The organism is Bacteroides caecigallinarum (assembly GCF_021531075.1).
In the GTDB taxonomy this organism is placed as follows: domain Bacteria; phylum Bacteroidota; class Bacteroidia; order Bacteroidales; family Bacteroidaceae; genus Phocaeicola; species Phocaeicola caecigallinarum_B.
Window position 1 is genome coordinate 57672 of record NZ_JADYTJ010000005.1, and the last position, 43138, is coordinate 100809.

A 43138-nucleotide genomic window follows, 5' to 3' on the forward strand; every position below is an offset into this window, starting at 1 on the left:
ACGTATCATCCTCGCGGAAACAGTTTATGGTGATATGTATGTTTGTTCCGGCATATGCTATAGCATTGTCCATAAGATTCCTGAAGATTGAATACAGCAATGAGTGGTTACCGTTTATCATGAGTGCCTGCGGCATAAGGTTTATCACCTTGATATGCTTTTCTTCCAGTCCCAGGTTTACTTCATTTATAATATTTTCTACTACAAGACTTAAGTTTACAGCTTCTCGTTCCATCATTTCAGGTGCTTCGTCCATTCTGGTCAGAACAGAAATATCACGCAGTAGAGTGGTTAGTCTGTTACTTTGTGCATAGCTTCTTTCCAGGAATGTTCTTACAGTTTCCTTTGGAATGTTGGGATTGCTTAGAATCGTTTCCAGATAACCTTGGATACTGCTCACAGGTGTTTTCAGTTCATGTGCTATATTTTGTGTGAGATGCCTCTTCAGGCGTGCCTGTTCTTCTTCCTGAGTTATGTCGTTTATGGAAATTTCGAACGACAAATCCTGGAATATAATACATTCTATAGTAAACGTTCTTGCGTTTTTGTTCAGATGATGTGTAACTCTTTTTTCTTCTTTGCTGTAGTTTCCTTCATTTTTATTGAGAAACTCTATTATGGGCTTAAGTTCCGGAATTGTGAAAATTTCGTCAGTAGAACTTAAGTTACGGTCTGAAATATTGTTTATATATTGTGTAAACAGACTGTTTACCAGTATTTCCTTTCTCTCTTTCGTAAAGACTCCAAGGCCTTCGTGTGATGTTTGCAGGTGTGATATAAGTTTTTCTCTTTCTATGTAGAGTGCTTCTTTTGCTCTATGGAGTCTTTTATAGATTGTAATGATATGTTGCGATATTTCTCCCAGTTCGTTCTTTGGGAAGGTGCGCAATATATCCATGTCTATAGGTTCATTTTTGTCAGCTTTCAGTGCAAATTGTTGCAGATTGGTTATGGATTTTCCCAATTTATAAGTAAACCTGTAGAAAATAATCATCAGTACAATACATATCAGTATTGTGAACCACACATATCCCATGTCTGCTTCAAGATGTTCTGTGAGGCTTACGTTGTATGGAAGTGCCGAACGCAGAATGATACGATGTTTTGGAAAGTATTTGGCAGAATAGAAGAATTCTTCACCATTGAGGCTTTCGGAAAATCTGCTTATGGCATATCCGCTGCCGTACATAAGTGCATCCTGAATTTCTTTTCTTGAAGAATGATTCTGAAATTCTTCAAGCTTTTTATCAGTAGAATCGAATATTACTTTGCCTTCCGGGGTAATTATAGTTACACGCAGATTAGGTATCATGTGTGTCATGATATAGTTCTTCAGAGAATCCAGCGAACCTGCATCGGCCATATATCCGTACATCTGTTCGTTGTAATTTTGTAATTGCGTGTTTAGCAGTTCTGTCTTGTATGATTTTTCACGCTGGTATTGGAACAGCATGAAACATGCTGCAAAAGCTACGAATAGTGTTATGACAGACAGGAACAGTTTACGGCTGAAAGTAAGTAGACGTATATTAAACTTTGTCATTTTTACGCTTAAGATTAATTATTCACATTCGAAACAATATCCATATCCCAGACGTGTTACAATGTATTTGCCGTATTCTCCTATTTTCTTTCTTAACCTTGTGATGTTTACGTCGATAGTGCGGTCCAGTACATATACTTCGTCATGCCATACTTTTGAGAGTATGTCTTCGCGTGAAAACACACGACCCTGATTCTGAAGCAGAAGCAGCAGAATTTCAAACTCTTTTTTGGTCAGTGAGATTTCCTCACCGCGTATTACTACTTTTTTCTTACTGGAGTCAACTACCATATCTCTGAAAACCAGCTGGTCATTGCTTTTGCTTTGTACGTTTGCCGTACGACGTATGACTGCCTTTACTCGTGCCAAGACTTCCCTTAGTGAGAATGGTTTTGAAATATAGTCGTCTGCGCCAAGGTTGAATCCTGTAAGCGTGTCGTTCTCTGTATCTTTTGCAGTGATGAAAATAATAGGGATATTTGCTGTGTCCTTATTCTTTTTCATCATGCTTGCCATTCTGAACCCTGATATTTCACCCATCATAACATCCAGCAGAAGGACGTTATATTGAGTTAGGTCGAGTTTCAATGCTTCCTCTGCCGAGTTGGCAGTGTCTACCAGATAGCCTTCGGTTTCCAGATTGAATTTCAAGATTTCACACAAATCTTCTTCATCATCTACGACTAAAATTCTGTAATCGTTCATAATGCCTTTATTTATTGTTTCACAAATGTATTCAATATTATTTTCAGGTGCAAAGATGATGCGATTTTATTACTGATGTGTGAAATAAATATTACAATTATGTTACAATCTAGCTTTTGTGAACTCACCAGCTATAGAGCGGTTCATTTCATTTCTTATTTCTCGCGGGCTTAAGTCGTGACCTAAAAGGAACATAAGTTTTGTCAGTACACTTTCCACTGTAGCGTCGTATCCACTGATAACTCCGGCATCGAGTAGATGAAGTCCTGTTTCATAGCGTCCCATTTCCACCATTCCGGTTTGGCATTGTGTGATATTAACTATAACTATTCCTTTGCTGGTTGCCTCGGCTAGCAGTTTTATGAACCATTCTTTCTGAGGTGCATTTCCTGAACCGTATGTTTTCAGAACTACGGCTTTCAGCCCAGGTGTATTTAGTACGGTGCGCACCAGTTTCTCCTGTATTCCAGGGAAAATGGTCAGTACAAGTACATTCGTATCGAACACATAGTGAGGATGCATTGGTACTCCCGGCTTTACTTTCTTTATTTTGTCATACTCATATTTTATGTGTATTCCGGCAGTGGCAAGTGCAGGATAGTTGTACGAACGGAAAGCATTAAAATTCTCTGCATTGATTTTTGTGGTACGGTTGCCTCTTAGCAGATGGTTTTCAAAGAAGATACAGACCTCAGGTACGACAGCTGTTCCGTCCGGATGTTTTGCCGCAGCTATTTCTATTGATGTAATGAGGTTTTCTTTTCCGTCAGTACGTAGAACACCTATTGGCAACTGGCTACCGGTAAGGATGACAGGCTTGCTCAGATTTTCAAGCATGAAACTTAGTGCCGAAGCTGTGTATGCCATAGTGTCTGTACCGTGCAGTATCACAAATCCGTCAAAATTGTCGTAGTTATAATCTATTATTTTCACCATTTTTGCCCACAATGCAGGCTCCATGTCCGATGAATCAATAGGTGGGTTAAACTGATAAGACGATATACGATAGTTAAATCTTTTCAGTTCAGGAACGTTCTCCTGTAATTGATCAAAATTGAAAGCTTCGAGGGCTCCTGTTTCAGGATTTTCTATCATTCCTATAGTTCCCCCAGTATATATTAGCAGGACTGACGGGTAATCCGGTTTAATCATAATTCAGTATCTGTATCTTTGTTATTGGTGCAAAGATAGGATTTTTATGCCTTATTTAAAAATGTTAATCATTTAAATTTTGAAAATCGTACTTTCTATTGTCAACTAAAAGTTTGCTAACATGATTGACGCGCTATGAATTGAGTAGCAATTTGTAAGGATTGTACGGCCTAGATTGTTTATTATGATAGTCAAAATGACTATCTGTTTTACGGGTGATGATGTTATAAAAAAACTAAAATATAAGTTGTCCTAATATATTTCTTTGTAAATCCAGAACGACGTTTGAACAGTATTCTGCCACTGTTTAAACGTCGTCATGATATTATAAGATTTCCAGATTCTCCTTGAGCCTTTTTACTGCCTTTTCTGCGTTTCCGTTTTCTTCATTTAGCAGAGTCACAAATCGGCTTCCGATGATGCATCCGGCGGCGTGTGTCGCTGCAGCCTCGTATGTCTGTCGGTTTGAAATTCCGAAACCTATCATGCGTGGGTTGCGGAGGTTCATGCTTTCTATCCGTTTGAAGTATTCCTGCTTTTGACTGTCGAAATCCTTCTGTGCTCCGGTGACGGCAGCCGATGATACCATGTAGATAAATCCTTCGGTATTTTCGTCTATTAGGCGTATTCTTTTTTCCGATGTTTCGGGGGTGATGAGCATTATCACTTTGATGCCATACTTTTCGGCTGTTGGTTTTATTGTCTGCATATACTCGTCGAATGGCAGGTCGGGGATGATTACTCCATCAATGCCTGTCTGTTGGCAGTTTTCGAAGAAATGATTTATGCCGTATTGCATTATAGGGTTTAGATATCCCATAAGAATGAGAGGTATGTTTGCGCTGTTGCGGATACCTTCCAGTTGTGCAAACAGGCCTGTCAGTGTCATGCCGTTGCGTAGTGCCTGGCATGACGCGTTCTGAATCACAGGACCGTCGGCCAGAGGGTCGCTGAAAGGTATTCCAATCTCAATCATATCCACTCCGTTCTTTTCGAGCGAGGTTATTACTTCCACTGTATTGTCGGCTTTCGGTGCGCCAGCACAGAAATAGATTGATAGGATATCATGTGTCTTATTGCTGAAAAGTTTGTTTATTCTGTCCATAGTCGTATCTGTTTTTTATAGTGTCCTTAATTGTTTTATGAATTTGGCGATTGATTCGGTGTCTTTCAGTCCCGGTTCAGTCTCGAATCCGCTGTTGATGTCTATTCCTGCAAACACCGGATGGCGGAATGATGCAATATGTTCCAGGCTTTCCGGCCTTATTCCACCACTGAGGAGGAATGGAGTCTTGCCGTGATAGCTCTGTGTGAGTCTCCAGTCGAATGTCTTGCCGGATCCTCCGTGTCCTGTGCACGGAGTGTCGAACAGGTAGTATCGGCATAGTCCTTCGTATGGCGATGTTATGGAGTCGGCATTGTCAGTTTTAAGCGAAAAGGCTTTTATTATGTCTATGCCTTCATGACGTATAATGTGACACTGTTCCGGTGTTTCGCTGCCGTGTAGCTGAACCATATCCAGACCGAACTCCTTCACCTTATATAATATATAGTCTGTATCACTGTTCACGAAAACTCCGACGCGGAGTGATGACGATGGCATATAGTCCGGCAATACTTTGACGAAACGTGGAGATGATGGGTGAAAGATGAAGCCTGTCATGTCCGGTTTCAGAATGTCCAATGCTTTGATATTGTCGGCATATTTCATGCCACATACTTTGATAATCATATTTGTATGTTTTGTATTTTGTAAAAATTCCTTTATGAAATTGGTGTTACACGCTCGTGTCACTATCGTTACACCCGGGTGTTACTATAGTTACACGTTCGTGTCACTGTCGTCACACGTTCGTGTCACTCTAATTAAACTGTGGCGTTTTCATTGCTTTACAGCATTTTCCAGTTTTTCAATGAGAGCTTTTAATGCATTTGCAGGATATTCTGTCTTCATGAATGATTCTCCCATTAAAAAACCGTTGTATCCTGCTTGTCGGAGTGCAAGAATGGTGTCAACTCCTGAGATTCCGCTTTCCGATATGTGTGGTATATCTTTTGGAAGTTTCTCTGCAAGGCGGAATGAGTTTTCCACATCGGTATGGAAACTGCCTAAGTTGCGGTTGTTCACTCCGATGAGGTCTATGCAGTCCGATGCATAGCCCAGTTCATTTTCAGAGTGTACTTCCAGTAAGACTTCCAGTCCGAAGCTGTGTGCCATTTCTGCCAGGCGTTTGCAGTCGTTCTTTTCAAGTGCGGCGGCTATCAGCAGTATGGCATCTGCCTGAATGGCTACGGACTGCAATATCTGATATTCGGATATGATGAAATCCTTTCTCAGGATAGGGGTGGAGGGAGCTGAAAGACGGGCTTTGAGGAGGTCGCCTTCGCTACCTCCGAAGAAATCGGTGTCTGTCAGCACTGACAATCCTGCTGCTCCGGCTTCGGCATATCCTCCGGTTATAGGCCTGACATCGGCTTCGCGGTTTATCCAGCCTTTGGAAGGAGAACGTCTTTTGAATTCTGATATTATTCCGGTGGGTGATGACATTATCGAATGGCTGAGACTTAAAGGCTCTCTTGTTTCACGCATGGCAACTATGGTCTCAAGCTGTTTCATACTTACGGCTTCCATTTGTCGGCTGATTTCAATGCGCTTGTTGGCTATTATCTGTGTGAGAATATCTTCTTTCATACTGGTGGAGTGATTATTGGTTTATCTCTATGAATTTCTTCAGTGTCTGCATCGCACGTCCGCTTTCGAGCGATTCGCGTGCCTTGGCTACACATTCCTCTATGGGCAGTTGCGGTTCTATGGCTTGGATGGCGAAGGATGCGTTTATCAGTACACATTCGGTTTGTGCTTTTGTGGCGCAGTTGTCCAGAACATTGTCGAAAATTTCTGCTGCCTCGCAGATGGTATTTCCTCCGTAGAGTTCTTCGCGGCGTGCTATTGTGAAACCGATGTCGGAAGGTTTGCAGATGGTCTCATAGCGGTTGGTCATCACCTTGAACTCGTCGGTGAGGGATATTTCGTCGTATCCGTCAAGATTGTTTACTACGGCGAACCCTATGCCAAGGCGTTGCAGCGTGTTGGTGTAGAGGCGCATAAGTGTAAGGTCGGCTACTCCAAGCAACTGGTATGCAGGGATACAAGGGTTGACAAGCGGACCGAGCAGATTGAAAATGCTTCTCACACCGAGTTCCTTTCTTACGGATGCCACTGTCTTCATGGCCGGATTGAAGAGAGGTGCGTGCATATAAACCATTCCGCATTCTTCCATCGACTTTCTCAGGCGGGAATTGTCGTTGGTGAATTTCACTCCGTGTTCCTCCATCACGTTGCTGGCCCCGCTCACTGATGTGCTGCCGTAGTTGCCGTGTTTGGCTACCTTGTATCCGGCTCCTGCCACCACGAAGCAGGCACATGTGGATATGTTGAATGTATTTTTCCCGTCGCCTCCCGTACCTACTATGTCAATTGGCTTGTATTCGTTCAAATCTACATTGACACGTGTGCTGAGTAGTGCTTCACGGAAACCGATAAGTTCTTCTACTGTTATACCCCTCATCTGGAACACTGTGAGGAGTGATGCTATCTGGGTGTTGTTGTATTTCTCTCCCGTTATGTTTTTCATGAGCGAACATGCTTCCTCGCGTGTAAGTTCCTCATGATTGAAGAGTCGTTTAAGTATTTCTTTCATTGTAGCAGTTTTTATTAAGTTGACGAGTTGACAAGTTAACGAATAGACAAGGTTACCGTCCGGATGGAGAACCTTGTCAACTTGTAACTGTAGCCTTGTTACCTTTATTATATGGAAATCCAGTTCTCAATCATTTTCTTTCCGTCGAGGGTAAGTACCGATTCCGGGTGGAACTGAATGCCTCGTACATCGTATTCCTTATGTCGGATTGCCATTATGTATCCTTCGGCACTGACGGCTGTCACTTCCAGACAGTCGGGGAGCGAATCCCTGTCTACCACCCATGAGTGATATCTCCCTACAGGGATTTCTTCCGGAAGGTCGTTGAAGATATAATCATCTTTGGTTATGCGGATTTTGCTCTGTATGCCGTGATAGACTTCTTTCAGGTTTATAAGCTTTCCTCCGAATGCTTCGCCTATGGCCTGTTCGCCAAGACATACACCGAGTATTGGTTTACGGCCGGAGTAGGTGCGTATCACGTCAAGAAGTAGTCCTGCCTCTTCTGGTATTCCCGGGCCGGGGGAGAGGAGTATCTTGTCGAACTCCTCGAGTTCTTCCATACTGAAACAGTCGTTTCTGAGTACTGTCACTTCTGCGCCAAGTTCCTTTATCAGGTGGCTGAGATTGTATGTGAATGAGTCGTAGTTGTCTATGATTACTATTTTCATATTTGATGTTTTTTTGAAGGTGACGAGTTGACAAGGTTTCCTACCATCCGGATGGAGAGCCTTGTTACCTTGTAACTGAAGCCTTGTCAACTTATTATAATTTCTCCGCCAGTTCAATGGCTTTTCTCAGTGCTCCGAGCTTATTGTTTACTTCCTGAAGCTCGTTTTCCACATTGCTTTTTGCTACTATACCGCCTCCTGCCTGAAACCAGAGCTCGTTGTTGCGGCTTACGAATGTCCGTATCGTTATTGCCTGATTAATACTTTTCCCGTCCAGGCTGATGAAACCTATACATCCTCCGTAAACGCCACGGTTGTGTGGTTCGTACTTGCTGATAAGCTGCATTGCCATTACTTTTGGTGCTCCGCTCAGTGTTCCTGCCGGGAAGGTGTCGATGAATGTACTTACGGCATCGGCTCCGGCATTTACTTTTCCGCTCACACGGCTTACGAGGTGTATAACGTGGCTGTAATATTGTGGCTCCTTGTAGAAATCCACTTTCACTTCGTGGCAGTTGCGGCTCAGGTCGTTCCTTGCCAGATCCACCAGCATGACGTGCTCGGCATTCTCCTTTGGGTCGGCAAGCAGGGCCTCGGCTGCCTTGCGGTCGGCTTCCTTGCTGCCTGTCCTTTTGGTGGTTCCTGCTATCGGGTCGATGCTTGCGATGCCGTCCTCAATCTTGCAGTGTGTTTCAGGTGACGAGCCGAAGATTCTGAATCCTCCGAAGTCGAAATAGAATAAGTATGGCGACGGGTTGATGCTTCTCAAGGCACGGTATAGTTTGAAGTCATCGCCTTCGTATCTCTGTATGAAACGTCTTGACATCACAATCTGGAATACGTCGCCTCTCATACAGTGGCTTATACCGCGGCGTATGTTCTCGCGATGTTCATCATCGGTCAGTGTGCTGGTGGTTTCTCCCACTGCTCTGAAGTCGTATGCCGTAAAATTGCGGTTGTTGATGGCTTTTTCTATCTCGTCTATATGGCTCGGTTCACCTGGTGACTGCAATTCGAGCAGTACCATCTCGCTCTTGAATCCGTGGAAAACGATGAGATACTTATATAATATGTATAAAATCTCAGGCGCGTCGTTCTTCTCGTCGATACTGTCCTGAACGTCTATGTTTTCGAAATAGCGTACTGCATTGAAAGTGGTATAGCCATATACTCCGCAGTATGACGAATATTCACCTTCTATCCCGAAATGTCCGAGGAAAGTATTTATGGCATTTTCCACGCTTTCCTTACTATTTACAGAAATTTCTTCTGTAGTTCCGTCTGGGTAATTGGCGATGGCTTTCCCGTGATTGACACTTATGCTTGCTATCGGGTTGAGGCCGATGAATGATTTGTTGTTTTCCGTTCCGTGATAGTCCGAACTTTCCATCAGTACACTCTGAGGGAAAAGGTCGCGTACTTTCAGATATGTGCTTACCGGGGTGTGAAGATCGCCCAATATTGATTTGTGGATGGTGGTGTATTTGTATTTTGTATTCATCTTTGGATAATTAAAATTAATAATTGGGAGTTGACGAGGTTTCAGTTACGAGTTGACAAGGTTACCGTCCTGATGATTCTAAAAACCAACAACTAAAAACTAACAACTAATAACTAACAACTAATAACTAACAACTAATAACTAGAAACCCTTATACTTCAAATAAGTTTCAATGTCCTTATCACCTCTTCCCGACACTGTAAGTACAACAATATCCGTAGGCTTGAAGTTCATTTTCTCTAAAGCTCCCAAGGCATGTGCCGATTCCAGGGCTGGTATAATGCCTTCCAGAAGCGTAAGCTCATAGGCGGCCTTGATTGCTTCGTCATCGTTTATAGCCAATACTGTGGCACGATGTTCTTTAGCCAGATTGGCGTGCATAGGACCTATTCCCGGATAGTCCAGGCCTGCTGATATGGAGTATGGTTCGAGTATCTGTCCGTTGGCATCCTGCATCACCAGAGTCTTGAATCCGTGAATGATACCTATTTTACCCAGCTGGATTGTGGCAGCCGACATACCGCTGTTCAGTCCTAGTCCGCCTGCTTCGGCAAGTACAATTTTCACTCTCTCATCATCAAGATAATGGAATATCGTTCCAGCAGCATTACTTCCTCCGCCTACACATGCCATCAGATAATCAGGATAATCGCGTCCTTCTTGCTCCATGAGTTGCTTCTTGATTTCTTCGCTGATAACAGACTGAAGTCTTGCCACCATATCAGGATAGGGGTGAGGACCAACTGTAGAGCCTATCACGTAGTAGGTATCGGCAGGATGACAACACCAGTCGCGTATGGCTTCGTTTGTGGCATCTTTCAGAGTCATGTTGCCGGAAGTTACCGGGCAGACAGTGGCACCGAGCATCTTCATACGTTCCACGTTTACGTGCTGGCGTTCCACATCGGTCTTACCCATATACACTACACATTCCATTCCCATCAGTGCACAGACCGTTGCTGTTGCCACACCATGCTGGCCGGCTCCTGTTTCAGCAATGATTCTGGTTTTTCCCATACGTTTGGCAAGTAGTACCTGACCTATGGCATTGTTGATTTTGTGGGCCCCCGTGTGGTTCAGGTCCTCTCTTTTCAGATAGATCTTGCAGCCGTATTTCTCTGAAAGTCGCTTTGCAAGATAGAGTGGGGAAGGGCGTCCCACATAGTCTTTCAGCAACTGTGCGTATTCTTTCTTGAATCCTTCGTCCTCAAGAACTCTTGAGTATGCTTCCTGAAGTTCGCTTACACATCTGTGGAGTATTTCGGGGATGTATGCTCCGCCGAATTCTCCGTAATAACCTTTTTCGTTTACTTGGTAAGATTTCATATCGATAATGTTTTAATTGTTTCTGAAAATGCAAAAAAGCAGAACGGGCTGCCGTAAAGTACGACAGCCCGTTCTGCTTTTATATCCTTATATCTTATGTTTGGTATATATACATACGACTGATTCCCTTACGACTTTTGGAGTTGTAAGTGGTGCCACCAGAAGAATGTATTTACCAATGAAATTCTCATATATGTTATATTATTTATTGTTTCTGCGACAAATGTATGCATTATTTTTTATAATGCAAACGTTTTGATGTTTTTTATTGAAAATATTTCACTTTTATCCCTACTTCTTTGCAGTCGGCTCCCATTGGGGGATTTTCCTTGAAAATGGTTATTTCTATACTTTTTATGGCAGTAAAATCATCAAACAGACGTTTTGAAATTCTGTAGGCGAGGTGTTCCAATAGTTTTGATGGAACTGACATCTCCTTTTTGACAGCTTCGTGTATTTCTGCGTAGTTTATAGTACCGTCAAGATTGTCTGTCATAGCTGCTTCGTTGAAATCTGTCTCTATGTTCAGACTGACCTTGTATTCGGCTCCAACAGTATTTTCTTGTGGCATAACCCCATGATAGGAATAGAATTTCATCTCATTAAGGATGATGTTCATTGATTTAGCTTTCATATATGATTGTAGTTTATTTAAAGGAAAAGGCGAAGAACTCCGTTTTTACGCGTCTATTCTTCGCCTGAATTTGTCATTTATGTTTTTAAGTTTTTATCCGCATCTTGAAGAACCGCAGGTAGTACATATCAGACATCCTTCCTGATAAACCAAAGTTTCGTTTCCGCAATTAGGGCACTTCATTCCCTTAGCCTCTGTTCCGTCCTGTACATATTTCTTCAGAGCACGTTCTACACCGTTCTTCCATGTGTTGATATTTTCGCTGTCAAGCTGAAGTGAACCTACAAGTTTGATAACCTGGTCGATAGGCATTCTCCAGCGCAAGACTCCTGAAATAAGTTTTGCATAGTTCCAGTATTCTTTGTTGAAACGTTCAGACAGTCCTTCTACAGTCATCTTGTAGCCGCGTTTGTTTTCGAACTGGAAGTCGTAGCGTTTATTTCCGTTTTCATCAATATTCTTTATAATCTTTCCGCAAGTTACTGATTTCGGGAGTACTATACCTTCTTCATCATCTTGAAGACCTGTGAATATTTCGTATGGATGTCCGTCAAGCAATCCTACGAATGCCACCCATTTTTCTTTGTTGTTCTGGAAACGTACAACGTCAGCTTCAAGCACTTTAGGTCTTACTTCTACCACTTCAGGACGTTTGCATCTGCATTCTTCTTCTTTTTCTTTACGTTTTTCTTCCTTGTCGGTTTTCTGAGTTGATACGAGAACTCCTGCACGCGAGCCGTCGCGGTAAACTGTACATCCCTTACATCCAGAACGCCATGCTTCTACGTAAAGATTGTTGACCAGTTCTTCGTCTACCGTATTTGGCAGGTTGATAGTTACACTGATTGAATGGTCAACCCATTTCTGGATACGTCCCTGCATCTTGACCTTCATAAGCCAGTCAACATCATTGGATGTAGCTTTATAGTAAGGCGATTTTGCTACCAACTCGTCTATTTCTTCTTGAGTATAGTTCTTTGTAGTGTCCAGACCGTTGATTTTCATCCAGGTAAGGAACTTGTGATGGAAAACTATATATTCTTCAAAAGCATCGCCTGTTTCGTCTACGAAATCAATTCTTACGTTCTCGTCGTTAGGGTTGACTTTACGGCGTCTCTTATATACAGGCATGAATACAGGCTCTATACCTGATGTAGTCTGAGTCATAAGACTTGTTGTTCCTGTAGGAGCGATTGTAAGGCAGGCAATGTTTCTACGTCCGTATTTTACCATTTCTTCGTAAAGAGCAGGATCGGCTTCTTTTATACGGTTTACGAAAGGATTATTCTTTTCTCTTTCGCTGTCGTAGATTTCGAAAGCGCCGCGTTCTTTAGCCATAATAACTGATGAACGATATGCCTCAATAGCAACTGTTTTGTGTACTTTTTCAGAGAATTCAGTAGCCTCTTCAGTTCCATACCTTAATCCCATAGCAGCTAACATATCCCCTTCGGCTGTAATTCCTACTCCGGTACGTCTTCCAAGCCCTGACTTTCTGTAAATCTTTTCCCAAAGGTGACGTTCTGTATTCTTCACTTCATCGTTTTCAGGGTCAGAATCAATCTTTTCAAGGATAAGACCTATCTTTTCAAGTTCCAGATCAATGATATCGTCCATTATTCTTTGAGCATATCTTACATGTGTTTTGAACAAGTCAAAGTCAAAATATGCATCCTTGGTAAATGGATTTACCACATATGAATATAGATTTATAGCCAGCAATCGGCATGAATCGTACGGACACAATGGAATTTCACCGCAAGGGTTTGTAGATACAGTTCTGAATCCAAGGTCTGCATAGCAGTCTGGTACGGATTCCCTCAAAATTGTATCCCAAAACAGAACTCCCGGTTCTGCTGATTTCCAAGCGTTGTGTACAATTTTTCTCCAAAGTTCGTTAGCATTTATTTCTTTGACGAACTGTGGCTTTTCTGAGTCTATCGGGAATTTCTGTATATAAGGCTTGTTGTCAACTGCAGCCTGCATGAATTCATCGTCAAGTTTTACCGAAACATTTGCTCCTGTAACCTTGCCTTCTGTCATCTTGGCATCAATGAATGATTCCGAATCCGGATGTTTGATAGACACACTCAGCATAAGAGCACCTCTACGTCCATCCTGGGCAACCTCTCTTGTTGAGTTTGAATAACGTTCCATGAAAGGAACAAGGCCGGTAGATGTAAGTGCAGAGTTTTTTACAGGAGAACCTTTTGGACGAATGTGCGAAAGGTCATGACCTACACCACCCCTACGTTTCATTAATTGCACCTGTTCTTCATCGATACGGATAATAGCACCATACGAATCAGCCTGTCCGTCAAGTCCGATTACGAAACAGTTGGATAATGAAGCAACCTGATATTCATTTCCTATACCGGTCATAGGGCTTCCTTGAGGAACTATGTATTTGAAATGATCAAACAAGTCAAACAATTCCTGCGAAGTCATACCGTTAGGATAGTTTGCTTCAATTCTTGCTACTTCATTGGCCAGACGCCAATGCATGTCATTGGGGGATTTTTCATAGATGTTCCCAAATGAATCTTTTACTGCATACTTGTTTACCCAAACGCGTGCAGCCAGTTCATCTCCATTGAAATACTCTAATGAAGCTTCGTATGCCTCATTGTAGCTGTAAGTTTTTTTTTCCACGATATTATCTGTATGAATATAATTATCTTTTTTATGTCTCTTGACTAATATTACTATGTAGATTTTTCGAAATACGATTGAGTTATGCAAAGCTATCAATGTTTTTCTTATAAGCAAAGAAAAATCATATAAAGTTATCAACAGAAAATGAAAGTTTTCCACTTTTGATTTGTAAACCACTGATTATTAGTAGAATATATATTTTGTGCAATGGTAAAGTTTTCTGTTTTGAAAAACAATGAAATCTTTTTTATAATAATGGTTTTTTAAATGGAATAATATATATATTTGTGTTATCTTTGTAAAAAATGATTTTAAACTTATGGAATCTATAAAAAACAGAAGGACAATACGTAAATATAAATCACAGGATATTCCTGCTGATTTGTTGAATGCTCTCATCGAAGAGGCTTCTAGAGCTGCTACTATGGGTAATATGCAGCTTTATAGTGTTGTGATAACCCGTAGTGAAGAAATGAAGTCAAAATTGGCTCCAATGCATTTTAACCAACCTATGGTGACTAATGCTCCGGTAGTATTGACATTCTGCGCAGATTTTAATCGTTTCAGTCTGTGGTGCAGGCAGAGAAAGGCAGAACCAGGGTATGATAATTTTCTGTCGTTTATAAATGCTCTTTCAGATACATTGTTATTTACTCAAAATTTCTGTACATTGGCAGAAGATGCAGGTTTGGGTACTTGCTATTTGGGGACAACAATCTATAATCCCGAACCAATTATAGATTTGCTGGAACTCCCGGAATTGGTCGTTCCTGTGGCAACGATAACTGTCGGATATCCTGATGAGAGTCCTGCACAACCGGATAGACTACCTTTGAAGGGAATTGTTCATGAGGAAGTTTATCACCAATATTCACCAGAAAACATTGATAGCATATATTCATATAAGGAGTCTCTTCCTGAAAATCTTAATTTTATATCTATAAATAATAAAGAAACACTTGCACAGATATTTACAGATATAAGGTACAAAAAATCAGACAATGAATTTATGTCGTCCGGTTTGATTAAGGTTCTGAAACGTCAGGGCTTTTTCGAATAAAAAAATAAGCCGCAATATTGCGGCTTATTTTTTTATCTTACTCTTAAAGTAGTTTCTATTTCATCTATTTCGGCTTTAAACGCTTTGTCTACGTCTACCTGGTCTTTTACTATTTTACACGCGTGTAAAACTGTTGCATGGTCTTTCTTTCCAATCATTTGTCCAATTTTTGACGATGATGTATCTGTATGTTTTTTTGCAAGATACATTGCAACTTGTCTCACTTGAACTACTTCTCTTTTTCTTGTCTTTGTGTGAATTGTCGAAGTATCAACTTTGTAGTATTCACAAACTTTCTCTATGATGTCTTCAACTGTTACCGGTTTAACTTCAGCACATTTTACAGCTTTTCTTACTATTCTTTGTGTAAGTTCAATGTCAATGTCGCGTTTAAACAGGATTGATTGTGCAAGTAATGAATTTACTATACCTTCAAGTTCACGTACACTTTCATTTACATTTTCAGCAATATAGCTTATAACGGATTCTGATATTGTCAAACCGTCTTGACGTATCTTGTTGCGTAAAATGTTTTTACGTAATTCAGTGTCCGGCTTTTCTAGTTCAGCCACAAGTCCCCATTTGAAACGTGTGAGCAGACGGTCTTCCATTCCTTGCAACATAACAGGAGCACGGTCGGAAGTTAATATAAGTTGTTTGCCGTTTTGGTGTAAATGGTTGAAAATATGGAAGAATGTATTTTGTGTCTTTGTAACACCGGCAAATTCCTGTATATCATCAATGATAAGCACATCTATTGTCTGATAGAATGTAATGAAGTCATTGAAGTGGTTTGTCCTTACAGAGTCCGTGTATTGTACCTGAAACAAATGTGCGGATACATACAAAACTCTCTTTTCCGGATATAGTTCTTTAATGCGTGTACCGATTGCGTTTACTAGGTGAGTCTTTCCTACTCCCGACGGACCGTATATGAACAGTGGATTGAAGGTTCTTGCAGGGTTTTGTGCCACAGTTTCTGCTACAGTTCTTGAGAACTCATTACTGGTTCCTTTAATGAAATTGTCAAAGTTGTAATTAGGGTTTAGGTGTGGATCTAAATCTTGTACAACTTGTGCCTGTAAAGGGTTAGGAGTCTTATTTGCATTTTGTATATTCCCCTGTTGTACAGCCTGAGATCTTTTTTTCCCTTCTATATTTACTGTTATCTGGTTTGTCTTGTCTGTCAGTATAGAATACATCAACTCCGTACCTTCTCCAATTTCTTTATATATGGCGGCACGAAGTAACCCAACGTACTTTTCTTCCAGATATTCATAGAAGAAAGGACTTGGTACCCCTATAGTCAATGCTTTGTTCTCATATTTCAGAGGAACAATAGGCTCAAACCATGTTTTAAAAGCTGTTGCGTTGACATTGTCCCTTATGAACATAAGGCACTTGTTCCATAACGTAATAGCTTGATTCCCTTCAATCATATTTTAATTTATTTCTACAATCTAAATTTATTAAGCGAATTATCTACGTTGCAAATTTCGTAATGAAAATCTAAAAAAACAAATAACTATTTTTCTTGTTTTTCTAAAAAATACTATAACTGACTGATTATTAGGTTTTTGTGTGCGTGAGCCGTACTAACTCATATAATTTTGTTATAGCTTTGTAATATCTTGAAAATTAGATTATTATTTGTTTTTAATATATGTGTAATATTTCTTATGTATAAATATAACTGTCTGAAAGTCAGTTTAAAATGCGCGTCATTGACGCACTATTTAGAATTGTTGTTATTTAGAAGTTTTCTATATAAGGATTATTTCTCCTTTCTTCCGAAGAGAGAGAAATGAACATATCTTTTTGGGTGTTCCTGAAGGTCTTGAAGCAATGAAGCGGCATTGGCAGAAGTTGCTTTCAGGTTGTCGTATAGTTCAGTGTCATTGAATAATAGCCCAACAGTATTATCCTTATTGTTCAGTTTGTTTGTTAATGCATATACATTCTTCAGAGTTTGGTCTATCTTGTTGAATGTTCCGGCATAGTCTATACCTTTCAGATTTCCGCTTATCACTTTCAGGTCTTCCGAAATAGTAGTCACATTACTTGCCAGGGTAGGTATATCGTTGCTCATCAGTTTTTCCAGGTTACTGCTTGTCTGGCTTAGGGAAGCAGTGATTTTTTCTGCATTTTTGATAGTGTTTCCTAAAGCAGGATCTGCCAATATTCTGTTTAGTGAAGAAAGGATAGAGTCAAGTTTAGGCATCATTTTTTCCATTTGTGGTAAGAGCACTTCCTCTGCTTTTGCCATGATACCATTGTTGGCATATCCTTCTATTGTATCTCCCGGTGCTACAGTTTCGGTTTCACCATAATTCATTATTAAGTTCATTTTTACTGTTCCCAGCATTTCTGTTACAAGCTCAGCTTTGCTTCCTGCAGGTATTTTTATGTTCTTGTCCATTTCTATTTCAACGACAATATGTCCCGGGTTGTTCAGATTATACTGAATATCTCTCACCAGTCCCACTTTATAACCGTTGGCATATACCGGACTTGACAGAGCCAGACCATTCACTTGTGTATAGTCTACATAATAATAGCTCTCAGATTTGAACATGTTTATTCCCTTAAGGTAGTTTATACCCACGAAAAGTATTGCAAATGCAGCTATTGCAGCTATTCCTATTTTAAATTCTTTTCTCATAATTCTTTTTCTGTATTATTTGTTATTCTTAAATTCTTTTATCGCCTGATTGGTATTTATTTTTATTCCATTTTTAAATGCAATTATAAATGCATCTTTAAATTTAGGGTCAACTGTTTTTCTTTTTATTTGTAATATTCTGTTATAATCTTCATCTTCGGCATATGTGTATTTTATCATACCGTTTTCTTTGTAATAGCTTACATTCTTCAAACCTTTGAACTGGGAACTGTTTGCCGGAATGACTTTGTCGGAAGCCAGTATCTGTATCTTGAATACAGGTTTAGAATTGCTGTCCGGTTTGGTTGCCTCAGCTTTAGTCTCCTTGGTTGTTTCCTTTTTGATACCGGTCGTTTTGGTTTGCGTGATATTATTCTTGTAGCTCAGGAAAGCGTTAAAAATAGCTTTTGCCAGTTCGGACGTACCTTTATCCGATAACAGATAAGTTTCTTCTGATGGATTCGATATGTATCCAAGTTCTACAAGGACACTCGGCATGGAAGTTTCCCTTAGAACAAGAAATCCCGCTTGATGTACCCCTTTATCCACTCTGTTGCAATCCTTGAATTGCTTTTGGATAAGTGTTGCGAAATTAACACTCTGTTCCATGTTCTTATCTTGCATGAACTCAAAAATAATGTAGCTCTCAGAAGAATTAGGATTAAATCCGGCATATCTCTGTTTGTAGTCATCCTCTATTAATATTACAGAGTTTTCTTTCTTTGCCACTTCCAGATTTTCTTCTGTTCTATGTAGTCCCAAAGTGTAAGTTTCTGTACCTCTTACATGAGAGTTTTTTCTGGCTACAGCATTGGTGTGAATGGAAATGAAAAGATTTGCTTTTGCACTATTTGCTATATCCGCTCTTTTATGTAGTGGAACGAATACATCAGATTTTCTGGTGTATACTATTTTAGTATCATTGCAATTCCTTTCTATTAGTTTCCCTAATTTTGTTGCTACATTCAGGTTGATGTTTTTCTCTTTTCCTTTTCTGCCTACGGCTCCCGGGTCATTCCCTCCATGTCCGGGGTCTATAACAACCACAAATCTGTCGTTGCTGGTCTCTGCATTTACATAAATGCAAAGAAATAATATAGACAAAAATAAAATCAGTTTGTGAAAAATATTCATTCTATCCATAATGTAAACAAATCCGTGCAAAGTTAATATTTTTTTGTCCATTAATGTCGTTGTATGTTTAAGATTTTATTTTTTAACGGGCAAAAACTGTAAAATATACTATTTCATCTGATATAATGACTTTTTTTTATATCTTTGTAATATTACTCGAAAAAGGTGATAATATAATTAAGTCATAGTAATTTTTTAAATCAGAGCTTATGATATTGATAGATGGTAAGGCTATATCTGAACAGGTAAAGCAGGAAATTGCGCAGGAAGTGGCTCAGATTGTTGCTTCTGGTGGCAAGCGTCCACATTTGGCGGCAATTCTTGTTGGTCATGATGGCGGAAGTGAAACTTATGTGGCAAACAAAGTTAAGGCTTGCGAGGTTTGTGGGTTTAAGTCAACGTTGATAAGGTTCGAATCGGATGTTACCGAAGAGGAACTTCTTGCAAAGGTCCGCGAATTGAATGCCGACGATGATGTAGACGGGTTCATCGTACAATTGCCATTGCCAAAGCACATTTCAGAACAGAAGGTTATAGAGACAATTGATTATAGAAAAGATGTCGACGGCTTCCATCCTATAAATGTGGGCCGAATGTCTATCGGGTTGCCTTGTTACGTTTCTGCCACTCCTAATGGAATTTTGGAACTCCTCAAGAGGTACAATATCGAGACCAGAGGTAAAAAGTGCGTCGTCCTTGGCAGAAGCAACATTGTTGGTAAGCCAATGGCTTCGTTGATGATGCAGAAAGCATATCCGGGTGATGCCACTGTCACTGTTTGTCATAGCCGAAGTACCAATCTTGTTGAAGAATGTCGTGAGGCTGATATAATAATAGCGGCTCTTGGACAGCCGGAGTTTGTAACTGCCGGTATGGTAAAGGAAGGTGCGGTCGTTATTGACGTTGGTACTACAAGGGTGCCGGATGCCACCAGAAAGTCAGGCTTCAAGCTTACTGGGGATGTTAAATTCGACGAGGTATCACAGAAATGTTCTTATATAACTCCGGTGCCGGGGGGAGTTGGTCCTATGACTATAGTGTCTCTTATGAAAAACACTCTTCTGGCCGGAAAGAAAGCCATATATAAATAATCAGATTTAGTTTGATTGCACCACACATATATAATTAATAATAAAAACGTCACATTAACGATATATACCTCTTAGCTTCTTCTTTAAATATGTCTATAATAAATAAGTATATATCACGATTGTTGCCGGCAGTGTTATTTCTGTCGGCAACATCTGTTTTTGCAGTATCCCCGGATTCTATTTCAATTTTTTTTGCCGGCGATCTGATGCAGCATGATGCCCAGATCAAAGCCGCAAAACGGATGGACGGTAGTTATGACTACAGCAATAGTTTTGCTCATGTCAGGTCCTATATACGTTCTGCCGATATTGCCGTCGGTAATCTGGAAGTTACTTTAGGTGGCACCCCCTATAGGGGATATCCTGCTTTTAGTGCTCCAGATGAATATCTTTATGCCATTCGCGATGCCGGCTTCGATGTTCTGATGACAGCTAATAACCATTGCATGGATAGGGGAGTGACGGGGCTGAGGAGAACAATAAAAATGGTAGACTCACTCAGGATTAAACGTGCCGGTACCTACATTGATAAAGAAGACAGAATACATAATTATCCGTTGTTGATAGAGAAGAAAGGTTTCAGAATAGCTTTCCTGAATGCCACTTATGGAACAAACGGGATACCGGTCAAAGAACCCGGAACAGTTAATTTTATTGACAGAGACCAGCTGAAAGCTGATATTTTGAAGGCCCGTTTGATGAAACCGGACATAATAATTGCTTTTATGCATTGGGGGCAGGAATATAAAACGATGCCCTCTCCTGAAGAAGTGGATTTGGCCAAATGGTTGATTGCCTTGGGAGTCAATCATGTCATAGGTTCCCATCCGCATGTCATCCAGCCTGTAGCTCTGATGGGCGATAGTGTCACACCACAAAAGAATCTTGTAGCTTTTTCGTTGGGTAACTATATATCTAATATGAGTGTCCTCCATACTGATGGAGGCCTGTCTCTAAAATTATTGTTTAAGAAAGTAAACGGTATTACCCGACTCGTATCTTATGAAAAGTTATTGGTGTGGACTTCAAGGCCTGTATTAAATGAAAAGTCGGATTTCATTCTTTATCCATCCTCTATAGACCGAAAGTGTCTGAATAACAGGGAAAAACAGAAAATGGAGAACTTTCTTATAGATGCGGGGAAAATATTGGACAGTGGAAAAGATATTATGAAACCAGACAAAAATGAAAAAAAACAGACGAAAAGTTTGCAAAATCGGAAATAATGCGTACCTTTGCATCGCTTTTGAAAGGAAAGCCGACATATGGTGACTATAGTTCAGTCGGTTAGAGCGTCAGATTGTGGTTCTGAATGTCGTGGGTTCGAGTCCCACTAGTCACCCTTTCCTGTTCATGAGCTATATGGTGACTATAGTTCAGTCGGTTAGAGCGTCAGATTGTGGTTCTGAATGTCGTGGGTTCGAGTCCCACTAGTCACCCCATCCGATTGAATTTTTCTGAGTCCTGCATTATGCAGGACTTTTTTTATGCATAAACTTTTGTATAATTTGTACTTTTTTTAGAAACTTTTTTCTATCTTTGCCAAAAAGAGTTATATGAAGTTTCGTAATGTTGTTAAAATAGGGGTTGGATTATCTGTATTGTTATTCTGCTTAGGAGTGGCATTCTACAGTTTTGTTAGTCTTACGGATGCAGAGAAAGGCAAGGATGTAAATATGTTTGCCCTGATACCGGACGACTGTAACGGTGTCCTCGATACAGACAATATAGGATATTATACCAGTGAGTTCCCCCGCACTTCATATGCAGTCGATTTAGACACATTGCATCATTCAGAGTTGATAAACAATATTCTTACAGACATCACAAAATATACTTCGGTCAATACTCATGGTCTGTCAAATCAGATAAGACGTATCATGATAAGTTTTCATAACTCGGCCTCACCCAAAGATGTAGTGGCATATTTTAAGGTCTCAAATACAGGAACAGGTTTTGTGTTGGACATTCTCAGGCAGAAATACGGTCCTGATATATATCCCAAGACAGAAGATTATAGAGGAAGAAAAATAGAGATTTTTCCTTTGGGCAAGACGGCAAATTTCCTGTCTGTGCTCTCAGGCGAAGGATATATAGTAGTAAGTTATCACAAAAAACTTATAGAGCGTGTAATTGATGCGATCAAGGATGGCACATCATTGTCCAATGATGATGTATTTAAGAAATACCAGGAGAAAAAATCAGCCAATTATTTGACTTTTTACGGTCGTACGGCGTCATTGCCGTTATTGTCTGAAAACCATTCTCACATATGGAGTGAGTTCGAACTTCATCTCAATAGCGATGTTCTTTATCTTAGCGGTTCAATGTACGAACCGGACAGCTGTTCACAGGGAATGAGTTACAGACTGGAGAATATTCCTGCCATCTCGGAAGACAGTATCCTGGTCGTATCTGGTCGTGAAAAAGTAGACTCATGTGTCTCAAAAGTCCTTTCGGAACCTAGAAACAGTATTTTTGACCAGTGTGTTTCAAATCTGTCAAGAGAGGCTTCATATATTATGGTTGCCGATATGGATAAAGTGGCTGAAAATATAAAACTTTATTCATCCTATGTTCCAGGATTTATCTGCGAGAATATCGAACTTTTCCGTCCTTTCATTATTTCTTCCCAGATTACCGAAGTAAACGGCAAGTTCTCACATATATACGTTTTTACGTATAAGGAATAAAATTTCTATCTCACCTTGTTTCTTATAAAGTGAGGGCCTGCCTTGAATTTGAAGTAGAACATTGATATCACGGTCAATATGGCTCCAAACAGATATGCATATCTGAATGATGCAATTTCGGCTATACTTCCTCCGCTCAGCATTCCTATACCTATACCTACATCCCATGATGTCAGGTAAGTGCTTGTAGCGGTTCCTCGTTGGCTGTTTGGAGCAAGATTTACGAACAGAGTGTTGTAAGCAGGAAACATGGTTCCGAATCCCACTCCCAGAAGCAGCGATATCAGGAAGAAGAATACCGTAGTTATCATGTAGTTCCATTCTATTATCCATCCGCATGCCGTAAGTCCGAAATAACAGAACGACACAAGATACATTCCTGCCGTTATAACCTCAGTAATTTTTCCTTTATCAACCAGTCTTCCGCTGAAAAGTCTGCTTATAGCCATTCCCACAGCCATGAATGTAAAGAACAATCCGGTCTCTGCCGTTATACCTATTTGTTTTGCATACATAGCCACATAGTTTGTGGTCATTCCGTAAGGGATGGAAAGCAGCAGTAGGCTCAGTCCACCGGGTAATCCTTTTATTAAAATAAACCTGTCCAGTGAAATAGGTTCGCGTTTCACCGGAGGGCGGTACTCTGTTTTTACACACGATGCCATTATGATACCCAGTACGCCGGAACATAATGCATATGTGAAGATAGTAGTATAAGTAGCCCCCGCATTGTGCAGAAACAGTCCGAACATCGGTCCCACTGACATGGCCAGATTGTTAGTCAGTCCGTAATATCCCAGTCCTTCACCTCTTCTTGACGAAGGCATTATGTCAATCACCAGTGTATTGCCGCCTACGGTCACCATTCCGAATGAGAAACCGTGAACAACTCTCAGTATGATGAACAGGGTGAGGGTTCCTGCCAGCATATATCCGGCAAATATAGATGTGAAAATAAAATAGGCCACCAGGTATAGAGGTTTTCTGGCGAATGTGTCAAGAAAATATCCCGAGAAAGGTCTTATACACAGCGCTGCGATAGTGTAGCATGACAACACGATACCTATTGTGGTATTCGATACCCCAAATATCTCCTCCAGATAGAAAGGCAATACAGGGATCAGTAGCCAGAAGCCGAAATATAGCAGGAAGTTTGCTGCCAGTATGCAGCAATAACTTGGTGTGATAAGTCTGTCTTTACTCATATCTATACGTAATTTGCCGATTTTATAGTCCAAAGGCACGGACTCACCGTTTGATGATCTCCGTGCCTTGATATAAATTATGTTTTTTTCTTAGCCAGTTATCAGTTGGCAGCTTCGAATTCAGTCAGGAATCTTGTATCGTTTTCAGAGAACATACGCAAGTCTTTAACCTTGTACTTAAGGTTTGCAATACGTTCCACACCCATACCGAATGCGTATCCTGAATACACCTTGCTGTCTATTCCGTTAGCTTCAAGCACAGCAGGGTCCACCATACCGCAACCAAGGATTTCCACCCAACCGGTGTATTTACAGAACGGACATCCTTCGCCTCCACAGATATCACAGCTGATATCCATTTCTGCGCTAGGCTCTGTAAATGGGAAGTATGACGGACGAAGACGAATCTTTGTACCTTCGCCAAACATTTCCTGTGCAAACTGGAGCAGAACCTGTTTCAGATCGGTAAATGAAACGTTCTTGTCAACGTACAGTCCTTCTACCTGATGGAAGAAGCAGTGTGCTCTATAGCTGATAGCTTCGTTTCTGTATACACGTCCCGGGCAGATTACTCGGATAGGAGGTTGCGAAACTTCCATTACTCGGCTTTGTACAGACGAAGTATGGGTTCTCAGGATAATGTCCGGATGGCTTTCTATAAAGAAAGTGTCCTGCATGTCGCGTGCCGGATGGTCTTCAGCAAAGTTCATAGAAGAGAATACGTGCCAGTCATCTTCCACTTCAGGACCATCGGCAATGGTAAATCCCATACGGCTGAAAATGTCTATTATTTCATTCTTTACAATGCTCAGCGGATGGCGTGTACCCAGGTCTATAGGATAAGCGGTACGTGTAAGGTCAAGTTCGGCAGCACCGTTGTCCTGCATTTCGAAAGCCTCTTTCAGAGCTGCTATACGTTCCTGTGTACGGTTCTTCAGCTCGTTCAGTTTCATTCCCACTTCCTTTTTCTGTTCGGCAGCCACATTTCTGAAGTCGGCCATAAGTGCATTTATAGCACCCTTTTTACTAAGGTATTTTATTCTCAGAGCTTCCAGTTCTTCTGCATTCGAAGCTTTCAGATCTTCTATTTCCTTAAGTAACTCTTCTATTTTTGCTAACATATATTACTGTTTTAAATTTTTTATATTGGCGCAAAGTTAAGTATTTAAACTGAAATATTTCCTTTTTCGCGGAATAAAAAAGAAAACTTGACTTATATTAGTTAGCAAATCGAAAAAATAGGTAATTTTGTTGCGTTTTTAATATTAGGTATTGTTAGATGAAAAATATTCTATTGGGACATGTCTTGCTGTTTCTGGTAGTATCGTGTACATTACAGCATAAGAAATCTGATTCCCTTTCGGATGTAGAAGGGCAGGAGCTGGTTGAAACAGACAGTGTCATTGCTTCGGACGAGGCGATGGACGACACATTGATTGTGGTTGATGAGATTGTGCCGGTTACAGCCGATGCCAGTTTTATAGATTTTCTTTATTATTTCACCTCCGATAAGGATTTTCAGCATTCGCGAATCATTTTTCCTGTATCGTTCTATAATGATACCACTGTGGCCAGACTTACATCCGAACAGTGGGAGTTTGACCCAATGTTTGATTCCGACCAGCTCTACACTGTGATATTCGATAAGGAAGAAGAACTGGAGTTGGAGAATGCATCCTCTTCGCAGAGTGTTCAGATAGACTGGATGTACCTTTCGGATTTTCATATCAAGAGGTATTATTTCGAGTTGAAAAACAATCAATGGTTTCTCGAAGCTGTGAATAAGGAAAAGATGTCCCGTTCATCATCCTTCGGCGAGAATTTCTATGATTTTTACACACGTTTTGCTTCCGACACAGTTTTTCAGGCCGAACGTCTGGCAAAACCTCTGCTGTTTTCTACAGTCGATCCCGAAGATGAATTCTCAGTTCTTGAAACCACGCTCGAACCGGGTCAGTGGTTTGCATTCCGTCCTCCTATGCCGTTGGACAGGCTCTCCAATATACGTTACGGACAAGGTGACACGGAACGTTCCAATACCAAGATTGTAGAGTTCAAGGGACTTGGCAACGGATTTAGCAATACTATGTATTTCCATCGTATTCACGGAAAATGGAAACTTGTTAAATTTGAAGACCTGGGCGATTGATTTAATATTAATATTTATATACTGATGAAGGAATATACAGATTTCTCTATACTTCGATATAACACTTTTGGGATGGACGTCAAGGCTTCCCGTTTTATAGAATACACATCCGTAAGCGAACTTAAGACATTGCTGAAATCGGTTGAACAACCTTTCTTGCATATAGGTGGCGGTAGTAATCTGCTTTTTCTTTCCGATTATAAAGGAACAATTCTCCATTCAGCCATAAAAGGATTTGAAATTGTTTCGCAGACCGACGAGTATGTCGATGTCAAGGCCGGAGCAGGCGAGATATGGGATGATTTTGTTGCATATACGGTGTCTTGCGGATGGTACGGTGCAGAGAATCTGTCTATCATTCCAGGCGAGGTAGGTGCATCTGCGGTCCAGAATATCGGTGCTTACGGTGTAGAGGCAAAGGATATAATATTAAGTGTGCATACCGTTGATGTTGCCGATTTGTCCGAACGCATATTCACAAACCGTGAATGTACATATTCCTATCGCTATAGTAAATTCAAGGGCGAGTACAAGGGAAAATATATTGTGACACATGTCACTTACCGTCTGTCCAGGAAACCCTGTTTTCATCTTTCTTATGGAAACATAAGTTCCGAACTTGAAAAACGTTCCTTGCCGCCCACATTGGATAACGTACGTAGTGTAATTATCGACGTACGTCGTTCCAAGTTGCCGGAACCATCCGAACTTGGCAATGCCGGAAGTTTCTTTATGAACCCTGTCGTGACGGTGGAAAAGTTTAAGGAGTTACAATCGGCATATCCTGACATCCCCAATTATCAGGTAGGCGATGATGCCGTAAAGATACCTGCAGGATGGATGATTGACCGTTGCGGATGGAAAGGGCGTAGCATAGGACGTGCAGGTGTTTACCATAAGCAGGCGTTGGTACTGGTAAACCTGGGAGGAGCCGACGGGCAGGAAATTGTAAATCTTGCCGGTGAGGTTATCAAGTCTGTAAAAGATAAGTTTGGAGTAGAGATACATCCTGAAGTAAACTACATATACTGATTATAAATACAACGATATGAAGATAACGATATTGGGAAGCGGAACATCTACCGGAGTGCCACAGATAGGTTGTACATGTCCGGTTTGCACCAGTAATGATCCTCGCGACCGCCGTCTCAGGTGTTCCGGACTTATTGAAGTGGATGGTGTAAGGATACTGATAGATTGCGGTCCTGATTTTCGTGAACAGATGTTGCGTTATGCTGATTTTGCCCCTATAGATGCTGTCCTGATAACTCATGAACATTACGATCATGTAGGAGGACTCGACGACCTTCGTCCTTTTTGTCAGTTTAAGGATGTTCCTGTATATGCCGAAGATTATACAGCCGAGCGTCTTCAGCAACGCATTCCATACTGTTTTGTAGAACATCCGTATCCCGGAGTGCCAAAAATACCATTACAAAGAATTGAGCCTGGCAAACCATTCTCTGTAGCAGGTATGTATGGAAATTCTGTAGAGGTTATTCCTTTCAGGGTGTTTCACGGGAAGATGCCTATTTTGTCGTTCAGGATAGGTAATATGGCATGGATTACTGATATGACGGAAATCCCCGATGAAAGCAATGTATATCTTGATAATCTAGACTGTCTGGTAATGAATGCCTTGCGTTTGGAACCGCATTGGACTCACCAGAGTCTCCCCGAAGCAATCCAGCGTGCGCAGCATATTTCTGCACGCAGTACATATTTCATTCATGCCAGCCATCATATAGGACTGCATGCAGATGTTGAAAGCTCTTTACCCGAAAATATGTATCAGACTTACGATGGAATGCAGATAGAGTTATAGAATAATTGTTGAGTAAATCCCTGGCTGGTGCTTAGGATTTACTCAATTTCTTTTGGTATAGCTTGTCTATAAGGTCATTTCTGCCCATTCTTCTCAGCTCGTTTATGATAGCTTTCCTCTCTTCAGGTTTGTACCAGAAGAAGAACATTCGTTGAGCCAGTTTCTCCTTCTGGCTTTTTGCCGAGAATATCGGTTCCAGTGTATATGGATGAAATCCCGTATACCATGCCTCGGTAGCCACAGTCATTGGTGTAGGCGTAAAGTCCTGAACCTGTTCCAGGTGGAAGTCCAGTCTTTTTGTTATAACCGCCAGTTCTGCCATATCCTCTGCAGTACATCCCGGATGGCTGCTTATGAAGTAAGGAATAATCTGTTGTCGCAGATTACACTCAGCATTTATACGGTCGAATATCTTCTTGAAACGTTCGAACTGCTCGAAAGGAGGTTTTCTCATTATGTACAGCACCTTGTCGCTGGTATGTTCAGGAGCAACCTTAAGTCGGCCGCTTACGTGTTTCATTATCAGTTCGCGTGTATATTCGCGAGTGCTTCTGTTCACCTCCTGATCTTTGCTTTCGTGCAGAAGCAGGTCGTATCTCACACCGCTTCCTATGAAACTTTTCTTTATGCCCGGCAAGGCATCCACTGCATGATAAATATCCAGCAATGGCCTGTGGTCGGTATTCAGATTTGGACATACCTGTGGGTGTATACACGACGGGCGTTTACATTTCCTGCACATAGCCTCGTTCCTTCCCTTCATGGCATACATATTGGCAGAAGGACCTCCAAGGTCGCTCAGATATCCCTTGAAGTCAGGCATTTCTGTAATGGCTTTCACCTCCTTCAGGATACTCTCCTTGCTTCTGCTCACTATGAATTTACCCTGATGGGCAGAAATAGTACAGAAAGCACATCCCCCGAAACATCCTCTGTGCAGGTTGACCGAGAATTTTATCATCTCATACGCCGGAATGCGTTTGTTCTTGTATTTGGGATGTGGCAGACGCGTGTATGGCAAGTCGAACGACATATCCAGCTCTCCCTGCGTCATAGGAGGGTAGGGCGGATTTACCACTACCACCTTCTTTCCTGTTTCCTGTATTATTCTCTGTGCGGCATATTTGTTCGATTCCTCTTCTATGTGCTTGAAATTTTCCGCCTGTTTTTTCTTGTCCTTTAAACATTCCTCGTGCGAGAAAAGCTTTAAGTCGTTTTCCTGAGCCTCAAACTCCTCTTTGTTGCACACGTATGCCGTCTGCAGAATATCCGTAGGTATGCAGTTGTTCTCTTTCAGATGCTTGCACAGATTCGTGATAGGTTTTTCTCCCATACCATAGATAAGCAGGTCGGCACCCGAATCCACCAGTATGGATTGTCTCACCTTGTCCTGCCAGTAATCATAATGTGTAAGCCTTCTTAGCGATGCCTCTATTCCACCTATGATTACCGGTACGTCAGGATACAGTTTTTTTAGAATTTGCGAATAAACTATCGTAGGATATTCAGGTCGCATATCGTGGCGTCCGTCCGGAGTATAAGCATCCTCGCTGCGTAGACGTTTGTTGGCAGTGTACTTGTTCACCATGCTGTCCATGCATCCTGCCGATATACCGAAGAACAGTCTTGGCTTTCCCAGCTTCTTGAAGTCCCTGAGGTCGTCCCTCCAGTTTGGTTGAGGAATGATGGCCACTTTAAGTCCTTGTGCTTCAAGCATTCGTCCTATTACGGCAGCTCCGAATGATGGATGGTCCACGTATGCATCACCACTGAACAGGATAACGTCAAGTTCATCCCATCCTCTCAGTTCCACTTCCTTCTTGGTTGTTGGCAACCAGTCTGTTAGATTATATGCCTTCAATATTTATTCCTCTATATCTTCAATATTTCCTTTTTCTCTCTCCCAGTTTATGTAAAGCATAATTAGTTGATGCAGTCCGAAAGCCTTCATGTTGTCATGATAAATTACGTTCAGACACAGGTCCAGCAAGTCTTTGCAGTCATCTTCTGTCGAGGCTATGAGCGAACGCACGTTCAGTTTCAGTTTTTCCAGAACACTCTCGTCCACTATACCGTTACTGTCTATAAGTTGCTGGAACAGCGAATATTTTTCTATTGTCTTCAGATTTTCTTCCGTAATGTTCAGGCTTCTTGTGCCTGACTGGTTTGCTTGAATTGTAAACATGGTTTTATTGTTTATGTTGTTCTTAAGTACAAATATATGAAATATATTGTTGTGTTGAAAAATATTTCATAAAAAAAGCCTACATCTCTGTAGGCTTTCCGTTATCTTCTTATTATATATCTCCTATATCAAATTTCTCAGGATGCTTTCCCTTGAAATCCTTGAAATAAAGTTTTATTTCGCGCATATCTTTCTCTATGTCGCCTGTTGGCATTATAGCCTTATTGGCATAAATGCATTTTCTTTCATAGTCTATACCTATCAGTACGATTGGTATTTCTGCCCCGCTTGCTATGAAATAAAAACCTTTTTTCCAGTTCGAATTGGCCGACCTTGTTCCTTCCGGAGTAATTGCCAGATGGAATTTCTTGCTTTCTTTTATAAGTTTCACAGTCTGTTCCACCAACGATGTACGTTTGTCTCTATTTACTGGTATTCCGCCCATCCATCTGAAAATATATCCCAGCGGAAAAAAGAACCATTCTTTTTTCATGAAGAATCCGGATTCGCGTCCTATCGCGCCTATAAACAGTTTGCCTATTATCAAATCCCAGTTTGTGGTATGGGGGGCAGCACATATTATACATTTGTCATAGTCCGGAACATTGACTTCGGCCTTCCATCCTAACAGCTTGAAATATATAAAACTGAAAAGTGCTTTCTTCATTTCCTGCTGTTGTGGATTATTTTTCGTTCAGTTTGTTGAATATTTCTTCAATCTGTGTGTTAAAGTCTGATTTAAGCTTTTTGTAGAAGCCTTTCACATTTCCCGGTTCTGTATGGCTGATGCGGCTGATTATGTCTGCACGCAGGTTCATAGCCTTTTCCACTAATTCAGCAATCACTTCACGTCTTCCTGCATCGGCATTCATGCCTTCAATGAAACACATACCTATAGTAACTTCAGAAATATAATTCACATGCTTTTTCAAGTTTCTTCTACTAGCCATAATTCAATGAATTTAATTGATTAATAAATAATGATTTTGTCGTAAAGATAGTGTTTTTGTTGGAATATTTATTCCTTTTGCCCAAATATTATTCCTGCTGTGTATTTTTTTTATCAGAGGTTTTCGTATTTCCGAAAAAAAGACGAAATTTGCACGGTATGTTTTTAGGGCGTATTGCGCTGGAAAAAATGACAAGGCGTTTTTTCAAAAAGCATCATAGCATTAAGAAAGACTATAAATAACATACACCTTATATAAATAAATTTTGAAATTATGACAAAAAGTGCATTACAAATTGCAAGAGCTGCTTATCAGCCAAAATTACCAAAAGCCCTTACAGGTGCAGTTGCTGTAAAAGAAGGTGAAGCTACTCAGTCTGTAGCTGACCAGGAAGCAATCCAGAAGTTGTTCCCTAACACTTACGGAATGCCTTTGATTCAGTTCGTAGAAGGAAAGGCTCAGAACACAGCCGAAATGAATGTAGGTGTTATCTTGTCTGGTGGACAGGCTCCTGGTGGTCACAACGTTATCTCTGGTCTTTTCGACGGTATCAAGAAACTTAATCCAAATAACAAACTTTACGGATTTATCCTTGGTCCTGGCGGTTTGGTAGACCATAACTATAAAGAACTTACTGCTGATATCATCGACGAATACCGCAACACTGGTGGTTTCGATATCATCGGTTCAGGTCGTACAAAACTTGAAAAAGAAGAACAGTTCGAAAAAGGTTACGAAATCCTGAAAGAACTTGGCATCAAGGCTTTGGTTATCATCGGTGGTGACGACTCTAACACTAACGCTTGCGTTTTGGCTGAATACTATGCTGCAAAGAACTATGGCGTACAGGTAATCGGTTGTCCTAAGACTATCGACGGTGACTTGAAGAACGAAATGATTGAAACTTCATTCGGTTTCGATACTGCATGTAAGACTTATTCAGAACTTATCGGTAATATCGAACGCGACTGTAACTCAGCTCGCAAATACTGGCACTTCATCAAGTTGATGGGACGTTCTGCTTCTCACATCGCTCTTGAATGTGCTCTTCAGACTCAGCCAAACATCTGTATCGTTTCAGAAGAGGTTGAAGCTAAGAATATGTCACTTGACGAAGTTGTAACTTACATCGCTCAGGCTGTTGCAAACCGTGCTGCTGAAGGAAACAACTTCGGTACAGTTCTTATCCCTGAAGGTCTTATCGAGTTCATCCCTGCTATGAAGGCTCTTATCGCTGAATTGAATGACTTCCTTGCTGCAAACGGTGAAGAATTCAACAAAATTGAACCTAACAAGCAGCGTGAATATATCATCAGCAAGCTTTCTGCTGAAAACTCAGCTATCTATGCTTCTCTTCCAGAAGGTGTTGCACGTCAGTTGTCACTCGACCGCGACCCACACGGAAACGTACAGGTATCACTTATCGAAACAGAAAAACTTCTTTCTGAAATGGTTGGTAAGAAACTTGCTGCATGGAAGGCTGAAGGCAAGTTCGTAGGTAAGTTCTCTGCACAGCACCACTTCTTCGGTTACGAAGGACGTTGCGCTGCTCCATCTAACTTCGATGCAGACTACTGCTACTCACTTGGTTATACAGCTTCATTGCTTATTGCAAGCGGTAAGACTGGTTATATGTCATCAGTACGCAACACTACTGCTCCTGCTGCTGAATGGATTGCAGGTGGTGTGCCTATCACTATGATGATGAACATGGAACGTCGTCACGGCGAAATGAAACCTGTTATACAGAAGGCTCTTGTTAAACTTGACGGTGCTCCTTTCAAGGCATTCGCTGCACAGCGTGAAACTTGGGCTAAGGAAACTGCATACGTTTATCCGGGTCCTATTCAGTATTTCGGTCCTACAGAAGTTTGCGACCAGCCAACTAAGACTCTTCAGTTGGAACAGGCTAAATAATATCGGTTTATGACTGATATAATATAATTGCCAAGAATCACCACAGCCAAGCAACAGAGTATGTATGCTCCTGTGGTGATTTTTTTACTATTGTGAATGTGCGTGTAGTCTATATTTGAAGTTATAGAAGTTATAGAAGTAAGTAGGTAATAGCTTTTCAAATCTTCAAACTTGTGTAGCTTGAATAATAATATTTTAAACCATGATAAAAGAACCGAAAGTTTCTGTGGAGAAGAAGGTCTCAAAAAAGCCTGCCACAAGGCGCAAACCCCAGCAAACAGCAAATGGCGGAAGTCGCAAATCGGTAAGGACTAAATCTTCCACTCCAAAGAAACATACAAAGCCCCGTAAACTCTCGGATGCAGCACATTACGCTCTGATGGCAGTAGGTGCTTTGATATTTGTGGTTGGATTTTATTATTTCTTCATACGCCCTTATTCATACAGGTGGAAGCCATGCTACGGCATGAAGGCGTACGGCGTATGTCTGCCATACGGATATGCGGTACACGGAATAGACGTCTCACACCATCAGGACGAAATAGACTGGAAGGCCTTAAAGACTGTGCAGTATGCACAGTTCCCGGTACGTTTCGTATTTATTAAGGCTACCGAAGGAGGCGATTTTAAGGACAGGGCTTTCGACTATAATTTTGCCGAGGCCGACAGTACGCACTTCGTACGTGGAGCATATCATTTTTATAATCCGAACACCGACCCGGTGAAACAGGCGGATTTCTTTATTAAAAATGTGAAACTGAAAGCCGGAGATTTGCCTCCCGTACTCGACATAGAAAAGAAACCAAAGGATGTAGATAAACTGAAAAAGGATCTTCTGGTGTGGCTTGACAGGGTAGAGGAGCATTATAAGGTTAAACCGATATTGTATACTTCGTATAAGTTCAAGAACAAATATCTGTCCGATTCTGTTTTTAATACATACCCATATTGGATTGCCCATTATTATGTCGATTCCGTACGGTACGAAGGCGAATGGAAGTTCTGGCAGCATACGGACGTCGGCACCTTGCCGGGAATAAATGAACAGGTGGACCTCAATGTATTCAACGGCTCCATGAGCGACTTATTGGAATTAACAATTAAGAATTAACAACTAACAACCAACAACTAACAACTAAAAACCAACAACTAATTATCACATGAACATTCTACTGAATATACTCTGGATAATCTTTGGCGGATTATTCGTCAGTCTGGAATATATCGTATCCAGCTTTCTCCTTATGGTTACCATTGTAGGAATACCGTTTGGACTCCAGACACTCAAACTGGCAGTGCTTGCCCTTTTCCCTTTTGGAGTGAAGGTACAAAGCACACCGTCGAATGGAGGATGTCTTAGTGTTTTCATGAACCTTCTGTGGATTCTTCTGGGAGGGATATGGATTGCGCTTACTCACTTGCTTTTCGGAGCATTGCTGTGCATCACCGTCATAGGAATACCTTTCGGAATGCAGCATTTCAAGTTGGCAGGACTTGCCCTTACACCGTTCGGCAAGACTATATCGTGAGACTATTTATTTTTTAATCTTTAATACATTTTTATTGATGACAAAATTCTCTCGTGCGTTCTGGACAGCGAACCTGTCGGAACTTTTTGAACGTATGGCCTATTATGCCATCTTTATCGTAATTACACTTTATCTTTCAAACACATTAGGCTTCAACGATATCGAAGCAAGTCTTATTTCCGGCCTCTTTTCCGGTGGTCTCTATTTCCTGCCTATGTTCACCGGAGCATTTGCCGACAAGATAGGCTACCGCAAAGCCATTCTGATAGCCTTTACCCTGCTCACTATCGGTTATCTGGGCCTTGGTATGCTACCTGTAATGCTGGAATCTGCAGGACTAGTGGAATATGGCGAAAAGACTCATTTCACCGGCCTTGAAACCAGCAGTCTGCGTCTGCTCATCGTTCCTATAATGGTGATACTTGTTATCGGAGGTTCGTTCATCAAGTCCATCATTTCTGCATCTGTAGCAAGAGAAACCACATCCGAAACACGTGCACGCGGATATTCCATCTTCTATATGATGGTCAACATAGGAGCCTTTACCGGCAAATGTTTTGTCGACCCATTACGTTCTGTTGTTGGCGATGAGGCTTATATCTACATCAATTTCTTCTCGGCTACATTGTGTTTCTTAGCCCTGCTTACCATATTTTTCTTCTTTCATTCAGCCAATACATCCGGCGAAGGCAAGAGCATGGCCGAGGTGTTCCGCGGACTTGGCAAGGTGTTCACAAACGGCCGTCTGCTTCTGTTGATACTTATCGTTACAGGTTTCTGGATGATTCAGCATCAGATGTATGCCACAATGCCTAAATACGTTATCCGCATGGCCGGTGAGACAGCAAAGCCGGGATGGATAGCCAATGTAAATCCTTTCGTGGTGGTAATCTTCGTGAATATAATCACCCAGCTTATGGCAAAGCGCAAGGCACTTACATCTATGACTGTGGGTATGTTCCTTATCCCTCTTTCTGCATTGATTATGGCTACTGGAAATATGTTTGAAGGTGATATTTTCGGTATGCACCCTATCACAGTGATGATGATTGCCGGTATTGCCGTACAGGCACTTGCCGAGTGTTTCATTTCTCCGCGATATATGGAATTCTTCTCTCTTCAGGCTCCGAAAGGCGAGGAGGGACTCTATTTAGGATTCAGCCATCTGCATTCATTCCTTGCTTCAGTAATAGGTTTCGGTCTGTCCGGTATTCTTCTTACAGCATATTGTCCTGACCCTGCACTGTATGACTCTGTAGAAGCATGGAAAGCCGATGCTGCCAATGCCCATTACATCTGGTACTGGTTTACCGGTATTGGTGCCATTTCTGCCATTGCGCTTATTATATATGCCAAGGCAACAAAGAATGCGAAATAATTTTCTTGTTGAGTGAACGGTCACTGAACGATGAGCATTCACCGTAAATATTAAGAAAAGGAAAGACGCATAATGAATGTTTTTTTTGAGGTCATTCATTATGCGTCTTTTGTTTTGCAAAGACTTTTTATTACCTTATCACTCCATCACAAGTTTCACTGCAGCCCAATTGTTCTTCTCGCGGTAATGTACAAACTTCAGTCCCAGACTTTCACCTTTGCTGCGGATGGCATCTATATCCTGTACATAGAATCCGCTCATATATATTTCCGAACCTTTGTGCATACATGCTGTATATGCAGCCATGTCGTTCAGAAGAATATTTCTGTTGATGTTTGCTATTATCACATCGAAAGGCTTGCGTCCTTCCAGTAACGATGCATCACCCAGTTCCACTGTGATATTGTTTATATTGTTCAGTGCTATATTGTCTCGCGAATTGTTCACACACCAGTCGTCTATATCGATGGCTGTTACAGGGTCTGCTCCTCTCATGCTTGCCAGGATTGCAAGTATTGATGTTCCGCAGCCCATGTCGAGTACAGATTTGCCTTTCAGGTCGGCGTCAAGCAGTTCGCCAAGGATAGAACTTGTTGTTTCGTGATGTCCTGTTCCGAAAGCCATCTGCGGATTAATGACAATGTCATATTCAGCCTTTGGATAATCCTTGTGGAATGTGCTGTGTATCACACATCTGTCTTCTATTACTATAGGTTGGAAGAAGTTCTTTTCCCATTCTTCGTTCCAATCCTTGTCTTCCGGTTCTGTTATGGTGTATGTTATCTCTGTATTGGGAATAGGGAAATCTGCTATTATGTTTTTTAGGGCTTCTTCGTCGAAAAGTGACTGTTGTATATAGGCTTGCATGCCTCCTTCGCATTCTACAAAACTTTCAAAACCTGCTTCAGCCGTAAGTGCGGAAAGGATGTCTGTAATAGTTTCATTACATGGATTAGCGGAAAATGTAACTTCAAAGTATTTCATATGTGGATTTTTTTGTTTAATTTATGACGCAAAGATAATAAAAGAATGAATGGCATAATAATGTTGTTTACCTTTGTTTATCTTGATATTGTGAAATAATAAATTTAAATATACTATATTTCGGATTAATTGTTTATCTTCGCATAAATGAACTGTTAAAATGTCATATATATGGAAAGAACTGTATTTAATAAAGCTCAACTTGAGATGCTTGAAATTATGGCAAATGTGCGTTCGGAAAAGGAGTTGGATGAACTTAAGCATGTGATATCTGAGTATTATGCTAAGCGTGCAGATGAAGAAATGGAAAAATTATGGGAATCTGGTCAATGGAATGAACAGACATTAAAGGATTTAAGTAACGCTCATTATCGTACGCCTTATAAGCAATGAACAGGTTAATTGTTTTGGATACCAATTGTTTGGTACAAATGTTGTCTATCCATAGTCCGTATCGTCCAGCATGGCAGGCATTTCGAGATGGTAAGTATATCCTATGCGTTACAAATGAAATATTGGAAGAATATCAGGAAATTATATGTAGAGTAGCAAATGATGTCGTAGCTCATAATATTGTTAATGCAATAGCACGTAGCCCATATACTCGTTTTTTTACTCCCCATTTTCACTTTCGCCTAATAGAACAAGACCCTGATGATAATAAATTTGTTGATTGTGCTATAGTGGCAGGTGCAGATTACATAGTAAGTGAGGATGCTCATTTTCGTGTTTTGGATACAATTCCTTTTCCTAAAGTTTTTGTATTAAGATTGGAGCAGTTTATAGCAGAATTAGAAAATTACTAACTTACTTTCCTATTCAAGATTCAATATCGTCTTATCATATATTTTGATATGGTGAGGCGATTTTTTTTATTAGTTATACGCAAAATAGGGAAAACCCTATGATATATTAGGGAATTTCTATACTATGTATGATATACACATAGTATATTTGTAAGTGAATAAAAGTACGATGTAAAAACTTACAAACTTAAAAACTTACAAAGATATGAAGATGAGAAGAAAAGTACTGGCTTCTATGCTGTTTGCTTTCCTGCCGTGGTTGGCAATGGCGCAGAGTACTGACGACCTTTATTTTGTCCCTAAGAAAGAGAAAAAGACAGAAATTCGTCAGAAGGTTGAAGTGGTACCTAAGGAAGTCTCAGAAAAAACGGTGGACGCAACGACAGCCAATACGGCTATAGTGGTGAAAGATGTGAAAGGAAATGTGCGCGATGTTGATGAATATAACCGCAGGTACACCTCACGCGATAATACCTTTAAATATGAGAATGATACACTCTATATCGAAGAAAAGCCATATGGCGAACGTGGCGAATGGGTAAACGGATTCCAGGGCTCGGACATGGACTATGAGTATGCCATGCGTCTTGTCCGTTTCCGCAATCCAAAATATGCCATACCTATAAGCAGTCCGCTATATTGGGATGTGGTATACGGAGTATATCCTTCATGGGACTGGAATGTATACGACGACGGCATGTATGCATATGTTTTCCCTACCTACAGCAACCGCCTGTGGTGGGACTGGCGCTGGTCGTCAGGCTTCTATGGTCCGGGTTGGGGATTTGGTTTCGGATGGTACTCCCCTTGGTACTCATCATGGTATTCTCCTTGGTATTCACCTTGGTATTACGGCGGATGGTACTCTCCTTGGTACGCAGGTTATTGGGGTGGCTATTGGGGTGGCTACTGGGGACCGGGATGGCATCACCATTATCCATATTATGGATGGAACAGCGGATGGCATCGCTCAGGACATTCCGATTACAGACCGGGTAGATATCTGTCTGGAACAGGAAGTTCCACAATTGCTACAGGGTCATCGTATACCAGACGTACACAGTCATCATCTGCCATAACTAACAACAGGGCTAATACGGCCGACAGACGTTCTTCTATAGGCAGGGTAGTGACAGGTAGCAACACCCGTGGCGAGGCCACACAGTCTGTACGTCCGGGCAGAACTGCAATCAGAACTCAAGGCACTACTGTTGGTACAGGTACTACCGGAACTTCTACAGGAACACGTGTAAACTCCGGCACTTATACCCGTCCTAGTACAGGAACATATATCCGCAGGAGCACCACTAATGTCGACAGGACCGGTTCCAGCTATAACCGTCCTAGCAGTACCCGACGCAGCTCAAATTATTATAACAACAATAACAGCAGCACATACCAGCGTTCCAACACAAGTACGTCCGGTAGCAGCTTCAGCAGGAGCAGCAGCAGTTACAGCAGGTCATCAGGTGGTTCCGTGTCACGTTCAAGCGGTGGAAGCACCCGACGCAGATAGTGTAATGAATTGTTTTTCTAAAAAAACGACACACAATGAAAAGAATAAATATTTTCGCAATATTGACAATGTCGGTATCGGCATTGATGGCACAGACACAATATGATGCAGCCCGTATCGCCGGAACAGAACTGAACGGAACAGCACGTTTCGTAGGTATGGGAGGTGCTATGGGAGCTTTGGGAGCCGACATATCCGTAATAGGAACAAATCCTGCAGGTATAGCTCTCTTCCGAAGCCACAATGTATCCACTTCATTCGGCTTTAACAAGAGTATGACCAACAGCTCATTCAATGGAACAAAGGTGAGCGACAGCCGTACAAAAGCATCATTCGACCAGATAGGATTTGTCTATTCAAACAAGATAGGAAACAATACCAATCTGAGATATCTGAATTTCGGTTTCAACTACCATAAGGCAGCAAACTTCAACAGACAGTTCACTTCCAAAGGGGCACTGAACGGTTCGTCGCTAAGCTGGCAGATGACAGATATGATGATAGGAGAGGGATATGGTTCGCAGGAAAGCTACGATATGGTTCTTGATGCCGATAATCCATATACATCTTCAAACTTTTACGGCACTCCATTCCTGGGTTCGATGGGAGCAAGAACCGGACTCGTTGACGGCGGAACAGACGAACAGGGCTTCTACATGATGGGGTGGAATGGTGATATGGGCGAATACTACAGTCGCGAAGAAGGCGGTATAAACCAGTACGATTTCAATATGTCCTTCAATGTTCAGGACCGTTATTATTTCGGTGTAACGCTTGGAGTATACGATGTGAACTACAACCGTTACTCTTCGTATTCCGAAACATTACTTGACGATAATGGAGCAGACAACGGAAACTTTACGTTGAACAACTGGTTTAGTACCCGGGGAACAGGCTACGACCTCAAGTTTGGTTTTATAGCACGTCCGTTTGAATATTCCCCGTTCAGAGTTGGTTTTGCCATACATACACCTGTGTGGTATATGCTGACAGACAGATACACTTCTACGCTGAACACAGATATATTGGCAATGCCTCAGCCATATACAGAAAACCTTACCGACTATCTTAATCCGGATTATGTGTGGGACTATCGTATGCGTACTCCGTGGAAGTTTAATGTAAACATGGGGACCACATTCAGCGGTGTGCTTGCCGTAGGAGCAGAATATGAGTATTCCGATTATTCATATATCAACTACCGCGATTATAACGGATACGAACTCTCAAGCTCGAATGTAGCTACAGACAAATACCTTAAAGGAGTGCATACATTGAAACTCGGAATGGAAGCCATGCTTACCCCTTCCTTCAGTTTCCGTGCCGGATACAACTATGTCACTTCGGCATTCAAGGAAGGTTCCGTGCGATATGTGCCAAATGTAGATACAATGCAGGACAAGTATATATGGTTTGACGAGACACGTACCGATCCGGAATATCACAACATCAAGGCCCGCAACACAATCACTTTGGGACTCGGTTACAGTGGTAGGGTAGTATATGCCGATGTAGCATATAAATATGACTTCTACAAGTCCGATTTCTATATGTTCGACGACTATAAGTTTGCCAATGACGGTGTAACGGTTACAGAGAGAAACAATTCTGCTTTGCTAGACCACAATCGTCATCAGGTACTGTTTACCGTAGGTTGCAGATTCTAATCATTTTCATCTTTCATATACAATATCTTTGTGTCATCCGGCTTGATGTTTCATCAGGTCGGATGTTTTTTTTGATGACAATCATAAGTCTAGTTCCATTCTGTTCCATAACTTTGTGTCCTATTGTTTTTTTCGTATATTTGCATTTGGATATAAATAGTATTATTATGGCTGAAAGAACAAATAATATACCGCCAAATCCATTGTATATTTTTAGAATGATTCATTTTGATAATCTTGAATATATTTTGACGAATGGCATTTGCTGTAGCAGGCATCCGAAAGCAGATCCCGGATATATTAATATTGGAGATTCCAGCCTGATTTCCCAACGTGACAACTATGTAGTTCGTGTGGATCCGCCTGGCGGAGTACTTGGTGACTATATCCCGTTTTATTTTGCCGGGCATACCCCAATGTTGCTTAAGATAATAACGGGTTATGGAGTAGACAAAATCCCACAGGAAGATATAATTTTTATCTGTTGTAAAGTGAATGATATAATTGACTATACAAATGAATGGTGTTTTACGGATGGACATGCCAAGTCTGCTATTACAGAATATTTTAATGATTTAAGATTTATATCACGTGTTGATTGGAATGCCGTAAAGGCAACCAAATGGACAAATGATGAGAACGATTTTGACAGGACAAGAAAAAAACAGGCTGAATTTCTTGTTAAATATTTCATACCTGTTCCATATATAAGTAGTATAATAGTGAAGAACTCTGAAAAGGAAGAGGAAGTTCGTAGTATTCTTAACAGATTGAATATTAATATCCCGATACATATTGATGTTGAAAATAATTTTTATTACAAATGCTAAGATATATAACAGGAGATTTACTTTCCGCTGATACAGACGCCATTGTAAATACGGTTAATACAGTGGGAGTTATGGGAAAAGGTATTGCCCTACAATTTAAGGAGCGATATCCTCATAATTTCAGTGTCTATTCGCAAGCCTGCAAGGAAAAGTCTATACATCCCGGAAAATTATTGGTGGTAAAGGACTGTTACCTTGGCAATGATATTCTGATAATTAACTTCCCTACGAAAGTAGAATGGTATAGGAAATCAGAATATTCATATATAGAGGATGGACTTAAAAACCTGGTTGAAATAATCAGCATGTATAATATCAGGAGTATAGCAATTCCTCCGTTAGGTTGCGGAAATGGAGGACTAAGATGGATGAATGTAAAGAGCCTGATAGAGAAGTACCTTAACCCTGTTTCAGATAGGGTTGAGATATTCATTTATGAACCGGATAATGAGATAAAGGCACTTTTAAAAAGGCAGGATAACAAAAAAGATATAAAACTGACCGCTGCAAGAGCACTGATTCTATATGCAATGTTTTATTACGAGACTTTAGGCGAGAAATCATGTCTTTTTGTAGCGAATAAGATTGCATATTTCCTTCAGCGTTTGGGCGAGCCATCTTTTATGAAACTGAAGTTTGTTGCATATACATACGGTCCTTATTCTGTGCAAGTTGATCATTTGTTACATACACTGAATGGTAAATATATTAGGGGACTGGAACAAATGACGGTTAAACCCTTTGAGGAAATTTCTCTTGTGTATGACAACGCTAAAGAGGTGAGTGAGTATGTGAGGACATCGTTGGATGATGTTCAGCGGCAAAAACTCGTAAGCCTTATAAAACTGATTGATGGTTTCCAGTCTGCATTGGCATTGGAAGTATTGGCATCTGTAGATTATATTAGGAAAGAAAATCCTGGAATAGATAAAGAAGATACAATATGTAAGGTGAAATCATGGAATAAAAGAAAAAATAATCTTTTCAGTGAAAAAATGATTTCAGTCGCCTATGACCATTTGGAATTGCATAAACATATATTTATGTCTTGAAATATATTGACTGAAACATAAGGTTCAACAAAACAATAGCGACTGCAACTATTAGGTTAATAGTGCAGTCGCTATTGTTATATCTAAACGCGGGCAAATTCGATGTTAAACACGGGCGCGTTTAAGGTTAAACGCGGGCAAGTTTTTTTGAGGTGCGTATACTATCCCTATCATTGATAACAGGAAGTTTCTCAATGACTTTATAAATCCTCACAAGTGTATGGAAGTTGGGTTGCAAACGGGTATAAATCCCTGTTGTTTTACACGTGTCAAACAACATAGAACTAAAGCCGATAGTTCCGCATGTTCACTTCGTGTTCATTTACCGTTCACCGGCCATTCAGTGAACACGCAGTGAACGACTATTGAACTATTTCCATTTCACTCGAAACGTCGGATGAAGAGCCTTTTATTTGGAATTTTAATTCAAAGAAACCTGTAAATTGGGGGTGAAAACCGTATTCTATTTTACTATTTAACAAAGAATTAAATTTTTATTCACAAAAAGTGTCCTATTTTATCCGCGTTTTAAAATATTTACTATATTTGCAGCAATTAACTGTACGTTTTTTAATATAAAAAAAGATATTACTCTCCTTAAAATCAGTATTAATTGT

The 43138-nt window shown here is 40.8% G+C and carries 39 protein-coding genes and 2 tRNA genes (1 of these 41 running past the window's edge); 19 read left to right on the plus strand and 22 right to left on the minus strand.

Annotated elements, in window-relative coordinates; genetic code table 11:
- From I6E11_RS02545 to I6E11_RS02600, 12 genes are all read right to left on the minus strand, one after another.
- Window positions 1-1543, minus strand: the 5' portion of a protein-coding gene (locus I6E11_RS02545) for a two-component system sensor histidine kinase PhoR (protein ID WP_235336246.1). 227 nt of this gene lie to the left of the window's left edge; only the first 1543 of its 1770 coding nucleotides appear in the window; its start codon is at window positions 1541-1543; its stop codon lies beyond the left edge, outside the window.
- An 18-nt stretch (window positions 1544-1561) separates the two neighbouring features.
- The gene (locus tag I6E11_RS02550) at window positions 1562-2248 is read right to left on the minus strand and encodes a two-component system response regulator PhoB (RefSeq protein ID WP_235336247.1); all 687 of its coding nucleotides are present in this window, start codon (window positions 2246-2248) and stop codon (window positions 1562-1564) included.
- 102 nt (window positions 2249-2350) lie between these two features.
- Entirely contained in the window at window positions 2351-3400 is a 1050-nt protein-coding gene (locus I6E11_RS02555; protein WP_235336248.1) for an asparaginase, read from the minus strand.
- A gap of 325 nt (window positions 3401-3725) precedes the next feature.
- A complete protein-coding gene (gene trpA / locus I6E11_RS02560; protein WP_235336249.1) occupies window positions 3726-4505 on the minus strand; it encodes a tryptophan synthase subunit alpha in 780 nt (259 codons plus the stop codon).
- Window positions 4506-4520: 15 nt separating this feature from the next.
- Complete coding sequence (locus I6E11_RS02565; RefSeq protein ID WP_235336250.1) at window positions 4521-5132, minus strand: phosphoribosylanthranilate isomerase; 612 nt, start codon at window positions 5130-5132, stop codon at window positions 4521-4523.
- A 150-nt stretch (window positions 5133-5282) separates the two neighbouring features.
- On the minus strand, window positions 5283-6092 hold the full coding sequence (gene trpC / locus I6E11_RS02570) for an indole-3-glycerol phosphate synthase TrpC (protein WP_235336251.1): 810 nt from the start codon (window positions 6090-6092) through the stop codon (window positions 5283-5285).
- A gap of 13 nt (window positions 6093-6105) precedes the next feature.
- Window positions 6106-7101 (minus strand): anthranilate phosphoribosyltransferase, encoded by a 996-nt coding sequence (gene trpD, locus I6E11_RS02575; RefSeq protein WP_235336252.1) that lies wholly within the window; start codon window positions 7099-7101, stop codon window positions 6106-6108.
- 107 nt (window positions 7102-7208) lie between these two features.
- Window positions 7209-7772, minus strand: coding sequence for an anthranilate synthase component II (locus I6E11_RS02580; protein WP_235336253.1), 564 nt, complete (start codon window positions 7770-7772; stop codon window positions 7209-7211).
- A gap of 94 nt (window positions 7773-7866) precedes the next feature.
- Window positions 7867-9273, minus strand: a complete 1407-nt coding sequence (locus I6E11_RS02585; protein ID WP_235336254.1) for an anthranilate synthase component I family protein — start codon at window positions 9271-9273, stop codon at window positions 7867-7869.
- A gap of 141 nt (window positions 9274-9414) precedes the next feature.
- Window positions 9415-10599 carry a tryptophan synthase subunit beta gene (gene trpB / locus I6E11_RS02590; RefSeq protein ID WP_235336255.1) on the minus strand — a complete coding sequence of 395 codons (1185 nt, stop codon included), beginning with the start codon at window positions 10597-10599 and terminating at the stop codon, window positions 9415-9417.
- Between the two features lie 265 nt (window positions 10600-10864).
- Window positions 10865-11233 (minus strand): dihydroneopterin aldolase, encoded by a 369-nt coding sequence (folB, locus tag I6E11_RS02595; RefSeq protein ID WP_235336256.1) that lies wholly within the window; start codon window positions 11231-11233, stop codon window positions 10865-10867.
- A gap of 93 nt (window positions 11234-11326) precedes the next feature.
- Window positions 11327-13885 (minus strand): adenosylcobalamin-dependent ribonucleoside-diphosphate reductase, encoded by a 2559-nt coding sequence (locus tag I6E11_RS02600; RefSeq protein ID WP_235336257.1) that lies wholly within the window; start codon window positions 13883-13885, stop codon window positions 11327-11329.
- A 322-nt stretch (window positions 13886-14207) separates the two neighbouring features.
- On the opposite strand from I6E11_RS02600, the gene I6E11_RS02605 reads away from it, so the two are divergent.
- Complete coding sequence (locus I6E11_RS02605; protein ID WP_235336258.1) at window positions 14208-14948, plus strand: NADPH-dependent oxidoreductase; 741 nt, start codon at window positions 14208-14210, stop codon at window positions 14946-14948.
- 32 nt (window positions 14949-14980) lie between these two features.
- Here the strand turns inward: I6E11_RS02605 and dnaA are convergent, their stop codons facing one another.
- The 3 genes from dnaA to I6E11_RS02620 form a co-directional block, all read right to left on the minus strand.
- A complete protein-coding gene (gene dnaA, locus I6E11_RS02610) occupies window positions 14981-16387 on the minus strand; it encodes a chromosomal replication initiator protein DnaA (RefSeq protein ID WP_235336259.1) in 1407 nt (468 codons plus the stop codon).
- A 335-nt stretch (window positions 16388-16722) separates the two neighbouring features.
- Window positions 16723-17610 carry an MlaD family protein gene (locus tag I6E11_RS02615; RefSeq protein WP_235336260.1) on the minus strand — a complete coding sequence of 296 codons (888 nt, stop codon included), beginning with the start codon at window positions 17608-17610 and terminating at the stop codon, window positions 16723-16725.
- Window positions 17611-17625: 15 nt separating this feature from the next.
- Window positions 17626-18744 (minus strand): N-acetylmuramoyl-L-alanine amidase family protein, encoded by a 1119-nt coding sequence (locus I6E11_RS02620; protein ID WP_394800089.1) that lies wholly within the window; start codon window positions 18742-18744, stop codon window positions 17626-17628.
- 209 nt (window positions 18745-18953) lie between these two features.
- Between I6E11_RS02620 and folD the strand changes: the two genes are divergently transcribed.
- From folD to I6E11_RS02645, 5 genes are all read left to right on the plus strand, one after another.
- Complete coding sequence (gene folD / locus I6E11_RS02625; RefSeq protein WP_235336263.1) at window positions 18954-19835, plus strand: bifunctional methylenetetrahydrofolate dehydrogenase/methenyltetrahydrofolate cyclohydrolase FolD; 882 nt, start codon at window positions 18954-18956, stop codon at window positions 19833-19835.
- Window positions 19836-19924: 89 nt separating this feature from the next.
- Complete coding sequence (locus I6E11_RS02630; protein ID WP_235336264.1) at window positions 19925-21061, plus strand: CapA family protein; 1137 nt, start codon at window positions 19925-19927, stop codon at window positions 21059-21061.
- Between the two features lie 42 nt (window positions 21062-21103).
- A tRNA-His gene (locus I6E11_RS02635) sits at window positions 21104-21177 on the plus strand.
- Between the two features lie 23 nt (window positions 21178-21200).
- Window positions 21201-21277, plus strand: a tRNA-His gene (locus I6E11_RS02640).
- A gap of 114 nt (window positions 21278-21391) precedes the next feature.
- A complete protein-coding gene (locus tag I6E11_RS02645) occupies window positions 21392-22528 on the plus strand; it encodes a DUF3352 domain-containing protein (protein WP_235336265.1) in 1137 nt (378 codons plus the stop codon).
- A 5-nt stretch (window positions 22529-22533) separates the two neighbouring features.
- Here I6E11_RS02645 and I6E11_RS02650 read toward each other — a convergent pair whose 3' ends face one another.
- Together I6E11_RS02650 and pheS are read right to left on the minus strand one after the other, a co-directional pair.
- Entirely contained in the window at window positions 22534-23733 is a 1200-nt protein-coding gene (locus tag I6E11_RS02650) for an MFS transporter (protein WP_235336266.1), read from the minus strand.
- A 101-nt stretch (window positions 23734-23834) separates the two neighbouring features.
- A complete protein-coding gene (pheS, locus tag I6E11_RS02655) occupies window positions 23835-24854 on the minus strand; it encodes a phenylalanine--tRNA ligase subunit alpha (RefSeq protein ID WP_235336267.1) in 1020 nt (339 codons plus the stop codon).
- Window positions 24855-25012: 158 nt separating this feature from the next.
- Here pheS and I6E11_RS02660 point away from each other — a divergent pair, with 158 nt between their 5' ends.
- Genes I6E11_RS02660 through I6E11_RS02670 form a run of 3 tightly spaced genes read left to right on the plus strand, consistent with a single transcriptional unit; the run spans window position 25013 to window position 27707 of the window.
- On the plus strand, window positions 25013-25882 hold the full coding sequence (locus I6E11_RS02660) for a DUF4348 domain-containing protein (RefSeq protein WP_235336268.1): 870 nt from the start codon (window positions 25013-25015) through the stop codon (window positions 25880-25882).
- A 24-nt stretch (window positions 25883-25906) separates the two neighbouring features.
- Window positions 25907-26914: a UDP-N-acetylmuramate dehydrogenase gene (gene murB / locus I6E11_RS02665; protein ID WP_235336269.1), complete on the plus strand. Its 1008-nt coding sequence runs from the start codon at window positions 25907-25909 to the stop codon at window positions 26912-26914.
- Window positions 26915-26930: 16 nt separating this feature from the next.
- Window positions 26931-27707 (plus strand): MBL fold metallo-hydrolase, encoded by a 777-nt coding sequence (locus tag I6E11_RS02670; RefSeq protein WP_235336270.1) that lies wholly within the window; start codon window positions 26931-26933, stop codon window positions 27705-27707.
- 31 nt (window positions 27708-27738) lie between these two features.
- Here the strand turns inward: I6E11_RS02670 and I6E11_RS02675 are convergent, their stop codons facing one another.
- The 4 genes from I6E11_RS02675 to I6E11_RS02690 form a co-directional block, all read right to left on the minus strand.
- Window positions 27739-29568, minus strand: coding sequence for a YgiQ family radical SAM protein (locus I6E11_RS02675; RefSeq protein ID WP_235336271.1), 1830 nt, complete (start codon window positions 29566-29568; stop codon window positions 27739-27741).
- Between the two features lie 3 nt (window positions 29569-29571).
- Entirely contained in the window at window positions 29572-29892 is a 321-nt protein-coding gene (locus tag I6E11_RS02680) for a DUF8442 family protein (RefSeq protein ID WP_235336272.1), read from the minus strand.
- A 112-nt stretch (window positions 29893-30004) separates the two neighbouring features.
- Window positions 30005-30559, minus strand: a complete 555-nt coding sequence (locus I6E11_RS02685; RefSeq protein ID WP_235336273.1) for a 1-acyl-sn-glycerol-3-phosphate acyltransferase — start codon at window positions 30557-30559, stop codon at window positions 30005-30007.
- A gap of 16 nt (window positions 30560-30575) precedes the next feature.
- Complete coding sequence (locus I6E11_RS02690; protein ID WP_235336274.1) at window positions 30576-30842, minus strand: hypothetical protein; 267 nt, start codon at window positions 30840-30842, stop codon at window positions 30576-30578.
- A gap of 273 nt (window positions 30843-31115) precedes the next feature.
- Between I6E11_RS02690 and I6E11_RS02695 the strand changes: the two genes are divergently transcribed.
- The 4 genes from I6E11_RS02695 (at window position 31116) to I6E11_RS02710 (ending at window position 35666) form a co-directional block, all read left to right on the plus strand.
- Complete coding sequence (locus tag I6E11_RS02695; RefSeq protein WP_235336275.1) at window positions 31116-32759, plus strand: diphosphate--fructose-6-phosphate 1-phosphotransferase; 1644 nt, start codon at window positions 31116-31118, stop codon at window positions 32757-32759.
- Between the two features lie 202 nt (window positions 32760-32961).
- On the plus strand, window positions 32962-33870 hold the full coding sequence (locus I6E11_RS02700) for a glycoside hydrolase family 25 protein (RefSeq protein ID WP_235336276.1): 909 nt from the start codon (window positions 32962-32964) through the stop codon (window positions 33868-33870).
- A 49-nt stretch (window positions 33871-33919) separates the two neighbouring features.
- Window positions 33920-34288, plus strand: coding sequence for a YccF domain-containing protein (locus I6E11_RS02705; protein WP_235336277.1), 369 nt, complete (start codon window positions 33920-33922; stop codon window positions 34286-34288).
- Window positions 34289-34325: 37 nt separating this feature from the next.
- Window positions 34326-35666 (plus strand): MFS transporter, encoded by a 1341-nt coding sequence (locus I6E11_RS02710; RefSeq protein WP_235336278.1) that lies wholly within the window; start codon window positions 34326-34328, stop codon window positions 35664-35666.
- A gap of 138 nt (window positions 35667-35804) precedes the next feature.
- Here I6E11_RS02710 and prmA read toward each other — a convergent pair whose 3' ends face one another.
- A complete protein-coding gene (prmA, locus tag I6E11_RS02715; RefSeq protein ID WP_235336279.1) occupies window positions 35805-36650 on the minus strand; it encodes a 50S ribosomal protein L11 methyltransferase in 846 nt (281 codons plus the stop codon).
- Window positions 36651-36821: 171 nt separating this feature from the next.
- Between prmA and I6E11_RS02720 the strand changes: the two genes are divergently transcribed.
- From I6E11_RS02720 to darG, 6 genes are all read left to right on the plus strand, one after another.
- Window positions 36822-37043: a DUF8507 family protein gene (locus I6E11_RS02720; RefSeq protein WP_154044345.1), complete on the plus strand. Its 222-nt coding sequence runs from the start codon at window positions 36822-36824 to the stop codon at window positions 37041-37043.
- Window positions 37040-37456: a putative toxin-antitoxin system toxin component, PIN family gene (locus I6E11_RS02725; protein ID WP_235336280.1), complete on the plus strand. Its 417-nt coding sequence runs from the start codon at window positions 37040-37042 to the stop codon at window positions 37454-37456. The genes I6E11_RS02720 and I6E11_RS02725 overlap by 4 nt, the downstream gene beginning before the upstream one ends.
- Window positions 37457-37667: 211 nt before the next feature.
- Window positions 37668-38972: a hypothetical protein gene (locus I6E11_RS02730; RefSeq protein ID WP_235336281.1), complete on the plus strand. Its 1305-nt coding sequence runs from the start codon at window positions 37668-37670 to the stop codon at window positions 38970-38972.
- Between the two features lie 35 nt (window positions 38973-39007).
- Window positions 39008-40639, plus strand: coding sequence for a hypothetical protein (locus I6E11_RS02735; RefSeq protein WP_235336283.1), 1632 nt, complete (start codon window positions 39008-39010; stop codon window positions 40637-40639).
- A gap of 167 nt (window positions 40640-40806) precedes the next feature.
- Window positions 40807-41469, plus strand: a complete 663-nt coding sequence (darT, locus tag I6E11_RS02740; protein WP_235336284.1) for a type II toxin-antitoxin system toxin DNA ADP-ribosyl transferase DarT — start codon at window positions 40807-40809, stop codon at window positions 41467-41469.
- A complete protein-coding gene (gene darG / locus I6E11_RS02745) occupies window positions 41463-42521 on the plus strand; it encodes a type II toxin-antitoxin system antitoxin DNA ADP-ribosyl glycohydrolase DarG (protein ID WP_235336285.1) in 1059 nt (352 codons plus the stop codon). Before darT ends, darG begins: the two co-directional genes overlap by 7 nt.
- Window positions 42522-43138 lie beyond the last annotated feature (617 nt).

Coding starts and splice junctions, on each gene's coding strand:
- I6E11_RS02690 (WP_235336274.1), bottom strand. CDS start 30,842: ATGGCTAGTAGAAGAAACTTGAAAAAGCATGTGAATTATATTTCTGAA.
- I6E11_RS02670 (WP_235336270.1), top strand. CDS start 26,931: ATGAAGATAACGATATTGGGAAGCGGAACATCTACCGGAGTGCCACAG.
- trpC (WP_235336251.1), bottom strand. CDS start 6,092: ATGAAAGAAGATATTCTCACACAGATAATAGCCAACAAGCGCATTGAA.
- I6E11_RS02630 (WP_235336264.1), top strand. CDS start 19,925: ATGTCTATAATAAATAAGTATATATCACGATTGTTGCCGGCAGTGTTA.
- I6E11_RS02615 (WP_235336260.1), bottom strand. CDS start 17,610: ATGAGAAAAGAATTTAAAATAGGAATAGCTGCAATAGCTGCATTTGCA.
- trpD (WP_235336252.1), bottom strand. CDS start 7,101: ATGAAAGAAATACTTAAACGACTCTTCAATCATGAGGAACTTACACGC.
- I6E11_RS02550 (WP_235336247.1), bottom strand. CDS start 2,248: ATGAACGATTACAGAATTTTAGTCGTAGATGATGAAGAAGATTTGTGT.
- I6E11_RS02605 (WP_235336258.1), top strand. CDS start 14,208: ATGGAATCTATAAAAAACAGAAGGACAATACGTAAATATAAATCACAG.
- I6E11_RS02725 (WP_235336280.1), top strand. CDS start 37,040: ATGAACAGGTTAATTGTTTTGGATACCAATTGTTTGGTACAAATGTTG.
- I6E11_RS02705 (WP_235336277.1), top strand. CDS start 33,920: ATGAACATTCTACTGAATATACTCTGGATAATCTTTGGCGGATTATTC.
- I6E11_RS02730 (WP_235336281.1), top strand. CDS start 37,668: ATGAGAAGAAAAGTACTGGCTTCTATGCTGTTTGCTTTCCTGCCGTGG.
- pheS (WP_235336267.1), bottom strand. CDS start 24,854: ATGTTAGCAAAAATAGAAGAGTTACTTAAGGAAATAGAAGATCTGAAA.
- I6E11_RS02680 (WP_235336272.1), bottom strand. CDS start 29,892: ATGTTTACAATTCAAGCAAACCAGTCAGGCACAAGAAGCCTGAACATT.
- I6E11_RS02580 (WP_235336253.1), bottom strand. CDS start 7,772: ATGAAAATAGTAATCATAGACAACTACGACTCATTCACATACAATCTC.
- darT (WP_235336284.1), top strand. CDS start 40,807: ATGGCTGAAAGAACAAATAATATACCGCCAAATCCATTGTATATTTTT.
- I6E11_RS02555 (WP_235336248.1), bottom strand. CDS start 3,400: ATGATTAAACCGGATTACCCGTCAGTCCTGCTAATATATACTGGGGGA.
- I6E11_RS02620 (WP_394800089.1), bottom strand. CDS start 18,744: ATGAATATTTTTCACAAACTGATTTTATTTTTGTCTATATTATTTCTT.
- I6E11_RS02695 (WP_235336275.1), top strand. CDS start 31,116: ATGACAAAAAGTGCATTACAAATTGCAAGAGCTGCTTATCAGCCAAAA.
- I6E11_RS02700 (WP_235336276.1), top strand. CDS start 32,962: ATGATAAAAGAACCGAAAGTTTCTGTGGAGAAGAAGGTCTCAAAAAAG.
- trpA (WP_235336249.1), bottom strand. CDS start 4,505: ATGGACAGAATAAACAAACTTTTCAGCAATAAGACACATGATATCCTA.
- folB (WP_235336256.1), bottom strand. CDS start 11,233: ATGAAAGCTAAATCAATGAACATCATCCTTAATGAGATGAAATTCTAT.
- I6E11_RS02645 (WP_235336265.1), top strand. CDS start 21,392: ATGAAGTTTCGTAATGTTGTTAAAATAGGGGTTGGATTATCTGTATTG.
- I6E11_RS02735 (WP_235336283.1), top strand. CDS start 39,008: ATGAAAAGAATAAATATTTTCGCAATATTGACAATGTCGGTATCGGCA.
- I6E11_RS02565 (WP_235336250.1), bottom strand. CDS start 5,132: ATGATTATCAAAGTATGTGGCATGAAATATGCCGACAATATCAAAGCA.
- folD (WP_235336263.1), top strand. CDS start 18,954: ATGATATTGATAGATGGTAAGGCTATATCTGAACAGGTAAAGCAGGAA.
- prmA (WP_235336279.1), bottom strand. CDS start 36,650: ATGAAATACTTTGAAGTTACATTTTCCGCTAATCCATGTAATGAAACT.
- I6E11_RS02660 (WP_235336268.1), top strand. CDS start 25,013: ATGAAAAATATTCTATTGGGACATGTCTTGCTGTTTCTGGTAGTATCG.
- I6E11_RS02585 (WP_235336254.1), bottom strand. CDS start 9,273: ATGAATACAAAATACAAATACACCACCATCCACAAATCAATATTGGGC.
- I6E11_RS02685 (WP_235336273.1), bottom strand. CDS start 30,559: ATGAAGAAAGCACTTTTCAGTTTTATATATTTCAAGCTGTTAGGATGG.
- I6E11_RS02720 (WP_154044345.1), top strand. CDS start 36,822: ATGGAAAGAACTGTATTTAATAAAGCTCAACTTGAGATGCTTGAAATT.
- I6E11_RS02650 (WP_235336266.1), bottom strand. CDS start 23,733: ATGAGTAAAGACAGACTTATCACACCAAGTTATTGCTGCATACTGGCA.
- darG (WP_235336285.1), top strand. CDS start 41,463: ATGCTAAGATATATAACAGGAGATTTACTTTCCGCTGATACAGACGCC.
- murB (WP_235336269.1), top strand. CDS start 25,907: ATGAAGGAATATACAGATTTCTCTATACTTCGATATAACACTTTTGGG.
- I6E11_RS02710 (WP_235336278.1), top strand. CDS start 34,326: ATGACAAAATTCTCTCGTGCGTTCTGGACAGCGAACCTGTCGGAACTT.
- dnaA (WP_235336259.1), bottom strand. CDS start 16,387: ATGATTGAAGGGAATCAAGCTATTACGTTATGGAACAAGTGCCTTATG.
- trpB (WP_235336255.1), bottom strand. CDS start 10,599: ATGAAATCTTACCAAGTAAACGAAAAAGGTTATTACGGAGAATTCGGC.